This window comes from Streptomyces sp. NPDC003393, assembly GCF_053589015.1.
Window position 1 is genome coordinate 39,516 of the sequence record NZ_JBSFRB010000036.1, and the last position, 54,873, is coordinate 94,388.

The 54,873-nt window shown below is 71.7% G+C and carries 57 protein-coding genes, 1 tRNA gene and 1 pseudogene (1 of these 59 cut by a window edge); 36 read left to right on the plus strand and 23 right to left on the minus strand.

All coding sequences use genetic code 11. The annotated features are described in order from the left end of the window. The 5 genes from ACWDUZ_RS28450 to ygfZ form a co-directional block, all read left to right on the plus strand. The coding region (locus tag ACWDUZ_RS28450) for a hypothetical protein (protein WP_451634651.1) at positions 1-976 on the plus strand (976 nt) is incomplete at its 5' end. After that, positions 973-1,941 carry a hypothetical protein gene (locus ACWDUZ_RS28455; RefSeq protein WP_451634652.1) on the plus strand — a complete coding sequence of 323 codons (969 nt, stop codon included), beginning with the start codon at positions 973-975 and terminating at the stop codon, positions 1,939-1,941. The genes ACWDUZ_RS28450 and ACWDUZ_RS28455, both read left to right, overlap by 4 nt. A gap of 224 nt (positions 1,942-2,165) precedes the next feature. Then, a complete protein-coding gene (locus tag ACWDUZ_RS28460; protein WP_451634653.1) occupies positions 2,166-2,741 on the plus strand; it encodes an FABP family protein in 576 nt (191 codons plus the stop codon). A gap of 69 nt (positions 2,742-2,810) precedes the next feature. Then, positions 2,811-3,248 (plus strand): Fur family transcriptional regulator, encoded by a 438-nt coding sequence (locus ACWDUZ_RS28465; RefSeq protein WP_451634654.1) that lies wholly within the window; start codon positions 2,811-2,813, stop codon positions 3,246-3,248. Positions 3,249-3,258: 10 nt separating this feature from the next. After that, positions 3,259-4,224: a CAF17-like 4Fe-4S cluster assembly/insertion protein YgfZ gene (gene ygfZ, locus ACWDUZ_RS28470; protein ID WP_451634655.1), complete on the plus strand. Its 966-nt coding sequence runs from the start codon at positions 3,259-3,261 to the stop codon at positions 4,222-4,224. A 57-nt stretch (positions 4,225-4,281) separates the two neighbouring features. Here ygfZ and dtd read toward each other — a convergent pair whose 3' ends face one another. Next, positions 4,282-4,707: a D-aminoacyl-tRNA deacylase gene (gene dtd, locus ACWDUZ_RS28475; RefSeq protein WP_451634656.1), complete on the minus strand. Its 426-nt coding sequence runs from the start codon at positions 4,705-4,707 to the stop codon at positions 4,282-4,284. A 194-nt stretch (positions 4,708-4,901) separates the two neighbouring features. Here dtd and ACWDUZ_RS28480 point away from each other — a divergent pair, with 194 nt between their 5' ends. The 4 genes from ACWDUZ_RS28480 to ACWDUZ_RS28495 all read left to right on the plus strand — a co-directional run bounded on the left by ACWDUZ_RS28480 (position 4,902) and on the right by ACWDUZ_RS28495 (position 9,386). Then, positions 4,902-5,636 (plus strand): RsiG family protein, encoded by a 735-nt coding sequence (locus ACWDUZ_RS28480; protein ID WP_451634657.1) that lies wholly within the window; start codon positions 4,902-4,904, stop codon positions 5,634-5,636. A gap of 99 nt (positions 5,637-5,735) precedes the next feature. Beyond that, positions 5,736-6,758, plus strand: a complete 1,023-nt coding sequence (locus tag ACWDUZ_RS28485; protein ID WP_451634658.1) for an asparaginase — start codon at positions 5,736-5,738, stop codon at positions 6,756-6,758. A 51-nt stretch (positions 6,759-6,809) separates the two neighbouring features. Then, positions 6,810-8,087: a GNAT family N-acetyltransferase gene (locus ACWDUZ_RS28490; protein ID WP_451634659.1), complete on the plus strand. Its 1,278-nt coding sequence runs from the start codon at positions 6,810-6,812 to the stop codon at positions 8,085-8,087. A gap of 381 nt (positions 8,088-8,468) precedes the next feature. Next, positions 8,469-9,386, plus strand: coding sequence for a winged helix-turn-helix domain-containing protein (locus tag ACWDUZ_RS28495; protein ID WP_451634660.1), 918 nt, complete (start codon positions 8,469-8,471; stop codon positions 9,384-9,386). A gap of 72 nt (positions 9,387-9,458) precedes the next feature. Here ACWDUZ_RS28495 and ACWDUZ_RS28500 read toward each other — a convergent pair whose 3' ends face one another. After that, on the minus strand, positions 9,459-9,650 hold the full coding sequence (locus ACWDUZ_RS28500) for a hypothetical protein (RefSeq protein ID WP_451634661.1): 192 nt from the start codon (positions 9,648-9,650) through the stop codon (positions 9,459-9,461). Positions 9,651-9,833: 183 nt separating this feature from the next. Between ACWDUZ_RS28500 and ACWDUZ_RS28505 the strand changes: the two genes are divergently transcribed. After that, positions 9,834-10,712: a FadR/GntR family transcriptional regulator gene (locus ACWDUZ_RS28505; protein WP_451634662.1), complete on the plus strand. Its 879-nt coding sequence runs from the start codon at positions 9,834-9,836 to the stop codon at positions 10,710-10,712. A 29-nt stretch (positions 10,713-10,741) separates the two neighbouring features. Continuing rightward, positions 10,742-11,455, plus strand: a complete 714-nt coding sequence (locus ACWDUZ_RS28510) for an HAD family hydrolase (RefSeq protein ID WP_451634663.1) — start codon at positions 10,742-10,744, stop codon at positions 11,453-11,455. Here the strand turns inward: ACWDUZ_RS28510 and ACWDUZ_RS28515 are convergent. Beyond that, positions 11,446-11,688 (minus strand): hypothetical protein, encoded by a 243-nt coding sequence (locus ACWDUZ_RS28515; protein WP_451634664.1) that lies wholly within the window; start codon positions 11,686-11,688, stop codon positions 11,446-11,448. The genes ACWDUZ_RS28510 and ACWDUZ_RS28515 overlap by 10 nt on opposite strands. A 163-nt stretch (positions 11,689-11,851) precedes the next feature. On the opposite strand from ACWDUZ_RS28515, the gene ACWDUZ_RS28520 reads away from it, so the two are divergent. The 3 genes from ACWDUZ_RS28520 (at position 11,852) to ACWDUZ_RS28530 (ending at position 15,902) form a co-directional block, all read left to right on the plus strand. Continuing rightward, on the plus strand, positions 11,852-12,724 hold the full coding sequence (locus ACWDUZ_RS28520) for a winged helix-turn-helix domain-containing protein (protein ID WP_451634665.1): 873 nt from the start codon (positions 11,852-11,854) through the stop codon (positions 12,722-12,724). Between the two features lie 305 nt (positions 12,725-13,029). Next, complete coding sequence (locus ACWDUZ_RS28525) at positions 13,030-15,153, plus strand: phosphotransferase (RefSeq protein ID WP_451634666.1); 2,124 nt, start codon at positions 13,030-13,032, stop codon at positions 15,151-15,153. 113 nt (positions 15,154-15,266) lie between these two features. Continuing rightward, complete coding sequence (locus ACWDUZ_RS28530) at positions 15,267-15,902, plus strand: RraA family protein (protein ID WP_451634667.1); 636 nt, start codon at positions 15,267-15,269, stop codon at positions 15,900-15,902. A gap of 51 nt (positions 15,903-15,953) precedes the next feature. On the opposite strand, the gene ACWDUZ_RS28535 is transcribed toward ACWDUZ_RS28530, so the two are convergent. Together ACWDUZ_RS28535 and ACWDUZ_RS28540 are read right to left on the minus strand one after the other, a co-directional pair. Continuing rightward, on the minus strand, positions 15,954-18,344 hold the full coding sequence (locus ACWDUZ_RS28535; RefSeq protein ID WP_451634668.1) for an ATP-binding cassette domain-containing protein: 2,391 nt from the start codon (positions 18,342-18,344) through the stop codon (positions 15,954-15,956). A 137-nt stretch (positions 18,345-18,481) separates the two neighbouring features. Beyond that, the gene (locus ACWDUZ_RS28540; protein WP_451634669.1) at positions 18,482-18,835 is read right to left on the minus strand and encodes a VOC family protein; all 354 of its coding nucleotides are present in this window, start codon (positions 18,833-18,835) and stop codon (positions 18,482-18,484) included. Between the two features lie 378 nt (positions 18,836-19,213). On the opposite strand from ACWDUZ_RS28540, the gene ACWDUZ_RS28545 reads away from it, so the two are divergent. The 4 genes from ACWDUZ_RS28545 to ACWDUZ_RS28560 all read left to right on the plus strand — a co-directional run bounded on the left by ACWDUZ_RS28545 (position 19,214) and on the right by ACWDUZ_RS28560 (position 21,635). Further along, the gene (locus ACWDUZ_RS28545) at positions 19,214-19,792 is read left to right on the plus strand and encodes a GNAT family N-acetyltransferase (protein ID WP_451634670.1); all 579 of its coding nucleotides are present in this window, start codon (positions 19,214-19,216) and stop codon (positions 19,790-19,792) included. 98 nt (positions 19,793-19,890) lie between these two features. Further along, positions 19,891-20,433 (plus strand): helix-turn-helix domain-containing protein, encoded by a 543-nt coding sequence (locus ACWDUZ_RS28550; RefSeq protein ID WP_451634671.1) that lies wholly within the window; start codon positions 19,891-19,893, stop codon positions 20,431-20,433. A 77-nt stretch (positions 20,434-20,510) separates the two neighbouring features. Continuing rightward, positions 20,511-21,158: a hypothetical protein gene (locus tag ACWDUZ_RS28555; RefSeq protein WP_451634672.1), complete on the plus strand. Its 648-nt coding sequence runs from the start codon at positions 20,511-20,513 to the stop codon at positions 21,156-21,158. 132 nt (positions 21,159-21,290) lie between these two features. Further along, positions 21,291-21,635 (plus strand): DUF2516 family protein, encoded by a 345-nt coding sequence (locus ACWDUZ_RS28560; protein WP_451634703.1) that lies wholly within the window; start codon positions 21,291-21,293, stop codon positions 21,633-21,635. 63 nt (positions 21,636-21,698) lie between these two features. Here ACWDUZ_RS28560 and ACWDUZ_RS28565 read toward each other — a convergent pair whose 3' ends face one another. From ACWDUZ_RS28565 to ACWDUZ_RS28575, 3 genes are all read right to left on the minus strand, one after another. Beyond that, positions 21,699-23,087 (minus strand): PP2C family protein-serine/threonine phosphatase, encoded by a 1,389-nt coding sequence (locus ACWDUZ_RS28565; protein WP_451634673.1) that lies wholly within the window; start codon positions 23,085-23,087, stop codon positions 21,699-21,701. A gap of 273 nt (positions 23,088-23,360) precedes the next feature. Further along, entirely contained in the window at positions 23,361-24,470 is a 1,110-nt protein-coding gene (locus ACWDUZ_RS28570) for an NlpC/P60 family protein (protein WP_451634674.1), read from the minus strand. A gap of 184 nt (positions 24,471-24,654) precedes the next feature. Continuing rightward, positions 24,655-25,440: a class I SAM-dependent methyltransferase gene (locus ACWDUZ_RS28575; protein WP_451634704.1), complete on the minus strand. Its 786-nt coding sequence runs from the start codon at positions 25,438-25,440 to the stop codon at positions 24,655-24,657. Between the two features lie 321 nt (positions 25,441-25,761). On the opposite strand from ACWDUZ_RS28575, the gene mshA reads away from it, so the two are divergent. Continuing rightward, positions 25,762-27,135 carry a D-inositol-3-phosphate glycosyltransferase gene (gene mshA, locus ACWDUZ_RS28580; RefSeq protein ID WP_451634675.1) on the plus strand — a complete coding sequence of 458 codons (1,374 nt, stop codon included), beginning with the start codon at positions 25,762-25,764 and terminating at the stop codon, positions 27,133-27,135. Next, entirely contained in the window at positions 27,128-27,628 is a 501-nt protein-coding gene (locus ACWDUZ_RS28585) for a YbjN domain-containing protein (RefSeq protein ID WP_451634676.1), read from the plus strand. The genes mshA and ACWDUZ_RS28585 overlap by 8 nt, the downstream gene beginning before the upstream one ends. An 85-nt stretch (positions 27,629-27,713) precedes the next feature. On the opposite strand, the gene ACWDUZ_RS28590 is transcribed toward ACWDUZ_RS28585, so the two are convergent. Continuing rightward, entirely contained in the window at positions 27,714-28,568 is an 855-nt protein-coding gene (locus ACWDUZ_RS28590) for an AraC family transcriptional regulator (RefSeq protein ID WP_451634677.1), read from the minus strand. On the opposite strand from ACWDUZ_RS28590, the gene ACWDUZ_RS28595 reads away from it, so the two are divergent. Next, positions 28,567-29,004 carry a DUF2000 family protein gene (locus ACWDUZ_RS28595; protein WP_451634678.1) on the plus strand — a complete coding sequence of 146 codons (438 nt, stop codon included), beginning with the start codon at positions 28,567-28,569 and terminating at the stop codon, positions 29,002-29,004. The genes ACWDUZ_RS28590 and ACWDUZ_RS28595 overlap by 2 nt on opposite strands. A gap of 90 nt (positions 29,005-29,094) precedes the next feature. Here ACWDUZ_RS28595 and ACWDUZ_RS28600 read toward each other — a convergent pair whose 3' ends face one another. Continuing rightward, positions 29,095-30,372 (minus strand): MDR family MFS transporter, encoded by a 1,278-nt coding sequence (locus ACWDUZ_RS28600; protein WP_451634679.1) that lies wholly within the window; start codon positions 30,370-30,372, stop codon positions 29,095-29,097. Between the two features lie 186 nt (positions 30,373-30,558). Between ACWDUZ_RS28600 and ACWDUZ_RS28605 the strand changes: the two genes are divergently transcribed. Both ACWDUZ_RS28605 and ACWDUZ_RS28610 read left to right on the plus strand, forming a co-directional pair. Then, complete coding sequence (locus tag ACWDUZ_RS28605; RefSeq protein ID WP_451634680.1) at positions 30,559-31,320, plus strand: phosphoglyceromutase; 762 nt, start codon at positions 30,559-30,561, stop codon at positions 31,318-31,320. A 189-nt stretch (positions 31,321-31,509) separates the two neighbouring features. Beyond that, positions 31,510-31,836, plus strand: coding sequence for a hypothetical protein (locus ACWDUZ_RS28610; RefSeq protein WP_451634681.1), 327 nt, complete (start codon positions 31,510-31,512; stop codon positions 31,834-31,836). 7 nt (positions 31,837-31,843) lie between these two features. Here ACWDUZ_RS28610 and ACWDUZ_RS28615 read toward each other — a convergent pair whose 3' ends face one another. Then, complete coding sequence (locus ACWDUZ_RS28615) at positions 31,844-32,074, minus strand: hypothetical protein (protein WP_451634706.1); 231 nt, start codon at positions 32,072-32,074, stop codon at positions 31,844-31,846. Between ACWDUZ_RS28615 and ACWDUZ_RS28620 the strand changes: the two genes are divergently transcribed. Next, complete coding sequence (locus ACWDUZ_RS28620) at positions 31,985-32,380, plus strand: DUF6928 family protein (RefSeq protein ID WP_451634682.1); 396 nt, start codon at positions 31,985-31,987, stop codon at positions 32,378-32,380. The two genes, ACWDUZ_RS28615 and ACWDUZ_RS28620, sit on opposite strands and share 90 nt — an antisense overlap. 177 nt (positions 32,381-32,557) lie before the next feature. Here ACWDUZ_RS28620 and ACWDUZ_RS28625 read toward each other — a convergent pair whose 3' ends face one another. From ACWDUZ_RS28625 to phoU, 4 genes are all read right to left on the minus strand, one after another. Then, complete coding sequence (locus ACWDUZ_RS28625) at positions 32,558-32,764, minus strand: hypothetical protein (protein ID WP_451634683.1); 207 nt, start codon at positions 32,762-32,764, stop codon at positions 32,558-32,560. Positions 32,765-32,999: 235 nt separating this feature from the next. Then, on the minus strand, positions 33,000-33,497 hold the full coding sequence (locus tag ACWDUZ_RS28630) for a lamin tail domain-containing protein (protein ID WP_451634684.1): 498 nt from the start codon (positions 33,495-33,497) through the stop codon (positions 33,000-33,002). A 243-nt stretch (positions 33,498-33,740) separates the two neighbouring features. Beyond that, positions 33,741-33,896, minus strand: a complete 156-nt coding sequence (locus ACWDUZ_RS28635) for a hypothetical protein (RefSeq protein WP_451634685.1) — start codon at positions 33,894-33,896, stop codon at positions 33,741-33,743. A gap of 97 nt (positions 33,897-33,993) precedes the next feature. Next, positions 33,994-34,683 carry a phosphate signaling complex protein PhoU gene (gene phoU, locus ACWDUZ_RS28640; protein WP_451634705.1) on the minus strand — a complete coding sequence of 230 codons (690 nt, stop codon included), beginning with the start codon at positions 34,681-34,683 and terminating at the stop codon, positions 33,994-33,996. 191 nt (positions 34,684-34,874) lie between these two features. Between phoU and ACWDUZ_RS28645 the strand changes: the two genes are divergently transcribed. Then, entirely contained in the window at positions 34,875-36,164 is a 1,290-nt protein-coding gene (locus ACWDUZ_RS28645; protein ID WP_451634686.1) for a sensor histidine kinase, read from the plus strand. Further along, the gene (locus tag ACWDUZ_RS28650) at positions 36,161-36,841 is read left to right on the plus strand and encodes a response regulator (RefSeq protein WP_451634687.1); all 681 of its coding nucleotides are present in this window, start codon (positions 36,161-36,163) and stop codon (positions 36,839-36,841) included. The genes ACWDUZ_RS28645 and ACWDUZ_RS28650 overlap by 4 nt, the downstream gene beginning before the upstream one ends. 111 nt (positions 36,842-36,952) lie before the next feature. Here the strand turns inward: ACWDUZ_RS28650 and ACWDUZ_RS28655 are convergent. Continuing rightward, positions 36,953-37,510: pseudogene (locus ACWDUZ_RS28655) on the minus strand (copper chaperone PCu(A)C); the annotation flags it as partial. Positions 37,511-38,310: 800 nt separating this feature from the next. Between ACWDUZ_RS28655 and ACWDUZ_RS28660 the strand changes: the two are divergent. The 7 genes from ACWDUZ_RS28660 to ACWDUZ_RS28690 all read left to right on the plus strand — a co-directional run bounded on the left by ACWDUZ_RS28660 (position 38,311) and on the right by ACWDUZ_RS28690 (position 45,586). Further along, a complete protein-coding gene (locus ACWDUZ_RS28660) occupies positions 38,311-38,793 on the plus strand; it encodes a CarD family transcriptional regulator (RefSeq protein ID WP_003953493.1) in 483 nt (160 codons plus the stop codon). Between the two features lie 427 nt (positions 38,794-39,220). Further along, a complete protein-coding gene (ispD, locus tag ACWDUZ_RS28665) occupies positions 39,221-40,009 on the plus strand; it encodes a 2-C-methyl-D-erythritol 4-phosphate cytidylyltransferase (protein WP_451634688.1) in 789 nt (262 codons plus the stop codon). Continuing rightward, positions 39,999-40,523 (plus strand): 2-C-methyl-D-erythritol 2,4-cyclodiphosphate synthase, encoded by a 525-nt coding sequence (gene ispF, locus ACWDUZ_RS28670; protein WP_451634689.1) that lies wholly within the window; start codon positions 39,999-40,001, stop codon positions 40,521-40,523. Before ispD ends, ispF begins: the two co-directional genes overlap by 11 nt. A 63-nt stretch (positions 40,524-40,586) precedes the next feature. Next, on the plus strand, positions 40,587-40,991 hold the full coding sequence (locus ACWDUZ_RS28675) for a PPOX class F420-dependent oxidoreductase (RefSeq protein ID WP_451634690.1): 405 nt from the start codon (positions 40,587-40,589) through the stop codon (positions 40,989-40,991). Between the two features lie 112 nt (positions 40,992-41,103). Continuing rightward, positions 41,104-42,504 (plus strand): cysteine--tRNA ligase, encoded by a 1,401-nt coding sequence (cysS, locus tag ACWDUZ_RS28680; RefSeq protein WP_451634691.1) that lies wholly within the window; start codon positions 41,104-41,106, stop codon positions 42,502-42,504. A gap of 128 nt (positions 42,505-42,632) precedes the next feature. After that, a complete protein-coding gene (gene rlmB / locus ACWDUZ_RS28685) occupies positions 42,633-43,571 on the plus strand; it encodes a 23S rRNA (guanosine(2251)-2'-O)-methyltransferase RlmB (protein ID WP_451634692.1) in 939 nt (312 codons plus the stop codon). A gap of 152 nt (positions 43,572-43,723) precedes the next feature. Then, positions 43,724-45,586, plus strand: a complete 1,863-nt coding sequence (locus ACWDUZ_RS28690; RefSeq protein WP_451634693.1) for a DoxX family protein — start codon at positions 43,724-43,726, stop codon at positions 45,584-45,586. A gap of 83 nt (positions 45,587-45,669) precedes the next feature. Here the strand turns inward: ACWDUZ_RS28690 and ACWDUZ_RS28695 are convergent, their stop codons facing one another. From ACWDUZ_RS28695 to ACWDUZ_RS28705, 3 genes are all read right to left on the minus strand, one after another. After that, positions 45,670-46,401: a nucleotidyltransferase family protein gene (locus tag ACWDUZ_RS28695; RefSeq protein ID WP_451634694.1), complete on the minus strand. Its 732-nt coding sequence runs from the start codon at positions 46,399-46,401 to the stop codon at positions 45,670-45,672. 244 nt (positions 46,402-46,645) lie between these two features. Further along, positions 46,646-47,095 carry a hypothetical protein gene (locus ACWDUZ_RS28700; protein WP_451634695.1) on the minus strand — a complete coding sequence of 150 codons (450 nt, stop codon included), beginning with the start codon at positions 47,093-47,095 and terminating at the stop codon, positions 46,646-46,648. 252 nt (positions 47,096-47,347) lie between these two features. Continuing rightward, positions 47,348-48,484 carry an ABC transporter ATP-binding protein gene (locus ACWDUZ_RS28705; protein ID WP_451634696.1) on the minus strand — a complete coding sequence of 379 codons (1,137 nt, stop codon included), beginning with the start codon at positions 48,482-48,484 and terminating at the stop codon, positions 47,348-47,350. Positions 48,485-48,831: 347 nt separating this feature from the next. Between ACWDUZ_RS28705 and ACWDUZ_RS28710 the strand changes: the two genes are divergently transcribed. The 3 genes from ACWDUZ_RS28710 to ACWDUZ_RS28720 all read left to right on the plus strand — a co-directional run bounded on the left by ACWDUZ_RS28710 (position 48,832) and on the right by ACWDUZ_RS28720 (position 50,515). Further along, positions 48,832-48,909: transfer RNA gene (locus ACWDUZ_RS28710), tRNA-Thr, on the plus strand. 268 nt (positions 48,910-49,177) lie between these two features. Continuing rightward, a complete protein-coding gene (locus ACWDUZ_RS28715; RefSeq protein WP_451634697.1) occupies positions 49,178-49,948 on the plus strand; it encodes a hypothetical protein in 771 nt (256 codons plus the stop codon). A 171-nt stretch (positions 49,949-50,119) separates the two neighbouring features. Next, on the plus strand, positions 50,120-50,515 hold the full coding sequence (locus ACWDUZ_RS28720) for a DUF6234 family protein (protein ID WP_451634698.1): 396 nt from the start codon (positions 50,120-50,122) through the stop codon (positions 50,513-50,515). A 164-nt stretch (positions 50,516-50,679) separates the two neighbouring features. Here the strand turns inward: ACWDUZ_RS28720 and ACWDUZ_RS28725 are convergent, their stop codons facing one another. The 4 genes from ACWDUZ_RS28725 to ACWDUZ_RS28740 all read right to left on the minus strand — a co-directional run. Beyond that, positions 50,680-51,246 carry a gluconokinase gene (locus ACWDUZ_RS28725; RefSeq protein WP_451634699.1) on the minus strand — a complete coding sequence of 189 codons (567 nt, stop codon included), beginning with the start codon at positions 51,244-51,246 and terminating at the stop codon, positions 50,680-50,682. 1 nt (position 51,247) lies between these two features. Further along, positions 51,248-52,678: a glucose-6-phosphate dehydrogenase gene (locus ACWDUZ_RS28730; protein ID WP_451634700.1), complete on the minus strand. Its 1,431-nt coding sequence runs from the start codon at positions 52,676-52,678 to the stop codon at positions 51,248-51,250. Next, on the minus strand, positions 52,675-54,540 hold the full coding sequence (locus ACWDUZ_RS28735; RefSeq protein ID WP_451634701.1) for a glycoside hydrolase family 15 protein: 1,866 nt from the start codon (positions 54,538-54,540) through the stop codon (positions 52,675-52,677). The genes ACWDUZ_RS28730 and ACWDUZ_RS28735 overlap by 4 nt, the downstream gene beginning before the upstream one ends. Positions 54,541-54,706: 166 nt before the next feature. Continuing rightward, positions 54,707-54,873, minus strand: the 3' portion of a protein-coding gene (locus tag ACWDUZ_RS28740; RefSeq protein WP_451634702.1) for a universal stress protein. It continues 643 nt past the right edge of the window; only the last 167 of its 810 coding nucleotides appear in the window; its start codon lies off the right edge, out of view; it ends in the stop codon at positions 54,707-54,709.

A 54,873-nucleotide genomic window follows, 5' to 3' on the forward strand; every position in this document is an offset into this window, starting at 1 on the left:
GGGGCAGCCCGAGAACGTCGCACTGGCCGAGCAGCCGGGGCAGCCCGAGAACGTCGCACTGGCCGAGCAGCCGGGGCAGCCCGAGAACGTCGCACTGGCCGAGCAGCCGGGGCAGCCCGAGAACGTCGCACCGCCCGAGCAGCCTGAGAACGTCGCACCGCCCGAGCAGCCCGAGCAGCCCGAACAGGCTGTTCCGCTCGACGGGCCGCACCCCGAGTCGTCCCCGTCCGCCCGGCGCCGACGCAGGGCCATGCCGGTCATCGGCTGCACCGTGCTGCTGGCGGCGCTGGTGGGCGGCACCGGCTTCACCGTGGTCACCGTGCGTCACGCCGACCACGATCCGGGCGCCCCCGTCTGGAGCCTGCCGAAGGCCGCTGCCGCCGGCGAGCGCCCGTCCGAGGCCCGTGGGCTGACGGGGCTGCTGCTCCCCTACGGCACCAACGAGAACGTCCGGGGTCCGGACCTGGGCCAGTTCGGCGCCGACGCCGAGCTCAGCGGTGCGCAGGCCACCGCCCTGCGCAAGGAGTCGCTGCGGAGCCTGCCCCGCTCCCAGCGGCGGCGACTGGAGAAAGAGATCGACAAGCAGCACATCCAGGGCATGGCGATGCGCAGCTATGTCAGCACCGCGGCCACGGGGAACCGCAGCCTCGCGGAGCAGGCCTTCACCGCCGAGATCGTCCTGTCCCGGATGGACCGGCGCAGCGCCCGCTCCAACGCCGCCTTCCAGCAGAACTTCCTCGACGCGCTGAAGGTGTTCCGCGCCGGCCCGGAGATCAAGGGCCACCGGAACGCCAAGTGCTTCCTGCCGCCCGCGGCCTCCAAGGACAAGCTTGATGTCATGCTCTGCTCAGCGTACGAGGGCGACGTGCTGGTCAGCGCGACGATGAACGCGGTCAAGCCGCTGGACACGAAGGCCGCCGCCCGGCTGCTCGGTGCCCAGCTCGACCGCATCGAGGATCCGGGGAAGGCGATATGAGCGAGCAGACCCAGGACCAGCGGCCGACGGTCCCGCCGATGTCCGAGGAGGTGTCGCCCGCGCCCCTCCAGGCGCCCGTCGTACCGCCCGCACCACTCGAGGCACCCGCACTGCCCGCGCCACTCGAGGCACTCGAGGCACACGCGACACCCGCGGTACCCGATGCTCCCGCCGCCCCGCCCGCCGTACCGGCGCCGCCCGTCAAGGACCGCAGACGGCTGCGGGCCGTGCTGCGCTGGACCGCGGCGGTCGCGGTCTTCGTCGTGGCCGGGGCGGGAACGGCGTACGGCATCACGCGCATGGAACGCACCGACGTACCCGGTCTCGCCACCGCCTCGGACGGCCGCTGGGACTACCCGGAGATCGTCAGGCCGCCGCTGCCCTCCGGCGACCCGGCGCCGTTCGCCGACAGCAACGTCGCCGGGGCGCACTACGCCGACCTGCGCGCCCTGCTGCTGCCCGAGCCGCGCGGTGCACGGGAGGACAAGGCGCTGCGCGGCACCGGCGGCTGGCTGGCGAAAAAGGACTTCCTCGCCGAGTACGCACGGTCTCAGGACCGCAGCGAGCTCGGGCAGCAGCTGACCGACCACGGGCTGCGGCACATCGCGGCCCGTGGCTGGACCACGCAGGACGGCACGCACACACGGATCTACCTGCTCCAGTTCGACACCGCGGCCGTCGTGGACGACCTTGATCCGACGCTGGCGCCGAACGACAGTCCCGGGTACGCCGTGCGCGGCGCCGACACCTCGGTCTTCGACCCGGACTTCCCGAGCGAGGCCCGGTCCGACGACGTCCTGGGCACCTACTACGTGGAGTCCAAGCCGTACGGTGCCGAACAGGTGCGCCAGGCCTACCTCCGCGCCGGGGACGTCCTGGCCGTGGTCGTCCAGTCCCGCAAGGGTGCCGCCCGCGCCGTTCCGTTCCAGCAGACGGTCACGCTGCAGAGCGAGCTGCTCGGCTGAGCGGAAGAGGGTCACCTCGGCAGGAGGGCCGGATCCCGCCCGACTAAGCTGGGGGCCGGCCCTGTGTACTACCTACCGCACCGCGCTCGACAAGGAGCACCCCGTGGAGATCTTCTTCGAAACCCTGCTGGTCCTGGTCTGCGTCGGCGTCCTCGCCTTCGCTTACCTGACCGTGAAGAAGTTGTACCAGGGCCAGCGCTGACTCCGGACAGGAAAGACCGCTCATGATCGAGATCCCGTCCGACCTCCACAAGGACCTCGTCCCCCTCGCCTTCCTGCTCGGTGACTGGGCCGGTGCCGGGGTGCACGACTTCCCGGGCTCCGAGAAGTGCAACTTCGGCCAGGAGGTCACCTTCACCCACGACGGCCGGGACTTCCTGGAGTACCACTCCCGCACCTGGGTGCTGGACAACGACGGGAACAAGGTCCGGCCGCTGGAGTCGGAGACCGGCTACTGGCGCATCGACAGCGACCGCAAGGTCGAGGTCACGATGACCCGCGACGACGGCGTCATCGAGATCTGGTACGGCGAGCTGGCCGCCAAGAAGCCCCAGATCGACCTGGTCACGGACGCCGTGGCGCGTACCGCCGCCTCCCGCCCCTACAACGGCGGCAAGCGCCTGTACGGCTACGTCAAGAGCGACCTGATGTGGGTCGGCGAGAAGCAGACCCCCGAGGTCGAGCTGCGTCCCTACATGTCCGCGCACCTGAAGAAGGTCGTCACCCCGGAGGACGTGGAGCGCTGGGCCAAGGCCCTCCCCGACGACCTGCCGGACGACGGGATCGCCTTCTTCAAGTAGTCCTGGTGCTGCGACAGGCGACGTTCGCACGGGGCGAACGTCGCCTGTCGCAGCACTAGACTCCCTGGTGTGGTCAGCACCGACTGGAAGACCGACCTGCGGCAGCGCGGCTACCGGCTGACGCCGCAGCGGCAACTCGTGCTCGAAGCCGTGGACACCCTGGAGCACGCGACCCCCGACGACATCCTCGGTGAGGTGAGGAAGACGGCGTCGGGGGTCAACATCTCCACCGTCTACCGGACCCTGGAGCTGCTGGAGGAGCTGGGCCTGGTCAGCCACGCCCACCTCGGCCACGGCGCGCCCACCTACCACCTCGCCGACCGCCACCACCACCTGCACCTGGTCTGCCGGGACTGCGAGAACGTCATCGAGGCCGACGTGGACGTGGCCGCCGACTTCACCGCCAAGCTGCGCCGGCAGTTCGGTTTCGACACCGACATGAAGCACTTCGCCATCTTCGGCCGCTGCAAGGACTGTTCGCGGAAGCCGCCGAACACCACGTCGTAGGCTTGCTCGTATGAAGAGCCCCCTGCTGTCCCTGCCCGGCGCCGTTCCCGCCGAGGGTGTGGACGAAGGCGTCGCCGCCCACTACGGCGACCTGTTCCGTGAGCAGCGTGCCCTGGCCGACGGCACCGGCTTCGTCGACCTCTCGCACCGCGGTGTCGTCACCGTCAGCGGCGAGGACCGGCTCGGCTGGCTGCACCTGCTGCTCACCCAGCATGTCAGCGAGCTGCCCCCCGGCCAGGCCGCCGAGGCGCTGATCCTGTCCGCGCACGGCCACATCGAGCACGCGCTGTACCTGGTCGACGACGGCGAGACGGTCTGGGCCCATGTGGAGCCGGGCACCCAGGAGGCGCTGATCGCGTACCTGGAGTCGATGAAGTTCTTCTACCGGGTCGAGGTCGCCGGCCGGACGGCCGACTTCGCCGTGGTGCACCTGCCGGCCGGCTCGATCGCCGAGGTGCCCGAGGGGGTCGCCGTACGCGAGACCCCGTACGGCCGCGACCTGTTCCTGCCCCGGGTGGATCTGGAGTCCTACGCGGCCCAGGCGGGCCCGCCCGCCGGGATCCTCGCCCACGAGGCGCTGCGCGTCGAGCAGCACCGGCCCCGGCTGGGCTTCGAGACCGACCACCGCACCATCCCGCACGAGCTGGGCTGGATCGGTACGGCCGTGCATCTGCAGAAGGGCTGCTACCGCGGGCAGGAGACGGTGGCCCGGGTGCAGAACCTGGGCAAGCCGCCGCGTCGCCTGGTCTTCCTGCACCTGGACGGCAGCGAGGTGCACCTACCGGTCCCCGGCACCGAGATCCGCCTCGCCGACGAGGGGCCGGACGGTCGCAAGATCGGCTTCATCACCACCTCCGCACGCCACCACGAGCTGGGCCCGGTCGCCCTCGCCCTGGTCAAGCGCAACGTCCCGCTGGGCGCCCGCCTGATGGCCGGTGACACGGCGGCGGCCCAGGAAGTCGTCGTAGAACCCTAGGCAGCCGCAGCCGCAGCCGCAGCCGCAGCCGCAGCCGCAGCACGGTCGCGGGAGACCTCAGATCTCCAGCAGCACCGTGAACGGCCCGTCGTTCGTCAGCGACACCCGCATCGCCGCCCCGAACCGCCCCGTCGCCACGGTCGCCCCCAGCGCACGGAGCTGCGCGACGACCTCCTCGACCAGCGGTTCGGCGACATCGCCCGGGGCCGCCGCGTTCCAGGTGGGGCGACGGCCCTTGCGGGCGTCGCCGTAGAGGGTGAACTGGCTGATGACCAGCAGCGGGGCACCGATGTCACTGCACGACCTCTCGTCGTGCAGCATGCGGATCGACCAGAGCTTGCGGGCGAGCTGCGCCGCCTTCTCCTTGGTGTCCTCGTGGGTGACCCCGACCAGGACGCACAGCCCCTCGCCCTCGATGGCCCCCACGGTCCGGCCGTCCACGACGACGCTCGCGCCGTCCACCCTCTGCACCACTGCACGCATGCCGACCATCATGCCGGGCGGCCGGCCGCGCTCCGCGGCGGGCTCCGCCGTGCGCCGCGGCTGCGGCCATATCGTGCTTCTTTATGCTTCGTAACCCCCCATCTGGGGCTGATCAGGGGCACTCGGGCACATTCTGGCCACTCGGGGTGGCACGATGCTTTCGTACGCGCCGGTCGAGGGGACGGTTGAGGCGCATGAGCACATCGAGTACCGAGCAGCAGGCGCAGCCCGGAGCGGTCCCGCCGTTCCGCGCCGCGATCGCGGAGACGACCCACCGGCCGCCGGTGCAGCGCACCGACAGCCCGCCCATCCCATCCATCCCATCCACCCCGCCGATCCCGTCCGACCCGCCATCGGTGGACACGGCCCGTGCCGGACTGCCGACGGACCTGCCGGAGCCGGACCTGACCCTGCCGAGCCTGCCGGAACTGCGCGCCCTGCGGCGGCGGGCGCAGCGGGACGAGGCCGACCTGAGTTACGTACGGCGGTTGCTCCAGGGGCGGATCGACATCCTGCGGGCGGAACTGGCGCGGCGCGGGGACGCGGCCGGGCGCGCCGCCCGCGGTTCGGCGGCCGGGCTCGCCGCCGTCGTGGACAGCGGGCAGGCGTCCGTCGTCGAACGCCTCGCGGAGATCCTCAAGGACGCGCCCGCCCGGCAGCGCTCGTCGGCACGGCATGTGACGCTCGGCACCCCGCGGAGCGAGGAGTACCGGCGGCTGGCCGCCGAGATGCTCGCCGAGGTCGAGTTGTCGGACCTGGGAGCCCGCACCGATCCGGAACTGGGCGCGGCGATGGGGCGGCTGGTGCGGTACGAGCAGCAGGTCTCCCGGCGTCGGCAGCAGTTGCAGCGTACGGCGGACGGGTGCAGCGCGGAGATCGCCCGCCGGTACCGTGAGGGAGAGGCACAGGTGGACGACCTGCTCGTCTGACGGTGTGGCCGCGGCGACCCCGGGCCCGCGCGGGCACGTCTGCCCGTGCCGCGCGTCCGTCCGCCCGTCGTCGCCGTAGTCCCCGGAAGGCCACCGCCGATGTCCGTGTTGCCCGCGTCTCCCGACTCTTCTGCGTCTTCGGTCCCGTCCGCGTCCGCCGCCCCGTCCGACCCCTCGCCCGCCGTCTCCCCGGTCCTGGCCGAAGTGGTGCGTTCGGGGTTCGTGGAGGGGCGGCACCGGGGCAGCCTGGTGGTGCTGGGCGCGGACGGCGTGGTCGAGCACGCGTGGGGGGACGTGACGGCACCGGTCTTCCCGCGCTCCTCCAACAAGCCCATGCAGGCGGCCGGCGTGCTGCGGGCGGGCCTGGACCTGGCCGGGGAGCGGCTCGCGCTCGCCGCGGCCAGCCACTCGGGGGAGTCCTTCCACCGCGACCTCGTCCACAAGATGCTGGACGAGCACGGACTGTCGCCGGAGTTCCTGCGGTGCCCGCCCGACCTGCCCCTGGACCAGGAGGAGCGGGAGACCTGGCTGGCGGCCGGGGCGGGGCGCGACCGGGTGGCGATGAACTGCTCCGGCAAGCACACCGCGATGCTCGCGGCGTGCGCGCTGCGGAAGTGGCCGCTGGAGTCGTATCTCGACCCGGCGCACCCGTTGCAGCAGCTCATCCACAGGGTTGTGGAAGAAGCGGCCGAGGAGGAGGTGGCGGCGGTCGGCACGGACGGCTGCGGCGCGCCGCTGGCGGCGATCAGCCTCACGGGCCTGGCCCGCGCCTACCGCTCCTTCGTCCTCGCCGCGCCCGGCACGGCCGAGCGCCGTGTCGCCGACGCCATGCGCGCCCACCCCGAGTACGTCGCCGGCACCCGCCGCCACGACACCTGGCTGATGCGCGAGGTGCCCGGCGTGCTGTCCAAGGTGGGCGCGGAGGCCGTCCAGGCCGTCGCCCTCCCGGACGGCCGCGCCCTGGCGCTCAAGATCGACGACGGCGCGGCCAGGGCACTGGGCCCGGTACTGGCCCGCGCCCTGTCCCTGACGGGGGTGGACGCCCCGGTGGTCCAGCGCGTCGCACACGCTCCGCTGCACGGCGGAGGACGCGAGGTGGGGGAGATCCGGGCGGCCTTCTGAGCGAGGGAAATCCCCACGACAGGGCCGTACCCGGCCGCCTACCGTCGAGGCATGACTGCCACCCGCCCGCACGCCGCCGCCCGCCCCGGCACAGACGTACGCCCCATCACCGAAGCCGAGATCCCCGACTGGATCCGTGCCGTGAACACCGGCTTCCTCCGCAGCCCCGACGTCTCCCCCGAGGAGGTCGCCGACCGCCGCTCCTACCTCGTCCCCGCCCGCACCCTCGGCGCCTTCGACGCCGGCCGCTGCGTCGCGACGTTCCGCTCCTTCCCGCAGGAGCTGACCGCTGTCGGCGGCACTCCCGTCCCCGCCGACGCCATCACCAACGTCACCGTCACCGCCACCCACCGCCGCCGCGGTCTGCTGACCCGCATGATGGCCCACGACCTCGCCGCGGCGAAGGAGCGCGGCGACGTCGTCGCCACCCTGATCGCGGCCGAGTACCCGATCTACGGCCGCTACGGCTTCGGGCCCGCCACCTGGACCACCGAGTGGACGATCGACGTGCCCCGGGCGGGCCTCGACCCGCGCCGGCCGGGCCCGGAGGACGGTGGCCGTGTCGATCTCGTGGACGGCGACGACGTACGCAAGCTCGGCCCCGAACTCCACGAGCGGCTGCGTCACGCCCGGCCGGGCGTCATCGACCGTTCCGAGCGCTGGTGGCAGGTCGGCACCGGCGCGCTGCGTCTGGTTCGCGAGCCCTGGACCGAGCGCTTCCACGCCGTGTACCGCGCGGCGGAGGGCACGGTCGAGGGCCTGGCGTCGTACGTGTGCGACGACACCTGGTCGGATGCCAAGCAGCCGCTGAACACGGCCACCGTGAAGAGCCTGATCGCGGTGACCCCGGCCGCCGAGCGCGCGCTGTGGCTGTACCTGTGCTCGATCGACTGGGTGGTGAGGATCAGGAGCGGCCGAAGGGCCCCGGACGACCTGCTTCCTCTTCTCCTTCCCAACCCGCGCGCGGCCGCTGTCACCACGCAGGCGGACTGGCTGTGGGTGCGGATCCTGGACGTCGTACGGGCGCTTCAGGCGCGGACGTACCAGCGGACGGGCACGCTGGTGCTGGAGGTCGTCGACGGGACCGGACCGGCCGGGGGCCGGTGGCGGCTGGACGCCTCGCCCGAGGGGGCGTCGTGCACGCCGACCACGCTGAGCCCGGATCTGACGCTGGACGTCCGGGAGTTGGCGTCGCTGTGGCTCGGTGACGAGTCGGCGGTGCGGCTCACCGCGCTCGGCCGGGTCCAGGAAGAACGAGCGGGCGCCGCCGTGACGGCCGACGCCCTGCTGCGTACCTCCAGGCGACCGTGGTGCCCGGACGTGTTCTGAACGCTCCTTCCTGCCGGTGACAGGGGTGACGCATCCGTAGCTTGGCTGTTCAGTTGTGGCTGTGCTCACGCTGTTCGGTTGTGGCTGTGCCGACGATGTTCGGTTGTGGCTGTGCGGACCGTCTTGAGTTGTGGCTGTGCCGACCTTCTTCGGTTGTGGCTGCCGTCCCGGCTGTCGAGTCGTGCCCGTGCGGTGCCGACCGGCTCCCGGCTCCCCTCCGGAAGGGAGCGCGGTACGGCGTGCCCCCACTGTCACCTGGTGGCCAACCTTTCGATGGTTCAACCATGTCGCTCAAGTTGGCCACCAACTTCACTTGTGTTATCTCCGCCTGGAAGCGTCTCATAACCACCTTTCCGCGAACTGTTCGAAGATGGCGGGAAGTTGTACTGTTCGACCGTGGACCCGGAACACGCCTCCGCCACTGGGCGGAACAGGTCACAACGGCCACAGAGGTCACACCGCGAGGTGGCCGACGCGCTGCGGCAGCGGATCAGGACCGGTGAACTGCGGCCGGGTCAGCGCATGCCCACACAGGCCGCACTCGCCGAGGAGTTCGGCGTGGAGCGCACGGCGGTACGACGCGCCCTGCGCGTCCTGTACGCGGAGCAGCTGCTCAGCAATGTGTCCAAGGGCAGCCCGGCGACCGTCGCACCCGACCCGCGACGTGCCCTGACCGGCGCGGAAGTCCCCCCGCTGCCCACCACGGCCGCGCTCGCCCCCCGTATCGCCGCCGCCTTCGAGGCCTCCCACGTGGAGATCGACGCGCTGTGCCTGACGTCGATCTCGCTCACGCTCGCGATCGGCGAACCGCTCCGGCAGATCCATGCCGGGCGACTGAAACCGGCCAAGGTCGACGTGCGCGTACTGCTGCCCAGCCGGGACATCGACCTCGCCTTCCCGGCACCGGTGGACTCCGCCGAGGCGGGCCGGCTGCGCAGGCGGTGGCTGGCCCAGCGCAACGCCCAGGGCCAGGTGCTCCGGCACAGCCTGCTCGCCCTGCGCGCCACGCACGGCATCGACGTGCACGTCAGCTTCCGGGCGCTGCCCTTCACCCCGCCGGTCAAGCTCTACCTGCTCAACGCGACGGAGGCGCTGTTCGCGTACTACACCGTGCGGCGGAGCGAGCAGGAGATCGACCACGAGCACTTCCAGCTGTACGACGCGGAGGGCTCCCAATCGATGCTGTTCTCCTTCGTCGACGGCGGCGGACCGCGCGACACGACGTTCGTCGAGCAGTCGCACGTGTGGTTCAACGCGCTGTGGGAGACGATCAGTTCGGAGCTGGTGCTGACGAGCTGACGTCTCCCACGGGTCGTCGGCCCGGGCGGCCGACCGGTCCGCGGCGCGTGACGCGCGGCGGACCTTGGACGTTCACAGGGCGGGACCGGCGACGAGCATCGCCAGCACCACCGCGCCGGCGGAGCTGACGGCGGGGCTCTTAGCCTTGATGCCGATGGTGAGCAGCAGCAGACCGACGAAGCCCGTCGCGCCGTACTTCACCTGGATGAGCTGCTCGAAGCAGACGACGAAGACGGCGGACAGAAGAGCGAGAGCAACGGGCACGGCGTTCCCCCTTCGGGCTGTCCTGGGCGGGTGGGTGTGGGGGTGCTGTGGAGCGGGCGGTTCGACTAACTCCCGCCAACTCATTCAAGTTGGCGGCCAACTCATTTATAGTTGTCCCCACTTGGCGGCCACCCTAAAACAGGTTTCAAACAACTCCCGTCAGGTGGATCAGAGTTGTAGCGTTTGGTCGTGACCCAGGAGAACGTGGCCGTGAACGGGAGCCGCAGAAGCTCAGCCCAGGAGATCGCCGAGACCCTGCGGGACAGGATCCGTGCCGGTGAGCTCAAGCCGGGCGACCGCCTGCCCACCCAGGCCGAACTCGCCGAGGAGTTCGGGGTGGAGCGCGGCGCCGTGCGCCAGGCCCTGCGGACGCTCCAGGAGGACGGCCTGCTCAGCAACGTGAGCAAGGGCAGCCCGCCGAGGATCGCCGAGGCGGCCCCCGTGCGCGAGGAGCCCCTGCCGACGATGGTGGGCCTCGCGCCCCGGCTGACGGAGGCGTTCTCGGCCCGGCGGGTGCGTATCGACGTCGTGTGCCACACGGCGGAGACGCTGATGGTCGCCATCGGCGAGCCCCTGCGGCTGATCCACGAGGGCCGCATGCGCCCCGACGCGATCGACGTCCGCATCCTGGTGCCGTCCAAGAACATCGCCCTCGCCTTCCCGGTTCCCGTGGAGGGCGGCGACGAGGACGTGGTGGTGCACCAGCGCTGGCTGGAGATGCGCAACGCCCAGGGGCACGTCCTCAGGCACAACCTCCAGGCCCTGCGCGCCACGCACGGCATCGACGTGCACGTGACCTTCCGGGCGCTGCCCTTCACCCCGCCGGTCAAGCTCTACCTGCTCAACGGCGAGGAGGCACTCATCGGCTACTACACCCTCACCCGGCGGGCGGAGGACTGGGGCGACGAGACCCTGGACATGTACGACGCCCTGGGCTCCGCCTCGCTGCTGTTCTCCTTCGTCAAGCGGGCCGGCCAGCGGGACGCCGCGTTCGTGGGGGAATCGCAGAAGTGGTTCGACGCCCTCTGGGAAACCATCACCACGGACCTGACACTCTCCTAGTGACTTCTGATACGACGCAGACCGATTCGGTGGAAGAAACGACCGAGAACGAGCAACTGCGGGAACTGGTCACCCGTGCGCGGGCCGTGCTCTGGGACTTCGACGGCCCGATCTGCCGTCTGTTCGCCGGGCACTCCTCGGAGCGGGTGGCGACCGGGCTGGTGCGGTGGCTGGCGGGCCGGGGCCTGCACGGACTGCTCACCGAGGGCGAGCGCGAGTCGCTGGACCCGCACGTGGTGCTGCGCGCCGTGGACCGCCGGCACCCCGGCAGCGACCTGGTCGACGAACTGGAGGCCCGACTCACCCACGAGGAGTTGCGCGCCACCTCCTCGGCCTGGCCCACACCGTACGCCGACCCGCTGATCCGCACCTGGGCCGCGCTGGGCTCCCGGCTCGCCATCGCCACCAACAACTCGCCGCTCGTGGTCCGCGCCTACCTCGACGGCCGGGGCCTGACCACCTGCTTCGACCCCCACATCTACGGCCGCACCCAGGACCTGCACCACCTCAAGCCGGACCCGCACTGCCTGAACCGGGCCCTGAGCGCGACGGGCGCGGCCCCGGCGGAGGCCCTGATGATCGGCGACACCCCCTCCGACCTCGAGGCCTCGCTCCGTGCCGGCGTTCCCTTCCTCGGCTATGCGCACAACGCGCGCAAGGAGAAGCTTCTGAAGGAGGCCGGCGCCACACTGATCGTGGACTCACTGGAGCCCCTGCTGCGGATCCTGCGGCGTCAGGCCTGAGTCATCAGCAGTGTGAACACCACGGCCGCGCCCACCGCGAGCCCGGCCCGGCGGGCCCGCACGCCCACGGTGACCGCGACGAGCAGGACCAGCCCTGTGAAGCCCAGCCTGGCCTGGGCTTCACGTGTCAGAAAGAACTCTCCCGAAAGCCGCATGAGTTGCAGCAGAACCGCGTTCCCCACGTTCCCCACCCACCCTTCCAGTACCAGCCATTCGGCCAGCCATTGGGCCAATTGGACTGGTTGTAGTGAAGTGGTTGTCCCCGGTCTGATAGATCGATTAACCCACGTGCAAGCCGTCCAGTGCGCCGAACTCGCCGCACCGATCGGACCGACAAAACCGGTCTGAGGATCGGAAATCCGTTTGCGGGTGGACCGATGGCGGTACGGTCCAGTCGTGACCGAAGAACGCGCCGGCGACGGCGGCGGCCGGGCGTTCCGCAGGGTCTCCGAGGAACTGCGCTCCCGGATGGCCGACGGAACGTACCCGAGGCGCTCCTTCCTGCCCTCCCAGCGGGACCTGGCCGAGGAGTTCGGGGTCTCCCGCGACACCGTGCAGCGGGTGCTGCGGGAGCTGAGCAACGAGGGCTGGATCGAGTCGCGGCAGGGCAGCGGTTCACGCGTGCTCAAGAACCAGCGCATACAGTCCTCCTCCGCCAAGGCCACCCGCTCGCACCGGGGCGTGACGCTGGCCCCCCTCATCAGCGAGGCCTTCGAGCAGCCCGAGGTGACCCTGGACGTCTACACCCTGACGTCCGAGTCGCTGGACGCGCACATCCGGCTCCAGGCGGAACGGATCAGGGGCGGCTTCATCCGTCCTCGGCGCATCGCCCTGCGCATGCTGCTGCCGTCCACCTCGCTGCCGCTGCCGTACCCCAGTGCCATGGACGACAAGGACGCCGACCTGCTGCGCGACCGTCTGCACGCCATCACACGGCGGCACACGGAGTCGCTGCGGGGTGTGCTCGCCGAGCTGAGGACCGAGGGCCTGGTGTCCGACGTCGACGTGCAGATCCGGCACGCACCGCTGACGCCGGCCTTCAAGCTGTACGTCATCAACGAATCGGAAGTCCTCTTCGGACCCTACGAGGTGATCCAGCGTCCGGTGCTGCTGGAGAGCGGAGAGGAGATCAGGGCCCTCGACGTGCTGGGCCTCGGCTCCACCCTCACCCACCATGTGCGCGACGCGGATCCCGACTCACCGGGCTCCGTCTTCGCCACCTCCATGCAGGCCTGGTTCGAGTCCGTGTGGACGCTGCTGTCCGAGTAGCGGAAGTGACCGGTGGCCTCAGGAGTGTGCTGTAGCATGCCCGCACCGCATGAGCAACAACTCCGCACGGCACGTATGGCTCTCCAGAGGTGGTGTGCCAGGCGACCTCGGATCTGCGATGCGAGCCGCGGGCACAGGCATGGGGACACCACCCTTTGTGCCGACAGGAAGCGCGCTCAAGTCGTGCCCGATATGAGCATTGTCGTACGTTTTGCCATACTGTGATTCTCGCGTGAGCACTTGGAGCGGCCGTGGGCGCACCTCCTCCTCCCCGTCCCTCTCTCGGGGAGCGTGCCGTCCGCGACGTGGACGAGTTCGTACACCTCGCAGCGGAGCTCGGCCGGGCGAGCAGCGGTCACCACAATCGCAACTATGTGCTGCCCCTGACGGAACACATGGCGCGGCTCCTGCACCGGGAGGCCGGCACCTCGGTGACCGTCCGGATCCGCCGCGCCGAGGCGCTGCCCGTGGTGATCAGGACGTGGCCGGACGAGTCGCAGATCCTGGACTCCGTCCGGGGCGTGCTGCCCAATGTTCCTGAATGCCTGGTCAAGCGGGACGCCTTCGCGATCCACAGCTATGTCGAGGGCGTACCCCTCTCCAGCGTCTGCGCCAACGGCAAACCGGTCGACACGCTGCTCGTCAGGGCGCTGGTGGAACTGCTCGCCCGGATGACCCAGGTCCGCCGTGAGGCGCTGCCCCCGCTGCCACCGGACTGGCCGCGCAGCGACAAGGACAGTCAGGGCTTTCTCCAGACCCTGGTACGTCGTGCGGATCGGCAGATTCGGCAGCCCAATTGGCAGGCCTTCGGTGGACTGTTCGCCGCGCTGGGCATTCCGGAGGACGCTCTGGTCCGGCTGGCCGAGCGGGTGCCCGCCATGGCCCGGCGGCCGTTCGGTCTCCTCCACGCCGATCTGCACCGCGACAACCTGATCATGACCTACAGCGGTGATCCGCCCCTCATCTGCGTCGACTGGGAACTGGCGACCTACGGCGACCCGCTGCACGATCTGGCGACGCACCTGGTCCGGATGCGCTACCCCGGCCACCAGTGGAGCGAGGTGATCGACGCCTGGGCGGCGGCCATGTCCCGCGTCCGCCCCGCGGCCGTCAACGGTCTGGCCAGGGATCTGCGGCACTACGTGGCTTTCGAGCGGGCACAGTCCGTCTACCCGGACGTGATGCGGGCCGCGCAGGCCCTGGAGGACGCGCCGGACCAGAAGAGCCTGGACGAGGCCACGGCGTCCGTGCGCCGGGCACTGGAGGCGGCCGCCGAACCACTCGGACTGAGGAACGTCCCGGACACGGCGGAGGTGGAGCGCGTCCTCTTCCGCTGGCGGGCCTCCCGTACGGCGGTGCGGGTCGGCCCCGGGCGGGCCGCCGGGACGATCTCGTGGTCCTGGGACCGCCGGCTTCCCGATCACTCCGACTTCGCCTCCGTCGTCGAGGACGCGCTGGTCGCCGAGGGGATGGCACCGGCCAGCCGCGTGTTCAAGGGAACCGCCCATCTGAATTCGGTGGTGCGGGTGCCGGGTGTCGACCACCCGGTCGTGGTGCGCCGCAGGGTGGCCAACGTGTGCCGGAGGGAACCGAGCTTCCTGAGTGAGCACGCCGTGCTGCTGGCCATCGAACGGTCGGGGGCCCCGGTGGCCGCGCCGCGGGTGCTCGCCCTGGGCCACAGCCACCGGGGGGAGCAGTACGCCATCCACACCTACGCCGGGCCCGAGGACGCCGACCGCCCGCCCAGCCATCCGGTGCACGGCCTGCTGCCGCACGAGGCGGACGGGCTCGTCGACCAACTCTGCGCGCTGACCCGCGTGGACTACGACGCGCTCGACCCCGTGGCGGGCAAGGAGGAGTTCTTCACCTGGCTGTGCGACCAACTGGTGATCCTGGTGGGCGACCTGCCGAAGGAGTCACAGCAACTGGCCCGGTTCCTCGGGCTTCCCGACGCGCCCCGGCTCGGGCAGATCCTGAGCCGGTACCGGGTGAGCCGGCGCAGACCGGCCCTGCTGCACGGCGACCTGAACCCCTGGAACCTGGTGCGCCGTGACGATGCCCTGGCCTTCACCGTCATCGACTGGGAGATGGCCCTGATCGGTGACCCCCTGTACGACCTGGTCCGGCACATGCACCTCACCCCGACCCGCCCGGAGATCCGTCAGCGCATGTTCCGGCGCTGGGAGCGCAACCTGCCCGCGGAGCACACGGTCGACTGGCCGCAGGACTGGCGCGTGTACCGGTGGATCGAGACGGTGCGGTCCGCCTACGTGGACCTGGACCGCCTGGTGACCGGCGCCGGCCTGGACGCCCCCAACGTGCGCAGGGCCGTCGACTCGTACGCGATGACCCTGGCCGCGGCCACCGGCTCCCTGGGGTTGAAGGTCCGCTCCAGGGCGAACCCCTACCTCGCCCGCGCCCTTGCGTAACCGGCGTGGGCATGCCGCCGCGCCGGCCGCTGACCTGCGGCCGACCGCGGCCGCTCCGTGGTTCCGTGATGTCGGCGGCAGACCGAGCGGCCCCGGAGGCTAGGGTCGTCGACATGACCGAGTCCGCCGTCGTCGAAGCCCTCCGGGACGTATCCGTCACCACTCTCGCCGATCTGCTGGGGCGCGAGCAGGTCATGGACATCGGGATCCGACCGCTGTGGCAGCCGGTGCCACGCGTGGCCGGTCCGGCGTTCACCGTGCGCTGCCCGCCGGGGGACAATCTCATGCTGCACGCCGCCGTCCACCGCGCCGAACCCGGCTCGGTGATCGTCGTGGAGTCCGGCGACCTGGACTACGCGCTGGCCGGCGGCAACGTGTGCGCCGTGGCGCGGCGCAGGGGCGTCGCCGCCTTCGTCGCCGACGGCCTGATCCGCGATCTCGCCGAGGTGCGGGAGATGGGTTTCCCGGTCTTCGCCAGGGGCGTCATTCCGGTCCCGGGCGGCAAGTCTGTCGTGAGCCCGCTGAACCAGGTCGTGCGCTGCGGCGGGGTCCAGGTCGGCGCCGGGGACGTCGTGGTGGCCGACGAGGAGGGCGTGGTGACGGTGCCGGCCGCCCGTGCCGAGGAGATCCTGACGGCGGCTCACGCACAGCTCGTCAAGGAGGCGACGCAGACCCTGGACGAGTGGGAGAGCGCCCACCGGGCACGCATCGACAGGATCCTCGGCGAGCAGGGGTTCGAGGAGGGCTGAACCGCGGCCGGGCCGCGGACCTCCCCGAAACCCTGCCCGCGCACGGCGCGGTCAGGCGCCCACGTAGGCCGCGAGGTGTTCGCCGGTGAGGGTGGAGCGGGCGGTGACGAGGTCGGCGGGGGTGCCCTCGAAGACGATCCGGCCGCCGTCGTGGCCGGCGCCGGGGCCGAGGTCGATGATCCAGTCGGCGTGCGCCATGACCGCCTGGTGGTGTTCGACCACGATGACGGACTTGCCGGAGTCGACCAGGCGGTCGAGGAGGGCGAGCAGCTGTTCGACGTCGGCCAGGTGGAGGCCGGTCGTCGGTTCGTCCAGTACGTAGACGCCGCCCTTGTCGGCCATGTGCGTGGCCAGCTTCAGGCGCTGGCGTTCGCCGCCGGAGAGCGTGGTGAGCGGCTGGCCCAGGGTGAGGTAGCCCAGGCCGACGTCCGCCATGCGCTCCAGGATCCTGTGGGCGGCGGGAACTCGCGCCTCGCCCGCGGCGAAGAACTCCTCGGCCTCGGTCACCGGCATCGCCAGCACCTCCGCGATGTCCCGCCCGCCGAGGGTGTACTCCAGCACCGACGCCTGGAACCGCCTTCCCTCGCACTCCTCGCAGGTCGTCGCGACCCCGGCCATCATCGCCAGGTCGGTGTAGACGACCCCCGCGCCGTTGCAGTTCGGGCAGGCGCCCTCGGAGTTGGCGCTGAACAGCGCCGGCTTCACCCCGTTGGCCTTGGCGAACGCCTTGCGGATCGGCTCCAGGAGGCCGGTGTACGTCGCCGGGTTGCTGCGCCGCGAGCCGCGGATCGGGGTCTGGTCGACCGAGACGACGTCCGCGTCCGCCGGCATCGAGCCGTGCACCAGCGAGCTCTTGCCGGAACCGGCGACACCGGTGACCACGCAGAGCACGCCCAGCGGGATGTCGACGTCGACGTTCTGGAGGTTGTGCGTGCTCGCGCCGCGGATCTCCAGGGTGCCCGTCGGCTTGCGCACCGTGTCCTTCACCGACGCCCGGTCGTCGAGATGACGGCCGGTCAGGGTGCCGGCGGCCCGCAGGCCCTCGACGGTGCCCTCGAAGCAGACGGTGCCGCCCGCGGTGCCGGCGCCGGGGCCGAGGTCGACGACGTGGTCGGCGATCACGATGGCCTCCGGCTTGTGCTCCACGACCAGCACCGTGTTGCCCTTGTCGCGCAGGCGCAGCAACAGCTCGTTCATCCGCTGGATGTCGTGCGGGTGCAGCCCGATGGTGGGCTCGTCGAAGACGTACGTGACGTCGGTGAGGGACGAGCCGAGGTGGCGGATCATCTTCACGCGCTGGGCCTCGCCGCCCGACAGCGTGCCCGCCGGCCGGTCCAGCGAGAGATAGCCGAGGCCGATCTCCACGAACGAGTCGAGGGTGTGCCGCAGGGAGGCCAGGAGCGGGGCCACCGTCGGTTCGGACAGCGACCGTACCCACTCGGCCAGGTCGCTGATCTGCATCGCACACGCGTCGGCGATGCTGACGCCGTCGATCTTCGAGGACCGGGCCGCCTCGGTGAGCCGGGTGCCCTCGCAGTCGGGGCAGACGGTGAAGGTGACCGCACGGTCCACGAACGCCCGGATGTGCGGCTGCATGCCCTCCTTGTCCTTGGCGAGCATCGACTTCTGGATCCGCGGGATCAGGCCCTCGTACGTCATGTTGATGCCCGCGATCTTCATGCGGGTCGGTGGCTTGTGGAGGAAGTCCCGCAACTCCCGCTTGGTGAACTTCCGGATCGGCTTGTCCGGGTCGTACAGACCGGACTCGGTGTACAGCCGGTAGTTCCAGCCGCCGGTCTTGTAGCCGGGGATCGTCAGAGCTCCCTCGTTGAGGGAGAGCGAGTCGTCGTAGAGCTGGGAGAGGTCCAGGTCGGTGACCGTGCCACGGCCCTCGCAGCGCGGGCACATGCCGCCGGTGATGCTGAAGCTGCGCCGCTCCTTCAGCTGCTGCCCGCCGCGTTCCACGGTGACCGCGCCGGCACCGCTGATGGAGGCCACGTTGAAGGAGTAGGCCTTGGGCGAGCCGATGTGCGGCTCGCCGAGCCGGCTGAACAGGATGCGCAGCATGGCGTTGGCGTCGGTGGCGGTGCCGACCGTGGAACGCGGGTCGGCGCCCATCCGCTGCTGGTCGACGATGATCGCGGTGGTGAGCCCGTCGAGCACGTCGACCTCGGGGCGGGCCAGTGTCGGCATGAAGCCCTGGACGAAGGCGCTGTAGGTCTCGTTGATCAGCCGCTGCGACTCGGCGGCGATGGTGTCGAACACCAAGGAGCTCTTGCCCGAGCCGGAGACACCGGTGAACACGGTCAGCCGGCGCTTGGGGATCTCGACGTCGACGTCCTTGAGGTTGTTCTCGCGCGCGCCGTGCACGCGGATCAGATCATGGCTGTCGGCCGTGTGCGGTGCGGCCGACGGTGTGTCCGTCCTCGTGTCCCTGCTCATCGTGTCTCCATCCGCCCTTCACGCTCTGCACGGTCTGTGCCGGTTCCGCCCGCCCGATCCAACCAGACACGAGCGGGACGTTCGCCCTCTTCTTCTCCGGTCTTCTCCATGCGGCGCTTCTCGGCCGGCGGCCCCGCTCACTGGTCCTGGAGCAGCCCGAGGACGTTGCCGTCGGGGTCGGTGAAGGTCGCCACCAGGCGGCCGCCGCCGACGTCGTGCGCGGGCTCCTTCACGGTGCCGCCGGCGGCGGTCACCTCGGCCAGCTTGGTCTCGATGTCCGGCACATGCCAGTAGGTGACCGGCGAGGTCATGCCCTGCGGGCCGCCCGGCACCAGCCCGATGTGCTGGCCCGCGGCCTCGAAGCCGACGTAGTAGGGTGCGTCGGCCTGTGGCTGGACGCCGAGCAGGGCCGCGTAGACCTCCTTCGCCTTGGCCAGGTCGGACACGGGGTGCAGCACGGTCTTGATCCCCTGGGTGGGAGAGCTGGTCATGGTCACTCCTGTGGTCGTGGACCGGTCCTGTACCGGTCCTGTACCGGTCGTGGACCGGTCGTGGACGGGGCCGCCGGATCGGCGACAGCAGTCACGCTAGGCGCGGCCGGGCGGCCCGCGCTTCTCGAATCCTGACCGGTTCCCGGCCGGCCGGGCGTCCGCTGTGCCGGGCACCTGATGCGTGTGTTCGGTGGAGCGGCGTGAACCGCGGAAACACTGGCCGCGCCCTCGATCCGGCATGGCATGCTCGGGGCGGCGGACGCGCTCAGCGGTGTTTCCTCTGCCGGTTCGGGCTTCACTGCGCGCCGGCGGGGGTGCTGCTCCGGGACTGTCTGACGCTGCCGCGGGGCATGACGACGACGTCGGAGAAGGCTGGACATGAGTGAGCCGATCACAGTGGTCACAGCGGTGACCGGGCGACGCTATGCCGTCCGGGAAGCCGAACCCGATGACGAGCCGGCGATCTGGGCACTCCTCGAGGCCGGCACCGAGTACTTCGAAGCGGCCACCGGGCTCCCTCCGGAACCTGGTGACGTGCAGAGTCTCTACTACAGCCTGCCGCCCGGCGCCGACTGGCAGGACAAGCGCATCCTGGTGGTGACGGAGGAGCATCCGCACAGTGCCGGCCCCTCCGTCGCCGGAGTCGTCGACGTCGTACTGCGCTTCCCGTCGCTGGATGCCTGCTCCGTCGGCCTGTTCCTGCTGCGTCCGTCGCTGTGGGGCACCGGCCTCGGCCCCGCTCTGGCCGGGAGTCTTTTGGACCGAGCCGCCGCTTCGGGGATCCGGCGAGTGACGGCGACGGTTCCCTCGGGCTGGCAGCGGGGACGCCGCTTCCTGTCAGCGCTCTCCTTCACGCTCACCGCTTCCGCGCCGGCCGGAGAACAGACCGGCAACCGGAAGACCGGACCGAGAGAGCCGTCCGTGAACAAGGCCGAACTGCTTCTGGCCCGCGCGTAGTCCGAGCGGGTTCAGGGCCCGCCCCCTCGCGCTCGCCCCGCACACTCTTGCAAGCAGGGTGCTTGCAATTGTTAGCGGAGGTGGTGCAAGCTGGAGACATGGCATCGCTCAACGTCGGCAACCTCGGTGAGTACCTGCGCGAGCAGCGGCGCAACGCGCAGCTGTCGCTGCGGCAGCTCGCCGACGCCGCCGGGGTGTCCAATCCGTACCTGAGTCAGATCGAGCGCGGGCTGCGCAAGCCGAGCGCGGAGGTGCTGCAGCAGGTCGCCAAGGCGCTGCGGATCTCCGCCGAGACGCTGTACGTGCGGGCCGGCATCCTCGACGCCGAGCGGGACCGGGACGAGGTGGAGACGCGGGCCGTCATCCTCGCCGACCCCTCGCTCAACGAGCGGCAGAAGCAGGTGCTGCTGCAGATCTACGAGTCCTTCCGCAAGGAGAACGGTCTCGGGGCGGGCAGGACGGACGACGCCGAAGGCGGCGCCGGCCGTGACGAGGACACTCGCGCGGCCGGCGGCGGCAGTGGCGGCACCATACGGCCGGCCACCGTCCCCGAGCCGGACGGCGGCCACCCCGCCCCCGCCGAGCACCCACCCCGCACGTCCGGCGGCAACGACGCCGATCCGCGGCAGCCGGCCGGTTGATCCCGGGGCCCCGACGGCCGGCCCACCGCGGCACACCAAAACCCTCAGCCGAAAGCGATCCGGGAGGATCAGTCACGATGGCCATCACCGACGACCTGCGCAAGACACTCAGCGACCCGAAGCCGCTCTACTTCGCGGCGGGCACCGCGGACCTGGCCCTGCGGCAGGCCAAGAAGGTGCCCACCCTGGTGGACCAGCTGCGGGCCGAGGCGCCGGCCCGCATCGACGCCGTGCGCAACACCGACCCGCGCGCCGTCCAGGAGCGGGCCGCCGCCCGCGTGAAGGAGACCCAGGAGACCGTCCAGTCCAAGGTCACCGAGTTCTGGAGCTCCTTCGACTCGGACCTGAAGAAGTTCGGCACCAACCTCGACGCCGACCTGAAGAAGCTCGGTGAGACCGCCCAGGACCTCGCCCTGCGCGGGGTCGGTGTCGCCGCCGAGTACGCCGTGAAGGCCCGCGAGACCTACGAGAAGGTCGCCGAGCACGGCGAGCAGGCCGTGCGGACCTGGCGCGGCCAGGCCGCCGAGGGCATCGAGGACCTCGCCGAGGAGGTCGAGGAGCTCGCCGTCGCCGTCGAGCCCGAGGCGGACAAGCCTGCCGGGTCCGCCGGTGATGCCGGGTCCAAGGCCGCTCCGGCCGCCAGGAAGGCCCCGGCGAAGAAGGCTCCGGCCCCGCGCAGGACCACGACCACCACCGCCAGGAAGACCACGCCGCCCGCCAAGTAGGCCGGGGTCGGGCAGAGACATGCGTCACCCGTCCGGGCGACAGGTGTACGGGCCGGGCACCCTTGGGGTGTCCGGCCCGTTGTCCGGGTACGGTGGCCGCGTAGGAGTCGGAGAGAACGGGCGGTGGACGGCATGCTGATGTTGGGCTTCGCGGGGTTCCTGGGGATTTTGAAGATCCTCCTGATGGCCCTGGCCGCGTTCGGGCTCTTCGACGCGGCGATCCGGCGGGAGGACGCGTTCCGCGCGGCCGACAAGCAGAACAAGGTGTTCTGGCTGATCATCCTGGGCCTGGCGCTCGTCGTGAGCTACCTGTTCTCGATCTTCATGTTCCTGCCGGTCATCGGCGCGATCGCCAGCATCGTCTACATCGTGGACGTGCGGCCCGCGCTCAAGCAGGTCTCCGGCGGCAGAGGCTGGGGAGGGCGCCGCGGCAGCAGCAGCGACGGTCCGTACGGGCCGTACAACGGCGGCCGGTGAGCCGACCGTCGGTCAACCGGGCGGCGCCCGGGTCGCGGTCGCCTTGGGCCTGCGCCTCAGGCCCTACGGCTCGCGGTCCAGCAGGACCAGCGCCACGTCGTCCGTGAGCTCGCCGCCGTTGAGCTCGCGAGCCTCGTTCACCGCCTCCCGCAGCAGCTCCTCGCGGCGCAGGCCCTGGGCGAACTGGCGATCGACCATCTCCAGCATGCCGTCCTGGCCCAGCCGCTCGCCCTCCGTGCCGACCCGGCCCTCGATCAGGCCGTCGGTGTAGAGCATCAGACTCCACTCGGCGCCCAGCTCCACCTGGGTCCGGGGCCAGCGGGCGCCGGGCAGCAGGCCGAGGGCGGGTCCGTTGTTGTCGTACGGCAGCAGCCGGGCCGGCCGGCCCGGCGTGATGACCAGCGGGGACGGGTGGCCGGCCAGGCACAGGCCCGCGCGGCGCCCGTCGGGCGCGATGTCCACCGTGCACAGCGTCGCGAAGATCTCGTCGTCCGCGCGCTCGTGCTCCAGCACCTGCTGGAGTGTGTTCAGCAGCTCGTCGCCGCACAGGCCCGCCAGGGTCAGCGCCCGCCAGGCGATACGCAGCTCCACGCCGAGCGCCGCCTCGTCGGGACCGTGCCCGCAGACGTCGCCGATCATGGCGTGCACGGTGCCGTCCGGGGTGCGCACGGCGTCGTAGAAGTCGCCGCCGAGCAGCGCGCGCGAACGGCCCGGCCGGTAGCGGGCCGCGAAGTGCAGCATGGACCCGTCCAGCAGGGGCGTGGGCAGCAGGCCGCGCTCCAGGCGGCGGTTCTCCTGCGCGCGCAGCCTGCCCTCGGCGAGCCGGCGCTCGGCGGTGTCGGAGCGCTTGCGCTCCACCGCGTAGCGGATCGCCCGGCTCAGCAGGCGCCCGTCCAGCTCGTCGCGGAACAGGTAGTCCTGGGCGCCGACCCGGACCGCCTGGGCGCCGCGCTCGGCGTCGCCGGACGTGGTGAGCGCCAGCACGGCGTGCCGGGGCGCGAGCTCCAGGACATGCTTCAGCACGGCGAGCTCGTCGTCGTCACCCGAGCCCGACCCGCCGGACGCGCCGTGCCGGCCGGGGGCCGGCAGCGCGAGGTCCAGCAGGATGCAGTGGACGTCGTCCGTGAGCAGCCGCTCCGCCTCGGTGAGGTTGCGGGCGGTGCGGACACGGATCGGCTTGCCGGCCGAGTCGAGCAGTTCGGGCACGAACGGCCGGCCGCCGGGATCGTCCTCGATCAGCAGCAGCGTGAGATTGGTGCTGTGGGTGAGGTGCGTGCTGTGGGTGCTGGTATGGCCGCTGTGGCGGTTGTCCTTCTCGACCGTCGATTCCTTCGGCTTCGTGGCTTCCCGGTGCGGAGCCGGTGCCGCGGAGGAGCCGCCGTCGAACACGGTCTGCGCCTGACCGCTCTCCGCGGCCGGGATCGCTCGCTGCCGCGGTACGGGCACGGGCATGGTCCTGAATCCTTCCCTCCCCCCGAGGGCGTGGTGGGTACGGGGAACCGCCCCACCGCTGGGGACCATAGCGGTAGTCGGCGCCGCATTGGAATGGTGTGAGGCGCGTCGCTCCGGCTTCGGCCACTGGCATATGCCGCGATCCGTACCGGAGTTGGACAGCGTGCCACCGCAAGGGGAATGACGAAGCTCACGTCCACCGCGGGTTTGATCTCAAGGCCGGGTGGGGTGAGTCACATGGCGCAGGTCACCGGGACCCGACGGCCGGAAGTCTCAGCCCCCGTCCGGCCGTACGACCCCGAGGATCGGCATCTCACCGGCTCCCGCGAGAGTCACCGTCCGCCCGGGGCGCGGGGCGTGGATGATCGTGCCGTCCCCGACGTACATCGCGACATGGCTGGCGTCGTCGAAGTAGATGATCAGATCGCCCGGACGCATGTCCTTGAGGTCCACGTGCCTGAGCCGCTTCCACTGCTCCTGCGAGGTGCGCGGGATGGGCCGGCCGGCGGCCGCCCAGGCCTGCGAGGTCAGCCCGGAGCAGTCGAACGTCTTCGGTCCCTCGGCGCCCCACTCGTACGGCTTGCCGATCTGGGCCGTGGCGAACTTCACCGCGCTGCGCCCCGCCGCTGAGGCCTTGCCGTGGACCTCCTTGAGGATCCCGGTGTCCAGCCAGGCGGTCTGCGCCCGCCGGGCGGCCTGCTTCTCCAGTTGCGCCAGACGCTCGCGCTGCCGCTTCTCCAGCCTGGCCTGGAGCTTCTCCGCCTCCTTGATCCGCAGCTGGATCCGCTTCTTCGCCTTGGCCTTCTCCTTGCGGTTGGCCTCCAACTGCTCCCAGCGGCCTTCGGCGTCGTCGGCGTACTGCTCCAAGTCCTGCTGGGTACGGGTCATTTCCCGCATCAGGCCGTCGGCCGCGTGCTCGCCCTCCAGCACCCGGCCGACCCCGTCGAGGAAGCTCTGCGGGTCGTCACTGAGCATCAGCTGGGCCTGCGGCGGCAGTCCGCCCGTGCGGTACTGGGCGCGGGCCGCCGCGCCGGCCCGGTCCTTCAGCCGGTCCAGCTTCTTCTGCCCGGTGACGATCTTCCGGGCCAGGTCGACGATCTCGGCGGACTGCTTCTTGCTCTTCTCCTCGGCGGCGTTGTACGCGTCCGTGGCGACGGCCGCGTCGTGGTACAGGGTGTCCAGCTTGGTGCGGACGGCGTCCAGGTCCTTGTCGAGTCCGTCCGCGACGCGATCGTCCGAGGCGGAGGACGGCGAGGCGGTGGGCGTCGGACGCGGGGTGGGCTGTCGCGCGTTCGCGAAGGCCGTGCCCGGTGCTCCCAGCACGGTGAGCGCGCAGACCACGGTCACGGCCGCCGCGAGCGCACTTCGCCTGCCCCGTCCCATATCCAGCCCCCAACTGATTATCCGTCAGTAACTTACGTCGCCTGAGGGATCGTGCCATGCATCCGCCCGGAGCGACAGAGGCCGGGCGGCACTGGGCGGGCCTGCTCGGCCCTCCCGCCCGCACCGCGACCGGCGCCCTTCCCGCCTGTGTGACGAACGACTCCCGAAGATCGTTCCCCGCAGGTCAGCCGCGCGGCGCCAACGCCTGCCAGGTCACCGTCACTTCACCCTGACGCCAGCGCCCCGGCCCGTCCGTCACCGGCCAGTCGGCCGCGAGGTCGCGCACCGCCCGCATCCAGCGCTGACGGGCGCCGTAGGAGGCGTAGGGCGCGGCGGCCGCCCAGGCGCGGTCGAAGTCCCGCAGGAACGCGTGCACCGGCTCGCCGGGGACGTTGCGGTGGATGAGCGCCTTGGGGAGGCGTTCGGCGAGGTCCGAGGGGCGGTGCAGGGAGCCGAGACGGGTGGCGAAGGTGACCGTGCGGGGGCCTTCCGGACCGAGTGCGACCCACACGTGCCGTCGGCCGATCTCGTCGCAGGTGCCCTCGACGAGCAGGCCGCCGCGCGAGTGTCCGTCGGCCGGGGCCAGCCGCGCGCACAGCCGCTCCCAGGCGGCGGCGACCTCGCCCTCGTCGTACTGCCGCAGCACGTTCGCCGCGCGGATGAGCTGCGGGCGGCGCGGGACGGGCACCTCGAAGCCGCCGTGCCGGAAGACGAGCCCGTCGCGCTCGTAGGGCCGGGCCGCCGCCACTCGGGCCGGCTCGATCTCGACGCCCACCACGCGCGCGCGAGGAGCGACGGTGCGCAGCCGGTGCAGCAGCTCGACCGCCGTCCACGGGGCGGCGCCGTAGCCGAGGTCGACGGCCACCGGGTCCGCGGCGCGGCGCAGCTCGGCGCCGTGCACGGCCGCGATCCAGCGGTCCATGCGGCGCAGCCGGTTGGGGTTGGTCGTCCCGCGCGTCACCGTGCCCACCACGGGGGTCCCCCCGCTCGGGCGAAGCCGAGGACGGGGCAGGGCTGCGGCGCGGGATGTCATGGATACGAGGGTATGGGGGCACTCGGTGTCCGATGTGCACGATCCGTACGCCACGTGACGCAGACCACGCTCCTCGCCGGACCGGCGGAACCCGGCGAGCGCGGCGCACCCCTCCGCGTCGAACGGTTGAGCGGGTCCGAGTAATGATTGAGTAAAGGGTCCGGTGGTGGAAATGGACCCGCGACCTGGTGCGTTGGCTGTTGACGGGGCGCGACGCGTCCCTCGTCCCGGCACAGCGGCAGCAAGGAGGAACGCCACGTGAGCCAGTACGTCAGCAGGCTCGGGCGGCGCTCTCCGGCAGCGCCCGCCCGGCTACGGCTGCACCGTCGGCCCCGGCGCGTCGCCATGCTCTCCGTGCACACCTCCCCGCTGCACCAGCCCGGTACGGGCGACGCCGGCGGCATGAACGTCTACATCGTGGAGCTCGCCCAGCGCCTGGCCGCGCTCGACATCGAGGTGGAGGTGTTCACCCGGGCGACCGAGGGCGGCCTTCCGCCCGCCGTCCAGCTCGCCCCCGGCGTCCTCGTCCGCCATGTCGACGCCGGCCCCTACGAGGGCCTGGCCAAGGAGGACCTGCCGGCGCAGCTGTGCGCCTTCACCCACGGCGTGATGCAGGCCTGGGCGGGCCACCGCCCCGGCCACTACGACCTGGTGCACTCGCACTACTGGCTCTCCGGCCATGTCGGCTGGCTCGCCGCGCAACGCTGGGGCGTGCCCCTGGTGCACGCCATGCACACCATGGCCAAGGTCAAGAACGCCAACCTGGCGGCCGGCGACACGCCCGAGCCGGCCGCCCGCGTCATCGGCGAGACCCAGATCGTCGCCGCCGCCGACCGGCTGATCGCCAACACCGACGAGGAGGCCGAGGAGCTGGTACGGCACTACGGTGCCGACCCGGCCAAGGTCGCCGTGGTCCACCCCGGTGTGAACCTCTCCCGCTTCCGCCCCTTCCCCACCGGCACCGGCGCCTTCTGCCCGCAGGACGCGCGCACCGCCCGTACCGCCGCCCGCGAGCGGCTCGGGCTGCCCCGGGACGCCCTGATCCCGCTCTTCGCCGGTCGCATCCAGCCGCTCAAGGCCCCCGACGTGCTGCTGCGGGCCGTGGGCATCCTCCTGGACGAACGGCCCGAGCTGCGCTCGCGGATCGTCGTCCCCGTCGTGGGCGGCCCCAGCGGCAGCGGCCTGGCCAAGCCGGAGGGCCTGCAGAAGCTGGCGGCCCGGCTCGGCATCGCCGACGTCGTACGGTTCCACCCGCCCGTCGGGCAGGACCGGCTCGCCGACTGGTTCCGGGCCGCGTCCGTGCTGGTCATGCCCTCCTACAGCGAGTCGTTCGGCCTGGTCGCGATCGAGGCGCAGGCCGCCGGGACGCCGGTGCTGGCGGCGGCGGTCGGCGGCCTGCCGGTGGCCGTGCGGGACGGCGAGACCGGATTCCTCGTCCAGGGCCACGATCCGGCCGCCTACGCGCGGATCCTGGGCGGCTTCGCCGACGACCCGGGGCGCCCGGAGCGGATGGGCGCCGCCGCCGCCCGGCACGCGCGCTCCTTCGGCTGGGACGCCTCCGCGGCGGCCACGGCCGAGGTGTACACGGCCGCGTTGCAGGCGCGTCGTCGCGTACGCTCCCAGCATGGGTGATGTGGAAAAGGCCGGTCAGACCCTCGAGGCCGTCTTCGAGGACGCCGAGCTGGAATGGGAGAGTCCCGAGCCCGGGAACTACGTGGTCAAGCTCCCCGGCACCCGCAAGCTCTCCACGACGGTCTCGTTCCTGGTGGGCCGTCACTCCCTGTCGCTGAACGCCTTCGTCGTCCGCCACCCCGACGAGAACGAGGCGGGCGTCCACCGCTGGCTGCTGGAGCGCAACCTCAAGATGTACGGCGTCGCCTACGCCGTCGACCGGCTCGGCGACGTCTACGCCACCGCCCGGCTGCCGCTGGCGTCCGTCACCCCCGAGGAGATCGACCGGCTCCTCGGCCAGGTCCTCGAGGCCGCCGACGGCGCCTTCAACACCCTGCTGGAGCTGGGCTTCGCCTCCGCGATCCGCCGGGAGTACGCCTGGCGCGTGTCGCGCGGCGAATCCACCCGGAACCTCGAGGCGTTCGCGCACCTGACGCAGCGTCCGGCCGACTGACGTCCGGCCACTGACATCGATGCGACTGGCGTCCGGCCCACTGACGTCCGGCCGGCCGAGGTCCGGCTGACGGCGCCCGATCCACTCAGTCTTCCGGACCGCGTCGGTAACGTCCCGGCGTGACCCCCACCAGCCGCTTGAAGTGCCGGGTGAGGTGGGCCTGGTCGTAGAACCCGGCCGCCGACGCGACCTCGCCCGGTGGCAGTCCGTCCAGCAGCAGCCGCCGGGCCCGGCCGACCCGGCGCGACATCAGGTACTGGTGCGGCGCGATGCCGTACGCGCCGCTGAACGCCCTTACCAGATGGGCGGGATGGGCGTGCAGCAGCCGCGCGGCCTCCTCCAGCGAGGCACCGGCCACCACCCGCGCGTCGAGCAGTTCCCGCAGCCGCCGGGCCAGCACCGGGTCGCGCCGCCGGGAAGCCGCTTCGGACCGGCGCCGCAGATGACCGCGCAGCCGCTCCCCGACGAGCGTCAGCCGGCTCTCCGCCTCCAGCTCGTCGCCCGGGCGGCCGAGCGCGGAGTGCAGCTGGCCGACCCGCCGCCGCAGCAGCGGGTCGCGCAGGTCCGGCCCGTCCACGGCCGCCCCGATCAGCTCCTCGCCCAAGTGGCTGCTGTCGAGGTACACCACCCGCTTGCGGAAGCCGTCGGGGGTGGCCGGGGAGCCGTTGTGCGGCACGTGCGGCGGAAGCAGCGAAACGGTGTCGTGCGGCGTGCCGTGCTCGTGCCGGTCCAGGTCGTACCGCACGGCCCCGTCGTCCACGATCAGCAGCGTCCAGGCGTCGTGGACGTGCATGGGGTAGGCGTACTCGGTGAAGTGGGCGTGGAAGACCTCCACGACACCCGGGACGCGCGGGCGCCAGGCGGAGACTTCGGACGGGACGGCGGCCACGCAAAGAACGTACAAGACCCGGTGTCCGGCCGCCGGGCAGTCTCGTCCCATGAACACCGAACCGACCGCCGGACCCGTCCGCTTCGACACCAAGATCGCCGTACTGCTCCGCGAGGACCTGGAGCCCTGGCAGCGTCTGAATGTCACCGCGTTCCTGGTCAGCGGCCTCGGCACGGCCGTCCCGGAGGTGATCGGCGAGCCGTACGAGGACGCCGACGAGGTGGCGTACCTGCCGATGTTCCGCCAGCCGGTCCTGGTCTTCGAGGGCACGAAGGAGACGCTGACGGCGGCGCACGGCAAAGCCCTGTCCCGGGCCCTCCCGCGGGCCGTGTTCACGTCCGATCTCTTCGCCACGGGCAACGACCGCGACAACCGCGCGGCCGTCCGGGCGGTGGCGACCGCCGACCTGGACCTGGTGGGACTGGCGGTGTACGGCCCGAGGAACGCGGTGGACAAGGTGCTCAAGGGGGCGCGGATGCACCCGTAGGCGGCCCAGGGCCGGAAGGGGACCCGGGGTACGGGGCGCGGGACGCGCCGGTGGACGCCCTTGGGCGCCCGCCGGCCCTGCCGTGGCGGCTCAGGCCGCGCTGACCTCGGGCTTGGCGGGGCCTGCCGTCGCCTCGGCGGCGGTCGTCTCCGCCGCCGTGTCCTCCTGGGCGGGCAGGCGTCGCATCAGGGCCCCGTACCCGATCCCGGCCGCCGTGCCGACGGCCGCGCAGGAGCCCCACAGCCACCCGGCGCCGAGGTGGTCGATGATCGTGCCGGACATCAGCGGCGCGACGAGGGCGGCGACGGACCAGGACAGGGTGTACACGCCCTGGTAGCGGCCGCGACCGTGCACCGGGGACAGCCGGACGACGAGCCCGGTCTGGGTCGGCGCGTTGATCATCTCGCCGAGGGTCCAGACGCAGACGGTGAGCGCGAAGACGCCGACCGACCCGGCGAAGGCGGTGAGCCCGAACCCGTACCCGGCCAGTATCGACGAGACGACCAGCAGCCGCTTGGGATCCCGGCGCTCGATGAGCCGGGTGACCGGGATCTGGAGGGCGACGATCAGGATGCCGTTGACCGCGATCGCCATGCCGTAGTCGGCGGGCGTGAACCCGGCCCGGCCCATGGCGACGGGCAGACCGACCGACCCCTGCTGGAAGACGAGCGCGACCAGGAAGGACAGGGAGACGACACCCATGAACCGCCGGTCGCGCACCACGGTCCCCAGGCCGACGTCCTGCTTGGCTTCCCGTACCGCGGGGCCGGACGGCCGGGACTCGGGCAGCCTGAGAAAGACCACGACGGCGCAGACGGCCGTCATCCCCGCCTCGATCAGGAAGCCGGCGAGGTAGCTGAACTCGGCGATGAAGCCGGCCGCCATGGAGGAGACGGCGAAGCCGAGGTTGATCGCCCAGTAGTTCAGCGAGAACGCCCGTACCCGGTCCTGGGGTCTGACGATGTCGGCCATCATCGCCTGCACGGCGGGGCGCGAGGCGTTGGACGCCATGCCGACGAGGAAGGCGACGGCGGCGATCGCGACGGGGTCGCGCACGAACCCGAGCAGCGCGACGAAGACCGCGGTGGAGGACTGGGCGACGAGCAGGGTGGGCCGCCGCCCCAGCCGGTCGGCCATCACGCCGCCGGCGAGAGAGGAGACGACCCCGCCGAGCCCGTGCAGGGAGGCGACGAGACCGGCGTAGGAGGCGGAGTAACCGCGGTCGAGCGTCAGGTACAGCGCCATGAACGTGGCGACGAAGGCGCCGAGCCGGTTGACCAGGGTGCTGGTCCACAGCCACCAGAACTCGCGGGGCAACCCGGAGACGGTCTCGCGGGCGGCACGTCTGAAACGTGCGGCGGACGACATGGAGGGACCCCCCGGAAGTAAGCGGCTCAAGCGGTGGGCACAACTTACGAGGGAGGGTCGCCGAAAGGCCACTCGATTAACAGAACCAGTCAACTGACGAGGCGCTGGACAGCCCGCCGGACCGGGCCCTGTCCGCCTGCCGGGCACCGGAGCAGGGCGCCGAATGCGTGGATTAGGCTCATAGACATGGCCGACGCACCGTACAAGCTGATTCTCCTCCGCCACGGCGAGAGCGAGTGGAACGCGAAGAACCTGTTCACCGGCTGGGTGGACGTCAACCTCAACGACAAGGGCGAGAAGGAGGCGGTCCGCGGCGGTGAGCTGCTGAAGGAGGCCGGCCTGCTCCCGGACGTGGTCCACACGTCCGTCCAGAAGCGCGCGATCCGCACGGCCCAGCTCGCCCTGGAGGCCGCCGACCGCCACTGGATCCCGGTGCACCGCTCCTGGCGTCTGAACGAGCGCCACTACGGCGCCCTGCAGGGCAAGAACAAGGCGCAGACCCTGGAGGAGTTCGGCGAGGAGCAGTTCATGCTGTGGCGCCGCTCCTACGACACCCCGCCGCCGCCGCTGGCCCGCGACGACGAGTACTCCCAGTTCTCCGACCCGCGCTACGCGACCCTCCCGCCGGAGCTGCGCCCGCAGACGGAGTGCCTGAAGGACGTCGTCGCCCGCATGCTGCCGTACTGGTTCGACGCCATCGTCCCCGACCTCCTGACCGGCCGCACGGTCCTGGTCGCGGCCCACGGCAACAGCCTCCGCGCCCTGGTCAAGCACCTCGACCAGATCTCGGACGCCGACATTGCCGGCCTGAACATCCCCACCGGCATCCCGCTCTCCTACGAGCTCGACGCCGACTTCCGCCCCCTCAACCCCGGCGGCACCTACCTCGACCCGGAGGCAGCCGCAGCGGCGATCGAGGCGGTCAAGAACCAGGGCAAGAAGAAGTAGACGCCCCACGGCCAGGCCCCCGGCCCGCGGTTCTTCCGCTGACCGGGGGCCTTCGGTGTCCTGGACCTTCGCTGGGCGTACGAGTCCGTGGCGCAGTGGCCGCCAGTGACTGCGGAGTCCACCTCACCGAGGGGTGAACACGTGTTCCGCGCGGGAACCGTGGGGCTCACCGCGGCGTCTGGTTGCATCATGAAGGGCGATATCAGGGGCTGTGCCGGATTCCTGTGGGCCGCCGTGGGGGCGGCCACCGCGGTGCTCGCGTGGGCGCCGCTGGCGAGAGTCAGCATCGAGGGCGGCTTCGAAGGCCAACGTCGTGACCTGAGTGTCCTCTACGTCGACCTTCCGCTCATCGCCGTGGGCGGTGCTCTTCTGCCTCTTGCGACCTGGCTGCTGACGTCGCGCTGGGTCACCCGTCCGTGGATCGCGGCCCTGGCAACCGCTGCCGCGCTGGCCGCGGGGGTATGGGGACTGACCCTGGGCTGGCAGCCGTACGAAGGCCCCGAGGCCGTCTACTAGCCGTGAGCTAGAGGCCGTCGCGCTCGATGAGTGAGCCATCAGGGCCGAGGGAGAAGAGGCGCGGTGGGTCCATGGCTTCCACGACCCTTTGCAACGCCACTTCCCGCTCCACGGGGTCGGGGCCGTGCGGGTCCCGGACCCGGAATCCGTGCAGTCGGATGCTGTCCGCGTCGATGTCGTCCGGCTCGGGACGGCCCTCCCGGACGGGGACGAAGATCCGTACCCACTGCCGTTCCACCCCCTGGAACTGGGCGAGGACGCGCTACGCGCACTCTGTGGCTTCGTACTGGTGGCGGTGGCGGCGCCTGTGAGGCCGAGTCCGGCGAGGGCTGCCGTGGCGGTGTCGGCGGCGACGATGCGTCGAATACGCGTGTGGTTTCCCTTTCATTCGGGTGACGGCGCTGTCGGGTGCGGGCGGTCACGCGACCCGGAGGACGCCGTGGAACGAAGAGATGTTTCGGTCGGCTGGGTGGCCTCCGCGGTGTTCCGGAGAGGGAGCCGCGACCGGTCCAAAGCGCGCGTCCGCAGGAAAAGGTGCAGGTGACGAGCACGGGCACGGCGGAGCCGATCGGCGGGTGCATGGTGCCGGTCGGCTCCCGGCCGACGGGGTCGGCCTTGGCCCGGACGGGTCGGTGGAGCGGCGTGACCTGTGCTGGACCTCCTGCTTCGTCTCCACGCCGGGTGCACCGGCCGGGCTCTCGCCCAGCCATGTGCCGACCGGTCACGTGATCGCCGACATGGTCCCGTTCGGCAGCGCGCAGGCGTAGCCGGCGTACGGGCGTGCGACGAGCTGTCCGCCGGCGGCCGTGCAGTCGTCCACGGAGATGTGCGGAGACGAGGCGTCTGCGGCGCTCGCGACGCCGACGGCACTCACGCCGGCGAGGGTTGCCGCGGCCAGGGCGAGGCCCAGGATTCTTCGCACGCGCATGTTCTCCTCCTCTCAGGCGCCTTCGTTCGGCCCTCGGGAAGGACAAGTCTCGAGACGACGGCGCCTTCCGACTCAGGATGAGCGCTCCTCGGAGAGACCGCGAGGCGAGAGGGCGGGGCAAGGCGCCGGGGCACGGGAGGGCCCCCTCTCCCGGTGCTCGTCGGGAGAGGGGGCCGGCGCGTCGCTGGTCGTGGTCGGTTCGGGTGCTGGTGCTGACGGTAGGTCAGCGTTGGTGTCAGCGGCGGTGGTTGTCGCGGTTGCCGTGGCGGCTGTCGCCCCAGCTGACGTGGTCGACGACGCGGCGGTGGTCGTTGCGCAGGGTGGCCGTGTCGGCGTGCCGGTCCCAGATCGGGGTGCGGCGGTCCTGGTAGAGGTCGGTGCGGGTGTCGCGGCCGTAGCCGGTGTGGACGCGGACCGTGGCGTGGCCGCCGAGGCGGTAGTGGTGGAACCTGAACGTGTGGCCCTGCCGGTCGGACAGCGTCCAGCCGCTCAGGTTGACGCTGCGGCGGGTGTTGTTGGTGATCTCCACCCATTCCCCGTTGAGCGCCCGGTTGGAGCGGTGGTCGCGTGCCTGGCGGTCGAGGTGCACGCCGCTGATCTCGACGCTCTGGCGGTGCGAGCGCGAGTGGTGGTCGGCCGCGGACGCCGGCAGCGCCGTCACTCCGATCAGCGCTGCGGCCGTGGCGGCGGCGGCGGTCAGGCGGCGGGCGGTCACAGATGCGGAAGCGGACACAGGCTCTCCTGCTGAGTGTGCGTAGTCCGAGTGGCGGCCGGGGTGGACGCCATGCGCACAGCCTGTCCGTCGGGCCGACATACCCGGGTGTTCCACGCGCTGTGTTACCAATTGCGGACGTTTCCGTGACGTTCACGACAGATGTGATGGAGATGGATGAATGTCGGATTTATGGTCTCTGGTATGACACAGGGTCCCGGCGCGGTGCCGGGACCCTGTGTTCCCTGTGCTCCGTCTCGTCGGTCAGCCGCACTGGCAGGGGCCGCCGGACTGGCAGCCGCAGCCGCAGCCCGAGCCGCAGCCGCAGGCCGCGACCAGCGGCAGGCTCCTGGTCTCGGCGGGCTGCTCGGTGTCGCGGTCCTGTGTGGGGTCGGGCACGGTGCTGGGGGATTCGGCCATAAGTCCCTCCTCTAGGCAGACGCCTGTGCCCATTCCATGCCCGTTCCGCCGGGCGCATCAACGGCGCACAGGGGCTCGTGCGCGCCCGGTCCGAGGGCTACGCGCCCTCGATGCCGGTCACCGGCTGGATGTCCGGCTGGATGTCGTCGGCGTGTTCGCCCGTGACCAGGTAGACCACCCGCTTGGCCACCGCCACCGCGTGGTCGGCGTAGCGCTCGTAGTAACGGCCGAGGAGAGTGACGTCCACCGCCGTCTCGATGCCGTGCTTCCAGCGGTCGTCGATCAGGTGCTGGAAGAGCGTGCGGTGCAGCAGATCCATCTCGTCGTCGTCCTGTTCCAGCTGGAGGGCCAGGTCGACGTCCTTGGTCACGATCACCTCGGCCGCCTTCGCCATCAGGCGCTGCGCGAGCTGGCCCATCTCCAGGATGGTGGCGTGCAGGTCGTCCGGGACCGCGCGCTCCGGGAAGCGCAGCCGGGCCAGCTTGGCGACGTGCTGGGCCAGGTCGCCCGAGCGTTCCAGGTCGGCGGACATCCGCAGGGAGGTGACGACGATCCTCAGGTCCGTCGCCACCGGCTGCTGCCGGGCCAGCAGCGCGATGGCCCGGGCCTCCAGATCGTGCTGGAGGTCGTCGACCTTCTGGTCCGCCTCGATCACGCTCTCGGCCAGCTTCAGGTCGGAGTCGAGGATGGCCGTCGTGGCGCGTCCGATCGCCGACCCGACCAGCCGGGCCATCTCCACCAGTCCGTCGCCGATCGAGTCCAGTTCCTCGTGGTACGCGTCCCGCATCTCCGGTTCCCTCTCGTCCGTCTTCGTCGGGGCTGCCTGACCCTCACGCTCCCACGGTCGGGTCCCCACGCGTCCGTTTCCGTCACCCCGGATGAACCGGTACCGGCCCCCAGGTGAACTCTGGGCGACGAGTGTCCGAGGTCGCATTCCGAGGCTGTGGGCAAGTCGTACCCCGTGCCTAACCTTGAGGCATGGACGTGAACGCGGCGGTCGCCGCAGCGGCAGCGATCGCCGGAGTGCTCACCGGCGTCATCGCCATGCTGGCGTTCCGCTTCAGCGAGCGTGAGCAGAAGCGTCCGACGCGCACCTCGACGCATGCCGATCCGGTGCTCCCGCCCGGCGTGGACACCGTCCTGTCGGTCCTGCGTTCCTCGGCCGTGGTCCTCGACGAGGCCGACGCCGTCGTCAAGGCCAGCTCCGCCGCCTACGCCCTCGGGCTCGTGCGCGGCGGCACGCTCTCCGTCGAGCCCATGCTCCAGATGGCCCGGGACACCCGGCGGGACGGGGAGATACGGCAGACCGAGCTGGACCTGCCCCGGCGCGGCACCGGGCGCGGAGAGGCCCTGGCCGTCTCCGCTCGGGTCGCCCCGCTCGGGTCGCGGCTGGTGCTGCTGCTGGTCGAGGACCTGACCGAGGCCCGCCGCATCGAGGCCGTACGGCGCGACTTCGTCGCCAATGTGAGCCACGAGCTGAAGACACCCGTCGGCGCGCTCTCCCTGCTCTCCGAGGCGGTCATGGACGCCTCCGACGACCCCGAGGCCGTGCAGCGCTTCGCCGGGCGCATGCAGATCGAGGCGACCCGGCTCACCAACCTGGTGCAGGAGCTCATCGACCTCTCGCGGGTGCAGAACGACGACCCGCTGGAGGACGCCGAGCCCGTCCGCGTCGACGAACTCGTCGCCGAGGCCGTCGACCGCTGCCGCCACCAGGCAGGCACCAAGCAGATCACCATGGCCGCCGCCGGGGCCGCGGACCTGCGGGTGTGGGGCAACCGCGGCCAGCTCGCCGCCGCGCTCGGCAACCTCGTCGAGAACGCCGTCAACTACTCCCCGGCCCGCACCCGCGTCGGCATCGCCGCCCGCCGGACCACCGCGCCGGGCGGAGACCTCATCGAGATCGCCGTGACCGACCAGGGCATAGGCATCTCCGACAAGGACAAGGAGCGCATCTTCGAGCGCTTCTACCGCGTCGACCCGGCCCGCTCACGTGCCACCGGCGGTACCGGCCTGGGTCTCGCGATCGTGAAGCACGTGGTCGCCTCGCACGGCGGGGAGGTCACGGTGTGGAGCGCCGAGGGACAGGGCTCCACCTTCACGCTGCGGCTGCCGGAGGCGGCGGCGGGCCGACGGGCCCGCGACCGCGAGCGTGCCGAGCAGCAGCACTTCGATCCCGCCTTCGACGACGAGGCCGGGCAGTCCCGCGCACAGTCATCACCCTCAACACCGAACGAACCGCTTCCCGCCCCGGAGGTCCTTCCGTGACCCGAGTGCTCGTCGTCGAGGACGAGGAGTCCTTCTCCGACGCCCTGTCGTACATGCTCCGCAAGGAGGGCTTCGAGGTCGCCGTCGCGGCCACCGGGCCCGACGGACTCGACGAGTTCGAGCGCAACGGCGCCGACCTCGTCCTCCTCGACCTGATGCTGCCGGGGCTGCCCGGTACGGAGGTGTGCCGCCAGCTGCGCGGCCGCTCCAACGTCCCCGTGATCATGGTGACCGCCAAGGACAGCGAGATAGACAAGGTCGTCGGCCTGGAGATAGGGGCCGACGACTACGTGACCAAGCCCTTCTCCTCGCGCGAGCTCGTCGCCCGTATCCGCGCGGTGCTGCGCAGGCGCGGCGAGCCGGAGGAGGTCGTTCCGGCGGCCTTGGAGGCCGGTCCGGTCCGCATGGACGTCGACCGGCACGTGGTCACGGTCGCCGGTTCCAAGGTCGACCTGCCGCTGAAGGAGTTCGACCTGCTGGAGATGCTGCTGCGCAACGCCGGTCGCGTGCTGACCCGCATGCAGCTCATCGACCGTGTCTGGGGCGCCGACTACGTGGGCGACACCAAGACCCTCGACGTCCACGTCAAGCGCCTGCGCGCCAAGATCGAGCCGGACCCGGGCGCGCCGCGCTTCCTGGTGACGGTGCGGGGGCTGGGCTACAAGTTCGAGCCGTGAGCCGCGTGCGCCTGCGCGTGACAGGCGCCGGTCACGGCGACGGGCGGCGGCCTCGGCAGAGAGACCGCCGCCCGTCGGCGTGCCGGGGACGGGTCAGCCGGCGGTGTCGGGGGAGGTGCTCGCCGTCGCTTCGGCGGTGGCACCCGGAGCGGCCGGGATGTTGCTCGGGCCCCACTTGTCGAAGTAGCTCTGGGCCGGGACGACGAAGGCGCGCAGGCTCACGTCGCCGGCCTTGCTGAAGCTGAACGTGATCTTCTGGGCGTTGCCGTCCTGCACGGACGAGCCGAGGTCGGGCAGCGCGGCGGAGGCGTTGCCCTTGCCGCCGAGCACCACCGAGCCGCCGGCCGGGATGGTCAGCTTGCCGCTGCCCGGAGCAGGCGTGATCTGGGCGGTGCCGTCGCCGTCGACGCGGACGGCGTCCAGCGTCTGAGGGTCGCTCCCGTTGTTGAAGAGGGTCACCGAGACGACGGCCGGACCCTTGGTCTGCGTGCCGGGCTGGGTGATGATCAGCGCGTTCTGGACCTTGATGTCACCGACGGTGGTCGCCGCGTTGTCCGGCTTGACCTGGAGTGTCTGGGCATCGTTGCCGGCGCCGCAGGCGGCGAGTGAGGCGATCGAGAACGCGATGGCGGCGGCGGCGAGGGCGCCGCGTCGAAGGCTGCTGCTCACGGCGGCGGCAACTCCTTGAACGTGGGCGGGTACAGAGCGGCTCATCGTAAAGCCGCCCTAAGCGTCTGTCAGCGGCCTTAGGTTACCGAGCCGTTCCCGCGGCCCCGCACCCGACCCGCCCCTCCGCGTCCGCGGGCATACGGACACCGCTCCCGCGCGGAGGCGTAGAGCGCTCTCAAATGCCTCCCCTCGTGCCCCTCTGTGCCTCTCCGCCCGCATTGGCCGGGAGATCGTCCGCCATTCGCGTAAGTGTCCCCCCGCAAACCGGCGGGCATACCCGCGGGCTTACCCCGTGACATAGCGGCCGTGAACCGTGCCCGTTCGCTCCCGGGCATTTCCGCGCGAGGGGAAGACGAAGGCGAAGGAAGAGGGGGGAAGACGGAAGGAAGGCAAGGAAGGCCGAGGGCGAGGCCGAAAGAATGCGCGAGACGGCTCGAAATTGATCACGATCGGACCGGCCGGCCGTTCCGGCGCGACCGTGATCAATTCCGGATTCGTCCCGGAGTCGCCCCTCGCTCACCGAACGGAGTAGCGGAAGTCGAGCACATGGAACCAGACAAAACGGGACGTTCGGCCGTTTGGGCGGGGCGCCCGGATGTGTGTAACGTACGCGTTTCACCCCGTGCGCAGAGCCCCTCCGACCTGCGAATACCTGCTTCCTCTTGGCCCGCCGGACCCTTCCGAAGCACGTCCCGGTTGCTGTTGTCAAGCCCCGAGATATGCCCTGACCTGCGAAAACGCCATTCAGAAGACGCCGTATCCGTGTTACCCTGGATAGCCACGGAAGGGGTACCTGTCACATGACGTTCAAGGTTGGCGACACCGTGGTCTATCCCCATCACGGGGCCGCGCTGATCGAGGCCATCGAAACTCGCCAGATCAAAGGCGTGGACAAGACCTACTTGGTGCTGAAGGTCGCCCAGGGTGACCTGACGGTACGTGTGCCAGCGGACAATGCGGAGTTCGTCGGCGTGCGTGATGTGGTCGGTCAGGACGGGCTGGACCGGGTCTTCGAGGTGCTGCGCGCGCCGTACGCCGAGGAGCCCACGAACTGGTCGCGTCGATACAAGGCAAATCTGGAGAAGCTCGCCTCCGGCGATGTCATCAAGGTCGCGGAAGTCGTCCGTGACCTGTGGCGTCGCGAGCGCGAGCGCGGGCTCTCCGCCGGAGAGAAGCGCATGCTCGCCAAGGCCCGCCAGATCCTGGTGAGCGAGCTCGCCCTCGCGGAGAACACGAACGAGGACAAGGCCGAGGCGCTGCTCGACGAGGTCCTCGCGTCCTGACGCGAGGCGACGACGACAACTCGCCCTCCCAGTCCCACTCAGCACACCGAACATGCCGCCGTGCCCGATGACACGATTTCAGTCGCCGGGCGCTGCGGCATGTTGGTGCGCGGGTGGCCGCGGCGGTCGAGCGCTCGCGGCGGCCGTGCCGTCGGCCGCGACGCCGGGCCGGCGAACGCGCGGACACCACCCCGAGCGCTGGAACTCACGCCATCCCACGTCACACGCATCGGGCGGTGGAACACCTGCTGCTCGACCCACGCGCGTGACGTCCATGCCGTACGGCGGGGGAGGCTCCCCCGATACTGTGTGCCGGGCCCGGGCAGTCGACTCGACCGAGGTCACGGAAGGGTCCGGTCGAGGCTTCGCGCCCGGCACGGTGTGGCCATACCCATGCCGGGCCGGCAAACAAACCTGACAGGAACCGATGTCTGACGATTCGCGCCCTTCGCCCCCGGACGTCCAGCCCGGGACCTCCGTCGCCGCCGTGATCCCGGCCGCCGGCCGGGGCGTACGCCTCGGTCCCGGCGCCCCCAAGGCGCTCCGCACGCTGGGCGGCACCCCCATGCTCGTCCACGCGGTACGTGCCATGGCCGCCTCCCGCGCCGTCTCCCTGGTCGTCGTGGTCGCCCCGCCCGACGGCGCCGCCGAGGTCAAGTCGCTGCTCGACGCGCACGCGCTCCCCGGAGGCACCCCCGGCGGCAGCTGGGGGAGGACCGATTTCCTGGTCGTGCCCGGCGGGGAGTCCCGCCAGGAGTCCGTCCGACTCGGCCTGGAGGCGCTGCCGCCCGGTCATGACATCGTCCTCGTGCACGACGCCGCCCGCCCGCTGGTCCCGGTGGACACCGTCGACGCGGTCATCGAGGCCGTACGGGACGGGGCACCCGCCGTCGTACCGGCGCTGCCGCTCGCGGACACCGTCAAGCAGGTCGAGCCGGCCGCGGCTCCGGGAGAACCCGAACCGGTGGTCGCCACGCCCGACCGCGCTCTGCTGCGCGCCGTGCAGACCCCGCAGGGTTTCGACCGGGCCACGCTGGTGCGCGCCCACGCCACGGTCACGGACAACGTCACCGACGACGCGAGCATGGTCGAACAGCTCGGCGAGCGGGTCGTGGCCGTCCCCGGCCACGAGGAGGCCTTCAAGGTCACCCGCCCGCTGGACCTGGTCCTCGCCGAGGCGGTGCTCGCCCGCAGGAGGCTCAACGATGGCTACTGACACCCAGGGGGTACAGCCGCCGCAGCCCGCAGATCCGGTGCTGCCCCAGGTCGGCATCGGCACCGACATCCATGCCTTCGAGGACGGCCGCGACCTGTGGTGCGCGGGCCTGAAGTGGGAGGGCGAAGGGCCGGGCCTGGCCGGGCACTCCGACGCCGACGTGGTCGCGCACGCCGCGTGCAACGCGCTGTTCTCGGCCGCCGGGCTGGGCGACCTCGGCCGGCACTTCGGCACCGGGCGCCCCGAGTGGTCCGGTGCGTCCGGCGTCACGCTGCTGACGGAGGCCGCGCGGATCCTGCGTGAGGCGGGCTTCCGGATCGGGAACGTCGCCGTGCAGGTCGTCGGCCCCCGTCCGAAGATCGGCAAGCGGCGCGAAGAGGCGCAGAAGATCCTCTCCGAGGCGGCCGGCGCGCCGGTGTCCGTCTCCGGCGCCACGACGGACGGGCTCGGGTTCCCCGGCCGGGGCGAGGGCCTGATGGCGGTGGCCACGGCGCTCGTGGTGCGGGTGAGCTGACGGCGTGCGAGGGTACCCGCAGAGTGACAGCGACGACACCGAGCGAGGTCACGGAGGTACCCCATGCCCGCCGCCCTGTCCGACCGGATCAAGTCCCTGCTCGACGGTCCCGTCTTCGTCGTCCTCGGCACCGTCCAGCCCGACGGCAGCCCGCAGCTGTCCCCGGTGTGGGTGAAACGGGACGGCGACGACCTCCTCATCTCGACCACGGTCGACCGCCGCAAGAAGAAGAACCTCGACCGGGACGCGCGGGTCAGCATCGTCGTCGTCGACCCCGAGTCGCCCTACGAGTACGCCGAGATCCGCGGCACCGCCGAGCTGACCACGGAGGGCGGCCAGGACCTCATCGACGAGCTGAGCCTCAAGTACGCCGGCAAGAAGTACGCCGAGTTCAACCCGGCGTCCGCGCAGGACGCGGAGCGGGTGGTCGTCCGGGTCTCCCCGCGGAAGGTGGTCGGGCGGCTGTGACGCCCCTCGCCGGGGCGGGCCGCGGGCGTCCCGTGCCGGGGCGGGGCACAAAAGCGTGGCCGTGCGGGCAAGAGGGCGCGAGGCACTGCCCCCGGCCCACTACCCTGGAGTGGTGACTATTCGCCTGTACGACACCAGCGCCCGGCAGATCCGTGACTTCACCCCGCTCAAGCCGGGTTGCGTCTCGATCTACCTGTGTGGTGCCACCGTGCAGGCGGCCCCGCACATCGGGCACATCCGGTCGGGGCTGAACTTCGACATCATGCGCCGCTGGTTCGCCTACCGCGGCTACGACGTCACGTTCGTCCGCAACGTCACCGACATCGACGACAAGATCATCGGCAAGGCCGCCGAGCAGGGCCGCCCCTGGTGGTCCATCGGCTACGAGAACGAGCGGGCCTTCGACGACGGCTACACCGCGCTCGGCTGCCTGCCGCCCACCTACGAGCCCCGCGCCACCGGTCACATCACCGAGATGATCGAGATGATGCGCTCCCTCATCGAGCGCGGGCACGCCTACGAGGCCGACGGCAGCGTCTACTTCGACGTCCGCTCCTGGCCGTCCTACCTGGAGCTGTCCAAGCAGGACCTGAACGAACTGCGGCAGCCCACCGAGGAGGGCATCACCGGCAAGCGCGACCCGCGCGACTTCGCCATGTGGAAGGCCGCCAAGCCCGGGGAGCCCGACTGGGAGACGCCCTGGGGACGCGGGCGCCCCGGCTGGCACCTGGAGTGCTCTGCCATGGCGCACAAGTACCTCGGCTCCGCCTTCGACATCCACGGCGGCGGCCTGGACCTGGTCTTCCCGCACCACGAGAACGAGATCGCCCAGGCCAAGGCCTTCGGCGACGAGTTCGCCCGGTACTGGGTGCACAACGCCTGGGTCACCATGAGCGGCGAGAAGATGTCCAAGTCGCTGGGCAACTCGGTGCTCGTCTCCGAGATGGTCAAGCATTGGCGCCCCATCGTGCTCCGGTACTACCTCGGCACGCCCCACTACCGCTCGACCATCGAGTACAGCGAGGACGCGCTGCGCGAGGCCGAGTCCGCGTTCGCCCGGATCGAGGGCTTCATCCAGCGCGTGGTGGAGAAGGCCGGCCCGGTGGAGCCGTCCGCGCAGGTGCCGCCGGCCTTCGCCGAGGCGATGGACGACGACCTGGGCGTCCCGCAGGCGCTCGCGGTCGTCCACACCACCGTCCGGCAGGGCAACAGCGCGCTGGCCGCCGACGACAAGGAGGCCGCCGTCGCCCGGCTCGCCGAGGTGCGGGCCATGCTCGGCGTCCTCGGGCTCGACCCGCTCGACGAGCACTGGGCCGGTGAGGAGGGCGACCGCGGCGAGGACCTGCACGGGGTGGTCGACTCCCTGGTCCGCATGGTGCTGGACCAGCGCGAGGCCGCCCGCGCCCGCAAGGACTGGGCGACGGCGGACGCCATCCGCGACCAGCTCAACCAGTCCGGACTGGTCATCGAGGACAGCCCGCAGGGCCCCCGCTGGAGCCTCGGACCGCGCTGAGCGGAACCGGGGCCCGACGGGGCGCCGGCGGACGGCCGGGGAAGACCGACTGTGCCGCCCGGCCGTCCGGGCGGCACACTTCACACACGTACGTACGAGTTCGACGAGTTCGAAGAGACAGGTAGGTCATGGCCGCGAACAACCGCCGCATGTCCGGCAAGAAGGGCGCGCAGGTCGGCAGCGGCGGCAAGCGGCGCCGGGGCCTGGAGGGCAAGGGCCCCACGCCCCCCGCCGAGATGCGCAAGGGACACGCCAAGCAGCGCGCCGCCCAGGCGAAGTCCCGCCGCGCCCAGGGCCGCCCGCAGCGCCGCGGCGCGGGCAAGTCCTCCGCCGAGCTGGTCGTCGGCCGCAACCCGGTCGTCGAGGCGCTGCGCGAGGGCGTGCCCGCCACCACGCTGTACGTCCAGCAGTTCATCGACAACGACGAGCGCGTCCGCGAGGCGCTCCGGCTCGCGGCCGAACGCGGCGGCATCAACCTCATGGAGGCGCCGCGCCCCGAACTGGACCGGATGACGAACGGGCTCAACCACCAGGGCCTGGTCCTCCAGGTCCCGCCGTACGAGTACGCCCACCCCGAGGACCTGGCCGACGCCGCCGCCGACGCCGGTGAGGACCCGCTGATCGTCGCCCTCGACGGGGTGACCGACCCGCGCAACCTCGGCGCGGTCGTCCGTTCGGTCTCCGCCTTCGGCGGGCACGGCGTGGTCGTCCCCGAGCGGCGCGCGGCCGGCATGACCGCGGGCGCCTGGAAGACCTCCGCCGGTGCGGCCGCCCGTACTCCCGTGGCCCGCGCCACCAACCTCACGCGCGCCCTGGAGGCGTACAAGAAGGCGGGTGTCACGGTCGTCGGCCTGGCCGCGGACGGTGAGGCCGAACTGGGCGGTCTGGACGCCCTGGATGGCCCGGTCGTCATCGTCGTCGGCAGCGAGGGCAAGGGCTTGTCCCGGCTCGTCGGCGAGACCTGCGACGTCAGGGTGCGGATCCCGATGCCGGGCGGGGCGGAGTCGCTGAACGCCGGTGTGGCGGCCGGGATCGTGCTCTACGAGGCGGCGCGCCGGCGCGGGTGAGGGAGGGCCGGCCTCCGGCCGGCAACGGGGGTCGAACAGAGGTCCGCGTGCTCACCCGCGCGGGTAAAACCGGGCGTTCGGCGCAACCTTGACGCGGCCCGGACAGATCCGACGGGTCAAGGCAGTGTCCTAACTCCTCGTCACTCGGTTAGATGAGTGTGGACACCAGAACACCCCGCACACCCACGGGGGACCGCTCGTCGGGATACGACGACGCTCCCGCGCTGAGCATGGTGAAGGTGCCGAGCGATCCGGCGCAGGTCATCGTCACGCACGCGAGCTTCCGCGTGCAGCTGGGCGCCACCTCGCGCAGCCGGTCCCTGCGGATCGCCCCGCACCTGAGCGCCACCGACAACACCGCCCGCATGCCGGTCGTCGGCGCGGCGGGCCGGGCCCAGAGCGCGCCCCATCGCCGCCCGGTCGTCTGGAGCGGCAGGTCCGCCCCCGACGACACCGGCGCCCACCGGCTGCTCCAGGCCGTGCGCAGCGGCAGTGTGCGGCACACCGAGGCCCCCTCCGCCGACCCCGGGGCCACACAGGTCATCCCGCGCGTCGCCCCCGCACCCGGTTACGGCCCGGGCGCCGGCGCCTACGACGACCTCGACCGGACGGTGGAGACCCCCGTCGTCGGCGCCCAGCGCGGCCCCGAGCCCGGCGAGACCCGGCTGCTGCCGCACATGCGGCCCGCGGGCGGCACGTACGGGGAGTCCGCGTACGGCGAAGCGGCGTACGGCCGCACCGGCTACGCGCGGCCGGGCACCGGCACACCGCTCCACGACCACTCGGCGTACGGCCGACCGCCGTCCTCCCGGCCGACCCACGACCCCGACGACTTCGCGGACGACGACCACCCGGACGCCGGCTTCGCCGAGGACGGCCTCGCGGACTTCCGCCCCGGCGATCACGACGCCTACGACGACCACGACGCCTACGACGACCCGGCCGCCCCGGACGAGCGCCGACGCGGCAGGCGGCACGGCGGCGACGACCCGGCACGCCACGCCTACTATCCGGGCCGCCGGATGAACCTCGGCGTCGTCCTGCTCCCGCTGCGCATCTTCCTCGGCTTCGTCTCCGTCTACGCCGGCATGGGCAAGCTGTGCGACCCGCTCTACTTCGACGGCGGCCAACGCGGCTCCATGGTCAAGTGGCTCAACGCGCTCCACCCGTGGGAAGTCGCCGAACCGCTGCGCCAGTTCGCCCTCCAGCACCCGGTCGGCTCCGGCCTGGTCATCGCCTTCCTCCAGGTCATCGTCGGTGTCCTGACCGTCCTGGGCTGCTGGCAGCGCGTCGCCGCGGCGGTCGGGGCGCTGCTCTCGGCCGCCCTGATCGTCACGGTCAGCTGGCGGACCACGCCCGTCTACGACGCCCCGGACATCATCTACCTCGCCGCCTGGTCCCCGCTGATCATCGCCGGCGCCCCCGTGTACTCCGTCGACGGCCGCCTCGCCGCCTCCGCCTGGCGGCGGCTCGGCCCCCGCTCCGACATCTGGGACCTGCGCGGGTACGTGCTGCGCCGCGGCGCCCTGCTCACGGTGCTCATCACCGGCCTCACCCTGCTCGTCGGCTCGCTGCTCGGCGGAGCGGTGCGCGACGCCGACCGCGTGGTCGTGCCCGGGCCCGGGGAGGCCCCGCGCAACGAACTGCCCGGCTCACCGCTGCCCGACCGGTCCGGCCACCCGCAGCGGAAGGAGGAGTCCCCGTCGGCCTCGACCTCGCCGAGCCACCGGGGCACGACGGCAGGCCCCTCCGGCAGCCCCGCGACCACACCCAGCAGGACCCGGGAGAGCGGCACCGCCACCGGCGGCTCCCCCAGCCAGACCCAGGGCACCGGCCAGGCACCGCCACGCCACTCCGCCCCGGCGCAGCAGGCGCCCAGCACCAGCGCGGGCCCGACCTCCGGCGGCACCGCGACCGGCGGCACGGGCTCGACCGGTGGCTCCGGCTCGGGCGGCTCCGACGGCGGCGGCTCCTCCTCCGGACAGCCGGGCCTGGTGGGCGGTCTGCTGGGCTGACCGGCCGCGCCGCCGGACCGCGGACAGCGACGAGGAGGGTCCCGCACCATCATGGTGCGGGACCCTCCTCGCGGCTCGAGGGGTCACCTCCCCAGAGCGCCGAGCTCCTTCGCGGCCTCTGTCAGGTCCTTCGCGGTGTCGATGGCACGCCAGTAGGCGCCCTGCGGGATCGGGAAGCCGGCCAGCCGGTGCTCGCGAGCCAGCCGCGGGAACGTGGTGCGCTCGTGGTCACCCCGCTCCGGGAGCAGTCCGGCGAACTCGGGCGAGAAGACGTAGACGCCCGCGTTGACCTCGACGGTCGACGGCGGGGCCTCGATGAAGTCCGTGATGTGTCCGAAGCCGTCCGTCTGCACGGCGCCCCAGGGAAGGCGCGGACGGGCCAGCGCAAGGGTCGCGACCGCGTCCCGCTCGGTGTGGAAGTCCGCCATGTCCCGCAGCGAGAAACGGGTCCAGATGTCGCCGTTGGTGGCGTACCAGGGCCTGTCCGGGTGCGGGAGATGAGCGGCGGCGAACCGCAGACCGCCGCCTCGGCCGAGCGGCTCGGACTCCACGACGGTGGTCACGCCGACGGGCAGCGCCGCCGACTTCAGCCACTCCTGAAGAACGTCGGCGAGATGGCCGCAGGAGATCACCACGTCCGTGACGCCCTCCTCGGCGAGCCAGGCGAGCTGGTGACCGATGATCGGGGTGCCCGTGCCGGGGATCTCGACCATCGGCTTGGGCCGGTCGTCGGTGTAAGGGCGCAGCCGGGACCCCTGGCCACCGGCCAGGACCACGGCTTGAGTGGGGCGGGACGCCGCATTCGGATGGGTCATGCCCCGAACTGTACGTCCCACCGGCACGCCCTCGACCGCCCCCCGGAGGGCGAGGAGCAGGACCCCGGCGGGCCGGGCGGGAAGCCCGGCGCGGGGCCCGTGCGACGTTCCCGCGGAGGCGAGCCGGGCACAGGCCCCCGGCACCACGACCGTCCGGCGTGACCGCCCGGCACGACCGCTCGGCGGGCCCGCCCCACGGGCCCGCCGAGCGGCGGAGTCCGCCGCCCGGCGCGGCCGGGCCGGCTCAGCTGTGCGCCCTCAGGACGCCGGAGGCGAAGGAGGTGTCGCAGACGGGACGGGCGTAGGACTGGGCGCGGGACGGGCCGTAGATGCGGACCGCGGCGCGGCCGAGAGTACGCGCGATCGAGGCGCAGTGCCGGGCCAGCGACGGGCGGCCGTTGACCGCCTCCTGGAGATGGGTCAGCGCGACGCCCGGGTTCTTCTCCTGCAACTCGGCCAGCAGCCGGTCGCGCAGCACGTCCTGCGGGGCGCGGGCATGGCCGGCGACCTCGACCGCGGACGCGTCGGACGCGGTGAGCACCGAGTTCGAGGGGTTCCCCGACCAGTTGACTCGGGTGACCGCGAGGGTCCCGGAGAGAACCAGGACGACGGGCAGGACGAGGGCGAGGGTGCGGCCGATCCGGCGGGCGGGGCCCCGGCCGCGTCGCGTGGGTTGGGTGGTGGAGTGCTTCACGCGAGGGAGCGTATCGCTCAGTAATGATTTGGCGACATTTGGTCACCTCTTCGAGGGACAGGTGCGGCTCTTTTCCCGGGTGACGTGTTGACGCACACTGCTCGAAATGTCCCGCACGCCGGGGTATTTCGGGGATGACGAGAAGGGCCCCGCGGCAGGTCGCGGGGCCCTTCTCGTCAACATCGGTCGATCGGGGTGAAATGCCCGGGGTCGTCCCGGGGATTCAGCCGGAAGGCGGCAGCTTCGGCGACGTCAGTCGGAGAGCCGCTCGCCCGTCGAGGTCGAGAACACGTGGGTCTCGCCCGGCCGCGGCACGACGTGCAGCCGCGCGCCCTTCTCCGGCACCTGACGCCCGTTGACGCGGACGACCAGGTCCTTCGTCTCGCCGCCGACCTCGGCGGTGCCGTACACGTAGCCGTCGGCACCGAGCTCCTCGACGACGTTCACGGAGACGGCCAGACCGGCCGGCGCGTCCGCGGCGTCCTTGGACAGCGAGGAGGCCGCGCCGCCGTTGTGCTCGACCACGTCGAAGTGCTCGGGGCGGACACCGACCGTCACCGTACGGTCACCCTTGTCGGCGGCGGCCTTCAGCGCCTCCCGGTTGACGGGCACCACGCTGTTGCCGAACTTCACGCCGCCGTCGGTGATCGGCACCTCGACCAGGTTCATGGCGGGGGAGCCGATGAAGCCGGCGACGAAGAGGTTGGCCGGACGGTCGTACATGTTGCGCGGCGAGTCGACCTGCTGGAGCAGACCGTCCTTGAGCACGGCCACGCGGTCGCCCATCGTCATGGCCTCGACCTGGTCGTGGGTGACGTAGACGGTGGTGATGCCGAGACGGCGCTGCAGCGAGGCGATCTGCGTACGGGTGGACACACGGAGCTTGGCGTCCAGGTTGGACAGCGGCTCGTCCATGAGGAACACCTGCGGCTCACGCACGATGGCGCGGCCCATGGCGACACGCTGGCGCTGACCGCCGGAGAGCGCCTTCGGCTTGCGGTCCAGGTACTCGGTCAGGTCGAGGATCTTCGCGGCCTCCTCGACCTTCTGCCGGATCTCCGCCTTGTTGACGCCGGCGATCTTGAGCGCGAAGCCCATGTTGTCGGCGACCGTCATGTGCGGGTACAGCGCGTAGTTCTGGAACACCATGGCGATGTCCCGGTCCTTCGGCGGCAGGTGGGTGACGTCGCGGTCACCGATGCGGATGGAGCCGGCGTTGACGTCCTCCAGGCCCGCGAGCATCCGCAGGGAGGTGGACTTGCCGCAACCGGACGGGCCGACCAGGACGAGGAACTCGCCGTCCGCGATGTCGATGTCGAGACCGTCGACGGCGGGCTTGTCGGAACCCGGGTAGATCCGGGTCGCCTTGTCGAACGTGACAGTGGCCATGGTGAATGGGCCCCCTTCTACCGGCAGGAACGTGCCGGACGATCCGTTGTAGGAAGGCGGTGCCACTACGGGTGTTTCCGCGTGGTTCCGTGGTGGTGTAGTCCACACAGGTGAACTGGCACAGGACGCTACCTGGCGTTCACCTGGTCTGTCAGCACTTGAAGGCATGTGAACTTCGCGGCAATTTTCGAAAGGGCCGAGGGCGGCACGTATCGACCTGCCGCCGAGTGCGGGGACGATCACGGTCGGTTGCCGCGGGGTGCCGGCGCGGAGATCTTCGTGGCTGGGCGGACGCCGCTCTGTGTACAGTGGATCCGCTCCTCGCGCGCGGCGTTGTAGTGCGCGACGCCTCCTTAGCTCAGCCCGGTCAGAGCAACGCACTTGTAATGCGTAGGTCGTCGGTTCGAATCCGACAGGGGGCTCCAGTGGACTTGCTCCTGACCGGGAATCCCTCCCGGGAAAGACGATCCGTCCGGCCTCGGGCTTCTGGTCCGGGGCCGTTCGCGTGCGCGGACGCGGTCATCGCGGGCCGGCAGGGCTTCGGCTTCTTCTTCGGCCACCGATCGCTTTCGACGGGGCCTGGACCCCCTGTCGCCACGGAGCCCCTGCGGAGGGAGATCCATCGAGGGTCTAAGGTCCGTCCTGCTACGGCCACTTGGGGTGCGGGACGAGTCCCGCGAGGAAGGGGATCCGATGTCCCACGACGACGGAGAAAGCCTGGCGCCGAGACCCGGCGAGCCCACGTACGCGATGTTCGCGGCCGAGGCGCGGCGACAGGCCGCGCTGCCCAGACCCAGGGCGCGCTGCCGTCGGGAGACCGACGTCCGTGGGGTGCCGTGGTGGCGGGTCGGGACGTTGCGGAGGATGTCAGGTCTGTCCACCCTGGTCGGGTCGTTGGTCTGCGCGGTTCTCGTCCTGGTGATCTACGGGCTGGTCGGGGAGTCCTCGCTGGCCCCCCAGGCGTTGCTCGTGCTGCTGATATCGGTCGGAGGGGCGCTCTACGGGGCCTACCGCTTTCGTGCAGGTGGTGGCGCCACGGCCAGGGCCCTGGCCCGTGCGGCCGTTGCGCCCGGCCCGGTGTTCAAGCGGTACGCCCTGCTGTACGACCCGCCCTGGGGCGGGATCGCTCTGCTGGTGCTGTTCCCGGTCGGCGCGGACGATGACGCACGGCCCGAGTCGGTGCTGGAGCTCAGGCCTCTGCCTCAGCCTTCGCCCGGGTTCTTCGGGGCGCGCCGGCTCCCGGCGGACCTGCCCGTGGAGCCCGTCGGCGACCTCGAACTGCGGGGCCGGACGGACGAATCGCCGATGGGCGTGCCGTGGATCGAGGGGCGGGCGTACTGGCCGAAGCGCTCCTACGGCCCGGACGAGCTGAAGAGCGCGGAGGGCCGGGCTCTGACGGCCCGCCTGCTGACCGACGCCGAGGACATCGAGGACGCCGAGGACGGGCAAGCGGTCGACTCGTGACCTTCCTTCCCGGGTGGCTGCCGGGCGGACGGTGGCCGCTGCTGTGGAGACGAGCGTGGCGTGAGCGTCCTGGCCCGGGCCGCCCGTGTCCGGGACGACGCGGCGACACATCGGATGCGGTTGAGTACGGGTGCTCATGCGCCGTGCCACCGGTCGAGGCACTCTGCGTCCATGACCGACACATTCTCCGTCCCGGAGCGCCGGCGACCCTGGTCGCAGCGGACGCGTCCGGGCCTGGACCTCGCCTTCGCGATCCCGCTGTTCCTGGCGGAGACCGGCTGGCTCGTCGTGGACTCGATATACGGCTACGGCCTGGACGTGTGGGCGGCGCAGGGCGACCAGGCGCGGATCGACGCGGCGGCCCTCGCGCACATCGAGCAGGTGCGGATCACGCTGGTCGTCGTGCTGGTCCTGGCTGCCGTGGCGGCGGTCTTCCGTGCGCGCTGGACGGTGGTCGCGCAGCTGCTCGTGGCGCTTGTGGTGGGCGGAGCGCTGGCGGCCGCGCAGCAGGAGTGGCAGCACGACCACTTCCCGTCCGGTTGTGTCCGTTACAGCGCGAACTGCTGAGCCGGCGGAGCCGAGATGTGGAACATGTGACGACACGGCAATGTGAAACGAGGCCGTGACGGAGTCTCACGAAGAAGGCGCGGCGGCATGGCGTCGCCTTCGACGGGTGGCCCGTCATCGCGTGCGGGCGTCGAGACGTGACCCCGTCCCTGGCCGGGTCGGTGTTACCGGTTTCGCGTCAGCAGGTCCGTGGCCAGGCGGGCGAGCGTGTCGGGATCGGGGGTCGCGTCGAGTTGGGCTCCCCGCTCGTCCGGTTCCACGGGCTCGAGTGTGGCGAGCTGGGATTCGAGGAGCGAGGGCGGCATGAAGTGGCCGGTGCGCCGGCCGAGGCGCTCCTCCAGCACCTCGCGGGGGGCCGTCAGGTGCAGGAAGTACGCACGCGGGCAGGCCGCTCGCAGGATGTCCCGGTAGCGTCGCTTGAGTGCGGAGCATGCGACCACGGCGCCGGTGCCCGCCGCGTCGCGTTCGTGCAGCCAGTGACCGATGGACTCCAGCCAGGTCCAGCGGTCGGTGTCGTCGAGCGGTGTACCGCCGGCCATCTTGGCGATGCCTGCCGGGGAGTGGAAGTCGTCGCCGTCCGCGAAGGGGACGTCGAGCCTCTTGGCGAGCAGACGGGCCACCGTTGTCTTGCCGACGCCTGCGACACCTGTGACCACGACGCACGGGGGCCGGCGACGCTCGGCGGCGAGGGCCGTCTCATGGCTGCCGGGGCTGGTGGACCTGTCAGGCATGTCAGGACGCATCGTCGGGTGTCGCTTCGGGATGCAACAGGGCGCTGCGCGGCCGCTGTTCGCCTTCGTGCGGCCGGGGAGGCGGCCCGTCCGAGCCGGCCGGGTACTCCTGCAGGGGGACGAGGTCCCTCTCCCAGGCGTCCAGGACGGGTGTCAGGACCCGCCACGCCTGCTCGGCCTCGTCGCCTCGGATGGACAGGGCCGGGTCGCCTCTCATGACGTCCAGGAGGAGCCGGCCGTAGGCGGGCAGGGCGGGCGGTTCCATGCGCGCGGTCAGTGAGAGCGGGGTGAGGGCCTGGGCGCGTGAGCCGATGCCCGTCATGTCCAAGGTCATGCCTTCGGGTTCCAGGCCGAAACGCAGCACGTTGGGCAGGGCCTGCCCTTCCTGGCCGAAGGGCAGGTGGGGGACGGAGCGGAAGCGCACCGCGACCTCTTTGCGGTCCCGTCCGAGTGCCTTGCCGCTGCGCAGCCGGAACGTCGTCCCGGACCAGCGCCAGCTGTCGAGTTCCAGTTCGACCTCGGCGAAGGTCTCGGTGTGCCGCCGTGGGTCCACGCCCTCCTCGTCGACGTACGCGGGGACGGCGTGGTCGCCGGCCCGGCCGGACAGGTAGCGTGCGCGGCGGGTGCGGTGCGTGATGTCGTAGTCGGTGAGGAGCCGTACGGAGCGCAGTACGTCGACCTTCCGGTCGCGCAGGTCCCGCTCGCCGAGGGTGATCGGGGGTTCCATGGCCACGAGACACAGCAGTTGCAGCAGGTGGTTCTGCACCATGTCCTTGAGCGCGCCGACGCCGTCGTAGTAGCCGGCCCGGCCCTCCAGGGCGAGGGCCTCGTCCCAGACGATCTCCACTTCGGCGATGTGGGTGCTGTTCCAGAGGGGTTCCAGGACGCGGTTGGCGAGGCGGCTTCCGAGGACGTTCTGGACCGTTGTCATGGCGAGGAAGTGGTCGACCCGGAACACCGCCTGTTCGGGGACGAGTCCGGCGAGCAGCAGGTTGAGTTCCCGGGCGCTCGCCAGGTCCTCGCCGAACGGTTTCTCCAGGACGATCCGGCTGCCCAGGGGCAGGCCGGCGTCGTGCAGGGCGGTGACCACGTGCGGGAAGAGCGCCGGAGGCAGGGCGAGGTAGGCGGCGACCGGGTCGTCGCCGGCGACGACCGCGGCGACGTCCGAGGGGTCGGTGACGTCGGCCCGCCGGTAGTGGGCCGAGGCGGTGACGGCCGCCCTGGCGTCGGCGGGGCAGGAGACGCCGTGACGGTCGAGTTGTTCGGTGACCCACGCGCGGTACTGGTCGCTGTCCCAGTCCTCCCTGCTCGCTCCGGTGAGCCGGAAGCCGTCGTGGATGTGGCCCGCGGCCCGCAGCGCGGCCAGGGCCGGCAGGAGGTAGCGAGCGGTGAGGTCTCCTGTCGCGCCGAAGACGGCGAGGCGGTCGATCATGTCAGGGCGCCCGCCATGGCCAGGCTCGCCGTCCTCGCCCGGGCGAGATTGACGCCGCCGGCGATGACGCCGATGTGGCTGAACGCCTGGGGGAAGTTGCCCATGAACTCGCCGGAGACGGGGTCGATCTGCTCCGGCAGCAGTCCCAACGGGTTGGCGCGGGCGCACAGCGACGTGTACAGCTCCTCGGCCTCGTCGACGCGGCCCTGTGCGGTGAGGTTGTCGGCCAGCCAGAAGCTGCACAGCACGAAGGCGCCCTCGTCGCCCGGGATGCCGTCGGGCGACTCGTGGAGCAGGTAGCGGTGGAGCAGGCCGTCACCGGCCGACAGGCGCTCGGCGATGGCGTCGGTGGTCGCCGCCATCCGTGGGTGGTCGGCGGGTATCACCTGGCGCAGGGGGAATGCGAGCAGACTGGCGTCCAGGACACCGCCGCCGTCCAGGTGCGCGCTGAGCGTCCGCGCGTCCTCGTCCCAGGCGTCCTCGAGGATGACCTGGCGCAGCCGTTCGGCCGAGGCCCGCCAGGCGGTGATCCGGCCGGGCAGGCCGAGCCGTTCACCGATGGCGGCGGCCCGGTCCAGGGCCACCTGGCACATACCGGCCGAGTACGTGAACACGCGGCCCTCATTGCGCACTTCCCAGATGCCCTGGTCGGGCCGGCGCCAGGCCTGCTCCGCGGTGTCGGCCAGCCCCGCCAGGCCGGCCCACAGCGCGGGCTGTACCGTCTCGCCCCTGCGCAGCCACTGGTCGGTGCGCAGCCACTGGTCGGCGCAGTCGAGGATCTCGCCGTAGACGTCGTGCTGGCGCTGGTCGGCGGCGCCGTTGCCCCATCGCACCGGGGCGGAGCGGCGGTATCCCTCCAGCTCGGTGTCCTCGGTCTCGTCGGGTACGAGGCCGCCGTCGAGGCTGTACATGATGCGGGGGCTGCGGCTCTGTTCGACGGCGTCGAGGACCCAGCCCAGGAAGGCGTCCGCCTCGCCGGTGAAGCCGATGCGCCGCAGGGCGAACACGGCGTAGGCGGCGTCCCGGATCCAGGCGTAGCGGTAGTCCCAGTTGCGGATTCCGCCGACCGGGGCGGGCAGGGAGGAGGTGGGCGCCGCGACCAGGGCCCCGTTGGCCCAGTCGTCGCAGAGCTTGAGGGTGATGGCGGCGCGCCGGACCAGGGCCTCCTGGGGCCCGGAGTAGGTGAAGTGCTTCATCCATCGCCGCCACGCCTCGGCGGTGTCCGCCAGCATCGCGTCGGCCTCGTACCGGTGGTGGCGGTGGAAGCGGCCCCAGGACAGAAGGAGGTCGAGGTGTTCGCCCTGACGGAGGTCGTGGGTGGTGCGCAGGCCGGTCAGGGGGCGGTTGCAGTGCAGGTGCAGGCGCAGGTCGGGCCGTCGTGCGGGTCTGAGTTCCAGGCCGCCGAACAGGGCCTGCGCCGTGCCGCCGCCGCGGGGTTCCACAGTGACGTGCAGGCGGACGTGTCCGGACAGGACCACGGCCGACCGGACGAGTTGGCACCGTCCGGCAGGCAGGTCGTCGGTGAGGTCGGCGCCGGGGCGCAGGGGCAGCGCGTCGGTGACCCGCACCAGGCCGGTGGTGCTGCGCAGCTCGGTCGTCAGTACGCCGGTGTCGGGCTCGTAGAGCTGCCGGGCCTCCACCAGGTCCTCCGGCGCGACGGTGAAGTGCCCGCCGCGTGCCTGGTCGAGCAGGCCGCAGAACAAGGGCTCCGAGTCGAACCGGGGGAGGCACATCCACGGGATCGATCCGTCCAGGCCGACGAGCGCGGTCGTCGTACCGTCTCCGACGAGGCCGAGGTCCTCCAGCGGCAGACAGCCTTCCGGCCTGCGGACCGGCCGGAACGGGGGGTCGGGATCGTGCATGGCTCCTCGCTTGTGAGCCGGGAGCACCGTCCGGCACACCGTGCGGTCCGGGCGGGCATGGGCCGGCGGCTCCGGCGTCAGCCGCTCACTGCTGCCACTGTCTCAAGGTCCGGGCCCGCCCGCGACCCGGCCGTCGGGGAGGCGGTGCGTCACCTCGCCGGCGCGCTCACGCCTTGCCGCGCACGACGGTGACCGGGCAGTGCGCGTGTTGCAGCAGCGCCTGGCTCACCGAACCCAGGAGCAGTCCGGCGAAGCCGCCGCGCCCCCTGGCCCCGACGACCATCAGCTGGGCGGTCCGGCTCGCCTCGATCAGGACTTCGCGGGTTTCTCCGC

Coding starts and splice junctions, on each gene's coding strand:
- ACWDUZ_RS28480 (WP_451634657.1), top strand. CDS start 4,902: ATGAGCACATCGAGTACCGAGCAGCAGGCGCAGCCCGGAGCGGTCCCG.
- ACWDUZ_RS28485 (WP_451634658.1), top strand. CDS start 5,736: ATGTCCGTGTTGCCCGCGTCTCCCGACTCTTCTGCGTCTTCGGTCCCG.
- ACWDUZ_RS28555 (WP_451634672.1), top strand. CDS start 20,511: ATGGCCATCACCGACGACCTGCGCAAGACACTCAGCGACCCGAAGCCG.
- ACWDUZ_RS28735 (WP_451634701.1), bottom strand. CDS start 54,540: ATGCACGATCCCGACCCCCCGTTCCGGCCGGTCCGCAGGCCGGAAGGC.
- ACWDUZ_RS28540 (WP_451634669.1), bottom strand. CDS start 18,835: ATGACCAGCTCTCCCACCCAGGGGATCAAGACCGTGCTGCACCCCGTG.
- ACWDUZ_RS28455 (WP_451634652.1), top strand. CDS start 973: ATGAGCGAGCAGACCCAGGACCAGCGGCCGACGGTCCCGCCGATGTCC.
- ACWDUZ_RS28570 (WP_451634674.1), bottom strand. CDS start 24,470: ATGGGACGGGGCAGGCGAAGTGCGCTCGCGGCGGCCGTGACCGTGGTC.
- ACWDUZ_RS28460 (WP_451634653.1), top strand. CDS start 2,166: ATGATCGAGATCCCGTCCGACCTCCACAAGGACCTCGTCCCCCTCGCC.
- ACWDUZ_RS28715 (WP_451634697.1), top strand. CDS start 49,178: ATGTCCCACGACGACGGAGAAAGCCTGGCGCCGAGACCCGGCGAGCCC.
- ACWDUZ_RS28605 (WP_451634680.1), top strand. CDS start 30,559: ATGGCCGACGCACCGTACAAGCTGATTCTCCTCCGCCACGGCGAGAGC.
- ACWDUZ_RS28725 (WP_451634699.1), bottom strand. CDS start 51,246: ATGCCTGACAGGTCCACCAGCCCCGGCAGCCATGAGACGGCCCTCGCC.
- ACWDUZ_RS28695 (WP_451634694.1), bottom strand. CDS start 46,401: ATGACCCATCCGAATGCGGCGTCCCGCCCCACTCAAGCCGTGGTCCTG.
- ACWDUZ_RS28535 (WP_451634668.1), bottom strand. CDS start 18,344: ATGAGCAGGGACACGAGGACGGACACACCGTCGGCCGCACCGCACACG.
- ACWDUZ_RS28600 (WP_451634679.1), bottom strand. CDS start 30,372: ATGTCGTCCGCCGCACGTTTCAGACGTGCCGCCCGCGAGACCGTCTCC.
- ygfZ (WP_451634655.1), top strand. CDS start 3,259: ATGAAGAGCCCCCTGCTGTCCCTGCCCGGCGCCGTTCCCGCCGAGGGT.
- ACWDUZ_RS28690 (WP_451634693.1), top strand. CDS start 43,724: ATGAGTGTGGACACCAGAACACCCCGCACACCCACGGGGGACCGCTCG.
- rlmB (WP_451634692.1), top strand. CDS start 42,633: ATGGCCGCGAACAACCGCCGCATGTCCGGCAAGAAGGGCGCGCAGGTC.
- ACWDUZ_RS28610 (WP_451634681.1), top strand. CDS start 31,510: ATGAAGGGCGATATCAGGGGCTGTGCCGGATTCCTGTGGGCCGCCGTG.
- ACWDUZ_RS28720 (WP_451634698.1), top strand. CDS start 50,120: ATGACCGACACATTCTCCGTCCCGGAGCGCCGGCGACCCTGGTCGCAG.
- ACWDUZ_RS28490 (WP_451634659.1), top strand. CDS start 6,810: ATGACTGCCACCCGCCCGCACGCCGCCGCCCGCCCCGGCACAGACGTA.
- dtd (WP_451634656.1), bottom strand. CDS start 4,707: ATGCGTGCAGTGGTGCAGAGGGTGGACGGCGCGAGCGTCGTCGTGGAC.
- ACWDUZ_RS28660 (WP_003953493.1), top strand. CDS start 38,311: ATGACGTTCAAGGTTGGCGACACCGTGGTCTATCCCCATCACGGGGCC.
- ACWDUZ_RS28705 (WP_451634696.1), bottom strand. CDS start 48,484: ATGGCCACTGTCACGTTCGACAAGGCGACCCGGATCTACCCGGGTTCC.
- ACWDUZ_RS28595 (WP_451634678.1), top strand. CDS start 28,567: ATGAACACCGAACCGACCGCCGGACCCGTCCGCTTCGACACCAAGATC.
- ACWDUZ_RS28625 (WP_451634683.1), bottom strand. CDS start 32,764: ATGCGCGTGCGAAGAATCCTGGGCCTCGCCCTGGCCGCGGCAACCCTC.
- ACWDUZ_RS28560 (WP_451634703.1), top strand. CDS start 21,291: ATGCTGATGTTGGGCTTCGCGGGGTTCCTGGGGATTTTGAAGATCCTC.
- ACWDUZ_RS28545 (WP_451634670.1), top strand. CDS start 19,214: ATGAGTGAGCCGATCACAGTGGTCACAGCGGTGACCGGGCGACGCTAT.
- ispF (WP_451634689.1), top strand. CDS start 39,999: ATGGCTACTGACACCCAGGGGGTACAGCCGCCGCAGCCCGCAGATCCG.
- ACWDUZ_RS28675 (WP_451634690.1), top strand. CDS start 40,587: ATGCCCGCCGCCCTGTCCGACCGGATCAAGTCCCTGCTCGACGGTCCC.
- phoU (WP_451634705.1), bottom strand. CDS start 34,683: ATGCGGGACGCGTACCACGAGGAACTGGACTCGATCGGCGACGGACTG.
- ispD (WP_451634688.1), top strand. CDS start 39,221: ATGTCTGACGATTCGCGCCCTTCGCCCCCGGACGTCCAGCCCGGGACC.
- ACWDUZ_RS28565 (WP_451634673.1), bottom strand. CDS start 23,087: ATGCCCGTGCCCGTACCGCGGCAGCGAGCGATCCCGGCCGCGGAGAGC.
- ACWDUZ_RS28645 (WP_451634686.1), top strand. CDS start 34,875: ATGGACGTGAACGCGGCGGTCGCCGCAGCGGCAGCGATCGCCGGAGTG.
- ACWDUZ_RS28530 (WP_451634667.1), top strand. CDS start 15,267: ATGACCGAGTCCGCCGTCGTCGAAGCCCTCCGGGACGTATCCGTCACC.
- ACWDUZ_RS28730 (WP_451634700.1), bottom strand. CDS start 52,678: ATGATCGACCGCCTCGCCGTCTTCGGCGCGACAGGAGACCTCACCGCT.
- ACWDUZ_RS28590 (WP_451634677.1), bottom strand. CDS start 28,568: ATGGGACGAGACTGCCCGGCGGCCGGACACCGGGTCTTGTACGTTCTT.
- ACWDUZ_RS28585 (WP_451634676.1), top strand. CDS start 27,128: ATGGGTGATGTGGAAAAGGCCGGTCAGACCCTCGAGGCCGTCTTCGAG.
- ACWDUZ_RS28550 (WP_451634671.1), top strand. CDS start 19,891: ATGGCATCGCTCAACGTCGGCAACCTCGGTGAGTACCTGCGCGAGCAG.
- ACWDUZ_RS28635 (WP_451634685.1), bottom strand. CDS start 33,896: ATGGCCGAATCCCCCAGCACCGTGCCCGACCCCACACAGGACCGCGAC.